This window comes from Streptosporangium sp. NPDC048047 (assembly GCF_040653115.1).
Taxonomy (GTDB): Bacteria; Actinomycetota; Actinomycetes; order Streptosporangiales; family Streptosporangiaceae; genus Streptosporangium.
Genome location: NZ_JBEZNH010000005.1, coordinates 1 through 57,671 on the forward strand (window position 1 = coordinate 1; position 57,671 = coordinate 57,671).

Annotated in this window: 44 protein-coding genes; 29 read left to right on the top strand and 15 right to left on the bottom strand. The window is 73.3% G+C overall.

The window, feature by feature from the left end:
* Positions 1-196 precede the first annotated feature (196 nt).
* Complete coding sequence (locus AB0D67_RS05770) at positions 197-805, bottom strand: hypothetical protein (protein WP_362930340.1); 609 nt, start codon at positions 803-805, stop codon at positions 197-199.
* 34 nt (positions 806-839) lie between these two features.
* A complete protein-coding gene (mscL, locus tag AB0D67_RS05775; protein WP_362930342.1) occupies positions 840-1,268 on the bottom strand; it encodes a large conductance mechanosensitive channel protein MscL in 429 nt (142 codons plus the stop codon).
* Positions 1,269-1,440: 172 nt separating this feature from the next.
* Here mscL and AB0D67_RS05780 point away from each other — a divergent pair, with 172 nt between their 5' ends.
* The 5 genes from AB0D67_RS05780 to treZ all read left to right on the top strand — a co-directional run bounded on the left by AB0D67_RS05780 (position 1,441) and on the right by treZ (position 11,695).
* The gene (locus AB0D67_RS05780; RefSeq protein WP_362930343.1) at positions 1,441-4,833 is read left to right on the top strand and encodes a BTAD domain-containing putative transcriptional regulator; all 3,393 of its coding nucleotides are present in this window, start codon (positions 1,441-1,443) and stop codon (positions 4,831-4,833) included.
* 206 nt (positions 4,834-5,039) lie between these two features.
* Positions 5,040-5,423, top strand: coding sequence for a VOC family protein (locus AB0D67_RS05785; protein WP_362930345.1), 384 nt, complete (start codon positions 5,040-5,042; stop codon positions 5,421-5,423).
* A gap of 108 nt (positions 5,424-5,531) precedes the next feature.
* Positions 5,532-7,637: a glycogen debranching protein GlgX gene (gene glgX / locus AB0D67_RS05790; protein ID WP_362930347.1), complete on the top strand. Its 2,106-nt coding sequence runs from the start codon at positions 5,532-5,534 to the stop codon at positions 7,635-7,637.
* The gene (treY, locus tag AB0D67_RS05795; RefSeq protein ID WP_362930349.1) at positions 7,630-9,879 is read left to right on the top strand and encodes a malto-oligosyltrehalose synthase; all 2,250 of its coding nucleotides are present in this window, start codon (positions 7,630-7,632) and stop codon (positions 9,877-9,879) included. Before glgX ends, treY begins: the two co-directional genes overlap by 8 nt.
* 112 nt (positions 9,880-9,991) lie before the next feature.
* Entirely contained in the window at positions 9,992-11,695 is a 1,704-nt protein-coding gene (gene treZ, locus AB0D67_RS05800) for a malto-oligosyltrehalose trehalohydrolase (protein ID WP_362930351.1), read from the top strand.
* 123 nt (positions 11,696-11,818) lie between these two features.
* Here treZ and AB0D67_RS05805 read toward each other — a convergent pair whose 3' ends face one another.
* The 3 genes from AB0D67_RS05805 to AB0D67_RS05815 form a co-directional block, all read right to left on the bottom strand.
* Positions 11,819-12,790, bottom strand: coding sequence for a DUF523 and DUF1722 domain-containing protein (locus tag AB0D67_RS05805; protein ID WP_362930353.1), 972 nt, complete (start codon positions 12,788-12,790; stop codon positions 11,819-11,821).
* Positions 12,791-12,834: 44 nt separating this feature from the next.
* On the bottom strand, positions 12,835-13,356 hold the full coding sequence (locus tag AB0D67_RS05810) for an RNA polymerase sigma factor (protein ID WP_362930355.1): 522 nt from the start codon (positions 13,354-13,356) through the stop codon (positions 12,835-12,837).
* A gap of 264 nt (positions 13,357-13,620) precedes the next feature.
* Positions 13,621-14,652, bottom strand: a complete 1,032-nt coding sequence (locus tag AB0D67_RS05815; protein ID WP_362930357.1) for a MerR family transcriptional regulator — start codon at positions 14,650-14,652, stop codon at positions 13,621-13,623.
* 261 nt (positions 14,653-14,913) lie between these two features.
* Here AB0D67_RS05815 and AB0D67_RS05820 point away from each other — a divergent pair, with 261 nt between their 5' ends.
* The 3 genes from AB0D67_RS05820 to AB0D67_RS05830 all read left to right on the top strand — a co-directional run bounded on the left by AB0D67_RS05820 (position 14,914) and on the right by AB0D67_RS05830 (position 17,920).
* Positions 14,914-16,230 carry a deoxyribodipyrimidine photo-lyase gene (locus AB0D67_RS05820; RefSeq protein WP_362930359.1) on the top strand — a complete coding sequence of 439 codons (1,317 nt, stop codon included), beginning with the start codon at positions 14,914-14,916 and terminating at the stop codon, positions 16,228-16,230.
* Between the two features lie 123 nt (positions 16,231-16,353).
* Positions 16,354-17,295 carry a hypothetical protein gene (locus tag AB0D67_RS05825; protein ID WP_362930361.1) on the top strand — a complete coding sequence of 314 codons (942 nt, stop codon included), beginning with the start codon at positions 16,354-16,356 and terminating at the stop codon, positions 17,293-17,295.
* 217 nt (positions 17,296-17,512) lie between these two features.
* The gene (locus AB0D67_RS05830; protein ID WP_362930363.1) at positions 17,513-17,920 is read left to right on the top strand and encodes a VOC family protein; all 408 of its coding nucleotides are present in this window, start codon (positions 17,513-17,515) and stop codon (positions 17,918-17,920) included.
* Between the two features lie 118 nt (positions 17,921-18,038).
* Here AB0D67_RS05830 and AB0D67_RS05835 read toward each other — a convergent pair whose 3' ends face one another.
* The 6 genes from AB0D67_RS05835 to AB0D67_RS05860 form a co-directional block, all read right to left on the bottom strand.
* Positions 18,039-18,383, bottom strand: coding sequence for a hypothetical protein (locus AB0D67_RS05835; protein WP_362930365.1), 345 nt, complete (start codon positions 18,381-18,383; stop codon positions 18,039-18,041).
* A 102-nt stretch (positions 18,384-18,485) separates the two neighbouring features.
* Positions 18,486-19,163 (bottom strand): uracil-DNA glycosylase, encoded by a 678-nt coding sequence (locus tag AB0D67_RS05840; RefSeq protein ID WP_362930367.1) that lies wholly within the window; start codon positions 19,161-19,163, stop codon positions 18,486-18,488.
* Positions 19,164-19,240: 77 nt separating this feature from the next.
* The gene (locus tag AB0D67_RS05845) at positions 19,241-20,119 is read right to left on the bottom strand and encodes a carbohydrate ABC transporter permease (RefSeq protein WP_362930369.1); all 879 of its coding nucleotides are present in this window, start codon (positions 20,117-20,119) and stop codon (positions 19,241-19,243) included.
* Positions 20,116-21,810: an ABC transporter permease subunit gene (locus AB0D67_RS05850; RefSeq protein WP_362930371.1), complete on the bottom strand. Its 1,695-nt coding sequence runs from the start codon at positions 21,808-21,810 to the stop codon at positions 20,116-20,118. Before AB0D67_RS05850 ends, AB0D67_RS05845 begins: the two co-directional genes overlap by 4 nt.
* 12 nt (positions 21,811-21,822) lie before the next feature.
* Positions 21,823-23,148: an ABC transporter substrate-binding protein gene (locus tag AB0D67_RS05855; protein ID WP_362930373.1), complete on the bottom strand. Its 1,326-nt coding sequence runs from the start codon at positions 23,146-23,148 to the stop codon at positions 21,823-21,825.
* Between the two features lie 126 nt (positions 23,149-23,274).
* Positions 23,275-24,534, bottom strand: a complete 1,260-nt coding sequence (locus AB0D67_RS05860; protein ID WP_362930375.1) for an ABC transporter substrate-binding protein — start codon at positions 24,532-24,534, stop codon at positions 23,275-23,277.
* A 131-nt stretch (positions 24,535-24,665) separates the two neighbouring features.
* Between AB0D67_RS05860 and AB0D67_RS05865 the strand changes: the two genes are divergently transcribed.
* From AB0D67_RS05865 to AB0D67_RS05875, 3 genes are all read left to right on the top strand, one after another.
* Positions 24,666-25,172, top strand: a complete 507-nt coding sequence (locus AB0D67_RS05865; protein ID WP_362930377.1) for a PadR family transcriptional regulator — start codon at positions 24,666-24,668, stop codon at positions 25,170-25,172.
* Positions 25,169-25,915 (top strand): ABC transporter ATP-binding protein, encoded by a 747-nt coding sequence (locus AB0D67_RS05870; RefSeq protein ID WP_362930378.1) that lies wholly within the window; start codon positions 25,169-25,171, stop codon positions 25,913-25,915. Before AB0D67_RS05865 ends, AB0D67_RS05870 begins: the two co-directional genes overlap by 4 nt.
* 104 nt (positions 25,916-26,019) lie before the next feature.
* Complete coding sequence (locus AB0D67_RS05875; RefSeq protein ID WP_362930380.1) at positions 26,020-28,299, top strand: FtsX-like permease family protein; 2,280 nt, start codon at positions 26,020-26,022, stop codon at positions 28,297-28,299.
* Positions 28,300-28,432: 133 nt separating this feature from the next.
* Here the strand turns inward: AB0D67_RS05875 and treS are convergent, their stop codons facing one another.
* Together treS and AB0D67_RS05885 are read right to left on the bottom strand one after the other, a co-directional pair.
* A complete protein-coding gene (gene treS, locus AB0D67_RS05880; protein ID WP_362930382.1) occupies positions 28,433-30,121 on the bottom strand; it encodes a maltose alpha-D-glucosyltransferase in 1,689 nt (562 codons plus the stop codon).
* 462 nt (positions 30,122-30,583) lie between these two features.
* Positions 30,584-32,251, bottom strand: a complete 1,668-nt coding sequence (locus AB0D67_RS05885) for an asparagine synthetase B family protein (protein ID WP_362930384.1) — start codon at positions 32,249-32,251, stop codon at positions 30,584-30,586.
* 70 nt (positions 32,252-32,321) lie between these two features.
* Between AB0D67_RS05885 and AB0D67_RS05890 the strand changes: the two genes are divergently transcribed.
* The 8 genes from AB0D67_RS05890 to AB0D67_RS05925 all read left to right on the top strand — a co-directional run bounded on the left by AB0D67_RS05890 (position 32,322) and on the right by AB0D67_RS05925 (position 43,273).
* Positions 32,322-34,304 carry a glycosyltransferase gene (locus tag AB0D67_RS05890; protein WP_362930386.1) on the top strand — a complete coding sequence of 661 codons (1,983 nt, stop codon included), beginning with the start codon at positions 32,322-32,324 and terminating at the stop codon, positions 34,302-34,304.
* Between the two features lie 126 nt (positions 34,305-34,430).
* Positions 34,431-35,090 carry a DALR anticodon-binding domain-containing protein gene (locus AB0D67_RS05895; protein WP_362930387.1) on the top strand — a complete coding sequence of 220 codons (660 nt, stop codon included), beginning with the start codon at positions 34,431-34,433 and terminating at the stop codon, positions 35,088-35,090.
* Between the two features lie 59 nt (positions 35,091-35,149).
* On the top strand, positions 35,150-35,968 hold the full coding sequence (locus AB0D67_RS05900) for a neutral zinc metallopeptidase (RefSeq protein ID WP_362930389.1): 819 nt from the start codon (positions 35,150-35,152) through the stop codon (positions 35,966-35,968).
* Positions 35,969-36,204: 236 nt separating this feature from the next.
* A complete protein-coding gene (gene lysA / locus AB0D67_RS05905) occupies positions 36,205-37,587 on the top strand; it encodes a diaminopimelate decarboxylase (RefSeq protein ID WP_362930391.1) in 1,383 nt (460 codons plus the stop codon).
* Positions 37,588-37,621: 34 nt separating this feature from the next.
* The gene (locus AB0D67_RS05910) at positions 37,622-38,914 is read left to right on the top strand and encodes a homoserine dehydrogenase (protein WP_362930393.1); all 1,293 of its coding nucleotides are present in this window, start codon (positions 37,622-37,624) and stop codon (positions 38,912-38,914) included.
* 83 nt (positions 38,915-38,997) lie between these two features.
* Positions 38,998-39,987 (top strand): polysaccharide deacetylase family protein, encoded by a 990-nt coding sequence (locus tag AB0D67_RS05915; protein ID WP_362930395.1) that lies wholly within the window; start codon positions 38,998-39,000, stop codon positions 39,985-39,987.
* Positions 39,988-40,109: 122 nt separating this feature from the next.
* A complete protein-coding gene (locus AB0D67_RS05920; protein ID WP_362930397.1) occupies positions 40,110-41,408 on the top strand; it encodes a glycosyltransferase in 1,299 nt (432 codons plus the stop codon).
* On the top strand, positions 41,405-43,273 hold the full coding sequence (locus AB0D67_RS05925) for a glycosyltransferase (protein ID WP_362930399.1): 1,869 nt from the start codon (positions 41,405-41,407) through the stop codon (positions 43,271-43,273). The genes AB0D67_RS05920 and AB0D67_RS05925 overlap by 4 nt, the downstream gene beginning before the upstream one ends.
* On the opposite strand, the gene AB0D67_RS05930 is transcribed toward AB0D67_RS05925, so the two are convergent.
* Complete coding sequence (locus AB0D67_RS05930; protein ID WP_362930401.1) at positions 43,257-44,054, bottom strand: SAM-dependent methyltransferase; 798 nt, start codon at positions 44,052-44,054, stop codon at positions 43,257-43,259. The two genes, AB0D67_RS05925 and AB0D67_RS05930, sit on opposite strands and share 17 nt — an antisense overlap.
* Before the next feature lie 94 nt (positions 44,055-44,148).
* Between AB0D67_RS05930 and AB0D67_RS05935 the strand changes: the two genes are divergently transcribed.
* Complete coding sequence (locus AB0D67_RS05935; protein ID WP_362930403.1) at positions 44,149-45,477, top strand: MFS transporter; 1,329 nt, start codon at positions 44,149-44,151, stop codon at positions 45,475-45,477.
* Positions 45,478-45,582: 105 nt separating this feature from the next.
* Here AB0D67_RS05935 and AB0D67_RS05940 read toward each other — a convergent pair whose 3' ends face one another.
* On the bottom strand, positions 45,583-47,217 hold the full coding sequence (locus AB0D67_RS05940; protein WP_362930405.1) for a glycosyltransferase: 1,635 nt from the start codon (positions 47,215-47,217) through the stop codon (positions 45,583-45,585).
* 211 nt (positions 47,218-47,428) lie between these two features.
* Here AB0D67_RS05940 and thrC point away from each other — a divergent pair, with 211 nt between their 5' ends.
* From thrC to AB0D67_RS05985, 9 genes are all read left to right on the top strand, one after another.
* Positions 47,429-48,487 (top strand): threonine synthase, encoded by a 1,059-nt coding sequence (gene thrC / locus AB0D67_RS05945; RefSeq protein WP_362930407.1) that lies wholly within the window; start codon positions 47,429-47,431, stop codon positions 48,485-48,487.
* 59 nt (positions 48,488-48,546) lie between these two features.
* Positions 48,547-49,491, top strand: coding sequence for a homoserine kinase (gene thrB, locus AB0D67_RS05950; RefSeq protein WP_362930409.1), 945 nt, complete (start codon positions 48,547-48,549; stop codon positions 49,489-49,491).
* A 466-nt stretch (positions 49,492-49,957) separates the two neighbouring features.
* The gene (rho, locus tag AB0D67_RS05955; protein WP_362930411.1) at positions 49,958-52,063 is read left to right on the top strand and encodes a transcription termination factor Rho; all 2,106 of its coding nucleotides are present in this window, start codon (positions 49,958-49,960) and stop codon (positions 52,061-52,063) included.
* A gap of 268 nt (positions 52,064-52,331) precedes the next feature.
* Positions 52,332-53,699 carry a sensor histidine kinase gene (locus tag AB0D67_RS05960; RefSeq protein ID WP_362930413.1) on the top strand — a complete coding sequence of 456 codons (1,368 nt, stop codon included), beginning with the start codon at positions 52,332-52,334 and terminating at the stop codon, positions 53,697-53,699.
* A gap of 35 nt (positions 53,700-53,734) precedes the next feature.
* Entirely contained in the window at positions 53,735-54,379 is a 645-nt protein-coding gene (locus AB0D67_RS05965) for a response regulator transcription factor (RefSeq protein WP_362930779.1), read from the top strand.
* A gap of 327 nt (positions 54,380-54,706) precedes the next feature.
* Positions 54,707-54,925 carry a 50S ribosomal protein L31 gene (gene rpmE / locus AB0D67_RS05970; RefSeq protein WP_362930415.1) on the top strand — a complete coding sequence of 73 codons (219 nt, stop codon included), beginning with the start codon at positions 54,707-54,709 and terminating at the stop codon, positions 54,923-54,925.
* A 113-nt stretch (positions 54,926-55,038) separates the two neighbouring features.
* On the top strand, positions 55,039-56,091 hold the full coding sequence (gene prfA / locus AB0D67_RS05975) for a peptide chain release factor 1 (protein WP_362930417.1): 1,053 nt from the start codon (positions 55,039-55,041) through the stop codon (positions 56,089-56,091).
* An 8-nt stretch (positions 56,092-56,099) separates the two neighbouring features.
* Positions 56,100-56,954, top strand: coding sequence for a peptide chain release factor N(5)-glutamine methyltransferase (prmC, locus tag AB0D67_RS05980; RefSeq protein ID WP_362930419.1), 855 nt, complete (start codon positions 56,100-56,102; stop codon positions 56,952-56,954).
* 46 nt (positions 56,955-57,000) lie between these two features.
* Complete coding sequence (locus AB0D67_RS05985; protein ID WP_362930421.1) at positions 57,001-57,666, top strand: L-threonylcarbamoyladenylate synthase; 666 nt, start codon at positions 57,001-57,003, stop codon at positions 57,664-57,666.
* Positions 57,667-57,671 lie beyond the last annotated feature (5 nt).

Below are 57,671 nucleotides of genomic sequence, written 5' to 3' on the forward strand. Positions count from 1 at the left end.
ACACCAGAGCCCGGCCACAGCGCCGGCCGGAACACCCACCCACCGCAGCGCGCGCACCCGCCCAGCACGGCAACCACTGACGAGCCCAAGCCCGGGGAAACACCCTGAGACGCGAAAAGCCCCAGCCCGGCCCTGCGGGAAACATCCCGTGATGCGAAAGACCCGAGCCCGAAGCGCGGGACCCGCACAAGAAGCGTCAGACCCGTTCCCAGTCGTGGCGTTCCAGGAAGCCGCGCTCGCCCGTGGCGTACTCGGCGAAGGCGGTGCGGACCGGTTCCAGGTCGGGCACGTGGGTGCGGAACATCAGGTTGCGGCCGCTGTCCTTGTACTCCAGTTCATATCCGGTGATCTCCGGAGAGACCTGGATGAAGTGCGAGCCGAAGACGACCAGCGCGGTGAACGGGTTCTGCGGCGACAGGGTGCCCAGCACGTCGTGGACCAGCCCGAGGTCCGGATCGACGACGATCATCCCGTCGCCCGTGTGCATCTGCATGCCCGCGTAGACGCCCAGGGGCGCGAGGTTGTGGACGAGCCCGCGCTGCGGGTCGTAGCAGACCAGACCGCACTCGCGGGCCAGGGCGAAGACCTCGCGGGACATCTCGTCGGCCCGTTCCGGTTCCACGATGACCAGGGCGAACCCCGGGGAGACCTGCTCGGCTCCGGCGAGTCGCGCGGCGAACGCGGTCACCTGGGGGCGCGGCTCGGCGGCGCCGGGCTCTCCGCTGCGGAGCGCGTGGTGGACGCGCTCCGCGCGTTCCCTGCTGATCGGTTCGGGTTCGTACCAGACGGCCAGTTCGAAGCTCACCGTCCCATGGTCCTACAGGTCCCCGGGCCGGGCGTCAGACCTGCGGCTTGTCGGCCGCGCGGACCGGCGACAGCTCCACGGTGCAGAACGCGCAGCGGCTCGCCTCGACCGGGATGTCGCTGCGGCACTCCGGGCACTTCTTCTCGGTCGCCTCCTTGTCCCGGTCGAAGAAGGTGATCAGCCGGGTCATCGGCATGACGACCAGCCAGTAAATCACCGAGGCGATGATCAGGAAGGTCAGGAGGTGGTTGATGAAGTCGCCGTACATGAACTTCGCGCCGTTGACGGTGAAGTAGTACTGCGAGAAGTCCGGATTCCGGCCGCCGGTGATCGCCGCGAGCAGCGGCGTGATCAGATCCTTGACCAGCGCCTGCACCAGCCCGCTGAAGGTGGCCCCGACGACGACCGCGACGGCCAGTTCGACGAGGTTTCCTCGCATGAGGAACTTCTTGAATCCGCCCATTCCTGCGCCCTCCACTCGTGAGACCGCTCGAAACTACCCGGCCGTCATGCGGCAAACGTCAGAAAACCCTTGCCGCATCCGGCCATCTCGCTTCGACGAACCCCCTGGAAGACCCGCGAATCCAAATGAAACCGTCCACTACTATCGGCCCGAACCGTGAAGAGGGGACCCGATGGAGTTTCGCGTGCTGGGGCCGGTCGGCGTGACGGCCGACGACGGGACGCCGCTGGACATCGGACCCCATCAGCAGCGCGCCGTACTGGCTCTCTGCGTGCTCGCCGCGCCCCGCCCGGTCGCCCCGCCCCGGCTGATCGACGCGCTCTGGGAGGGCGGCCCGCCGCCCGGGGCGGTCAACACCCTCCAGGCGTACGTCTCCAAGCTCCGCCGCGCCTTCGAGCCGGGCAGGCCGCGCAGCGTGCCGCCCCGGGTCCTGGTCAGCAGAGCCGGGGGTTACGCCCTGGACGTCCCGGCGGTCCGGATCGACCTGGGCAGGGCGCGCGAGCGGGCCGCCGAGGGACGGCGCGCGCTGGGCGACGGTGACCACGAGGACGCGGCGCGGAGGCTCCGCTCGGCGCTGGGGGAGTGGAACGGGGAGCCGCTGGCGGACTTCGGGGCCGACGGCTGGGCGGCGGACGAGATCGCCCGGCTGGCCGAGTTCCGGCTGGCGCTGGAGGAGGACGCGGCCGAGGCCGAACTCGCCCTCGGCCGGGGCGCGGTGCTGAGCGGCGGCCTCATCCGGCTGGTGGCCGCGCACCCGTTCCGGGAACGGCTGCGCGTCCTCGGCGCACACGCGCTCTACCAGGCCGGGCGGCAGGCGGACGCGCTGGCCGTGCTCGCCGAGGGCCGCCGGCTGCTGGCGGAGGGGGTGGGGCTGGACCCCGATCCCCGGTCCCGGGAGATGGAACGGCGCATCCTCACCCAGGATCCCTCACTCACCCCCCGGATCCCGGCGGTGACCTCTCCGGTCCTGGCGGCGGCCCTCACGGAGCCGCGGACCCGGCTGGTCGGCAGGGACACCGAGATCGGGGTGCTGGAGGAGGCGGTCTCCGGGGACGGGCACCGGGTGGTGCTGCTGGCGGGGGAGCCGGGGATCGGCAAGACCAGCCTCGCCGAGCGGGTCGCCGAAACGGCGAGGGCGCGGGGACGCCGGGTGGCGTGGGGCCGCTGCTGGGACGGGGCCGGCGCGCCGCCGTTCTGGCCGTGGACGCAGGCCGTACGGGATCTGGCGGACGCGGACGTGAGCGCGGACGTGAACACGAACGCCGACCCGGACATGGACGGGGACGCGGACATGATCGGGACCGGGCGTCCCAGGACCTCGCCCGCCGAGGCCGGGCGCCCCCTGCCGCCGCCCGACGGCTCCGGCGACCCCCGGCCCGCCGGAGCCGGTCAGTTCCAGCGGTACGAGGCGTTCGCCCGGCTGCTCGACGGCCACGGCAGGATCCTGGTCGTCCTCGACGACCTGCAATGGGCGGACGCGTCCTCGCTGCGGCTGCTGGAGTTCCTGGCCTCCACCCGGCTCTGCCCGCGGCTGACCGTGGTGGCGACCTACCGCGACACCGAAGTGGGCACCGAAGCGAATACCGAAGCGGACACCGGCGTACGGCCCGGTGGCCCGCTCGCGCAGGCGCTCGGCGCGCTGACGCGGCTGCCGAACGTGCGGCGGCTGGCGCTGCGGGGGCTGGGGGAGGCCGACGTCCGCGCCTACCTCGCCGGCGCCGGGGCCGACCCGGACCGGGCCGCCGAGATGGGCAGGCTGACCGCGGGCAACCCGTTCTTCCTGGGCGAGGTGCTGCGCCTCGGGCGGGCGCCGCGTGAGCTGTCGGACGTGGTCCGCGGCTGGCTGGCCGGTCTGCCGCCGGACACCGAGGCGGTGCTGACCGTCGCGGCGCTGGTCGGCCGGGAGGCGGAGACGGACGTCCTGACGGCGGTGTCGGAGGTGACCGAGGAGCGGGTGCTGGACGTCCTCGACGCCGCCGTGCGGGCCCGGCTGCTGACCGAGGGCGACGGGCCGGCATGCCGGTTCGTCCACGACATCGTCCGCGACACGCTGCGCGACGGCCTGCCGCCGCTGCGGCGCCGCCGCCTGCACGGCCGGATCGCCGAGGTGCTGGAGCGGCGGAGCCCGACCCGCCTGACGGAGATCGCGCACCACTACCGGGAGGGCGTCGTCAGCGACCGTACGGCGGGCAAGGCCGTCGGCTACACCCGCCGGGCCGCGGCCCAGGCGATGGCGCAGTTCGCCCCGGAGGACGCGGCGGAGCTGCTGGAGCTGGCGCTCGCCACGGCCGGGACCCGGCCGGAGCAGGATGACGCCCTGCGCTGCGACCTGCTGCTCGACCTGGCCGAGGCGCGGGCGGCGGCCGGGATGAGCGTCGAGGCCCACGCCTCCCTGGAGGCCGCCGCCGGGATCGCCGAGCGGCTCGACGACGACAGCCGGCTGGCCAGGGCGGTGCTGGGCTTCTCCGATCCGATCCACCTGGCCATGTACGAGGAGATGACCGGTATCGACCGGCTCGCCGAGCGGATCGACCGGGTCCTCGCCTCGGGGCTGGCCGGGGACTCGCCGTGGCGGGCCCGGCTCCTGGCGGCCGCCGCGACGACCGGTTTCGCGACCCGGCCGGTCGCGCGCAGCGCGGAGCTGGCGTGGGAGGCGGTACGGCTGGCCCGCCGTACCGGTGACGACCGCGCCCTGGCCAACGCGCTGGTCGCCCTCGTGATCGTGCTCCGGCACGGCCGCGACCACGACGCCCGGCGGGCGGCGGCGGAGGAGATCGTGGAGATCGGGCGTCGCACCGGTGACCTGGCCGTGGAGTGGCTGGGCCGGGAGTCCGTCCATGTCGAGCACGTCGCCCGGGACGGCGTCGCCGGGGCCGCGGAGCCGCTGGCCTGGCTCGGGGAGACCGCCCGGCGGCTCCGGCTGCCCTCGATGGTCTCGCTGGCCGCCTGGCAGGCCGCGATCCACGCCCACCTCGACGGCCGGCCCGACGACGCCGTGGCCGCCGCGGAGGAGTCGGCGGCGGCCCACCCGCAGGGGGCGCTGGGCCGCGACGACGCCCGCCTGCGCGGCGGCGTCTTCCGCTTCCTGGCGCTGAGGGGGCGGGGTGAGCCGGCGGCGGCGCTGGCGGTGGCCGACGAGATGCTCGCCCTGCGTCCCGGCGAGTGGCCCTGGCTGCTGCTGCGCTGCCTGGCGCTGGCCGACCTCGGCCGGGCCGGCGAGGCCCGCGAGGTCTTCGCCGGCCCGGCGCGGGACGGGTTCGCCGTGCTCGGCCCCGGCCTGGCCTACCGGTTCGCGGCGGACGCCGCCGCCGAGCTCTGCCTGGCGCTCGGCGAGGCGGACGCCGGGCGGGACCTGTACGGCACGCTCGCCCCGGACGCCGGCCGGCTGGTGGGCTGGTCGGTCGCGGACCTGTGCCTGGCGCGGCTCGCGCTGCTCGCGGGTGACCGGGAGCGGGCCGCGGCGCACCTGCGGGCGGCCGGGGAGTTCATCGCCGTGGCGGGCCTGCGCGGGTACGAACCGGCGCTGCGCGCCCTGCGCGCCCGGCTCGCCGTACCCGGGTCCTGAGCCCTGCCCGGAACCGGAACCGGAACCGGGACCGGAACCGGAACCGGAACCGGGACTCCGGGCGTGACCGGCTCGCCGTACCTGGGCGCGACACACCGCGCCGGAACGCGCCCGTACGGAAAACCACGTCTTAGCCTGCCCACAGGGGGAACACGTAGGGACGGTCCGCACATCGTCTTCACCGATCCGACCCTGGAGGGACGCGTATGACCGTCAACCGCGTGGTGACCAACATCCTGTCCGACCGGCTGCCGGAGACCAGGGACTTCTTCGCCCGGCTGCTGGACCTGAAGGTCAACTTCGACGAGGACTGGTACGTGCAGCTCTCGCCGCCCGACGACCCCCGCCTGGAGGTGGGGATCTGGCGGCGGGACCACGAGCTGATCCCGGAGGCCCATCGGGGCTCCCCGGCGGGAACGATCCTGACGTTCGTGGTCGACGACGTCGACGCGGTCCACGAGCGGGCCCTCGGAATGGGCTGCCGGATCGTCTCCCCGCCGAGCGACCGGTTCTACGGCCAGCGAGGCTTCATGGTGCTCGACCCGAACGGCCTGGTCGTGGACGTCTCCACGCCGGTCCGGAACGCGTAGGGGCTCCGGCCGCCGCGTGCGGCGCACTTCACAGCGAGAAGAGTGGGAAATGCGTGCATGACCTGGGAAAGACAGGGCATGTCTTCCCACCGCTGAAGGGGCGGTGTGATGATTGAAATCTGGCCGGGGGATCCGTATCCCCTGGGGGCCACATATGACGGCGCGGGAACGAACTTCGCGCTCTTCACCGAGGTCGCCGAGCGTGTCGAGCTGTGCCTGTTCGACGACCACGGCGAGGAGACCCGGGTCGCCCTCACCGAGGTGGAGGGGCATGTCTGGCACGGATACCTTCCCGGCGTCTCTCCCGGGCAGCGGTACGGCTACCGCGTCCACGGGCCCTACGACCCGGCGAGCGGGCAGCGGTGCAACCCCGCCAAGCTCCTGCTCGACCCGTACGCCAAGGCGATCGACGGGGACGTGAGGTGGGACGAGGCGGTCTACGGCTACCGCTTCGGCGAGCCCGACAGCCGCAACGACGCGGACTCGGCGCCGTTCATGCCGAAGTCGGTCGTCGTCAACCCCTTCTTCGGGTGGGGCCACGACCGGCCGCCGGCGACGCCGTACCACGACACGGTGATCTACGAGGCGCACGTCAAGGGCCTGACGATCAACCACCCGAAGATCCCGGAGCGGATCCGGGGCACGTACGCGGCCCTTGGCCACCCGGAGATCATCGACCACCTCACCGGGCTGGGCGTGACGGCGCTGGAGCTCATGCCGGTGCACCAGTTCGTCACCGACCACGTCCTGATGGACCGGGGCCTGACGAACTACTGGGGCTACAACACCATCGGGTTCTTCGCCCCGCACAACAGCTACTCCAGCACCGGCCAGCCCGGCGGCCAGGTGATGGAGTTCAAGGCCATGGTCAAGGCGCTGCACGAGGCGAACATCGAGGTGATCCTCGACGTGGTCTACAACCACACCGCCGAGGGCAACCACCTGGGTCCGACGCTGAGCATGCGCGGCATCGACAACGCCGCCTACTACCGGCTCGTCGAGGACGACAAGCGCTACTACATGGACACCACGGGCACCGGCAACAGCCTGTTCATGCGGTCCCCGCACGCCCTGCAGATGATCATGGACTCGCTGCGCTACTGGGTCACCGAGATGCACGTGGACGGGTTCCGGTTCGACCTGGCCGCGACCCTGGCGCGTGAGCTGCACGAGGTGGACCGGCTGAGCGCCTTCTTCGACCTGGTGCAGCAGGACCCGGTGCTGTCGCGCGTCAAGCTGATCGCCGAGCCGTGGGACGTCGGTCCGGGCGGCTACCAGGTCGGCAACTTCCCGGCCCGGTGGACCGAGTGGAACGGCCGTTACCGCGACACGATCCGCGACCTGTGGCGGGGCGAGCCGGCCGCGCTGCCGGAGTTCGCCTCCCGGCTGACCGGCTCCAGCGACCTCTACCAGGACGACAGCCGCCGCCCGGCCGCCTCGATCAACTTCGTGACCTGCCACGACGGGTTCACCCTCCAGGACCTGGTCTCCTACAACGGCAAGCACAACGAGGCCAACGGCGAGCACAACCGCGACGGCACCGACGACAACCGGTCGTGGAACTGCGGCGAGGAGGGGCCGGCCTCGCTGGACGTCGAGTCGCTGCGCGAGCAGCAGAAGCGCAACTTCCTGACCACGCTGTTCCTGTCCCAGGGCGTGCCGATGATCTCCCACGGCGACGAGCTGGGGCGCACGCAGCGGGGCAACAACAACGTCTACTGCCAGGACAACGAGCTGAGCTGGGTCGACTGGTCGGACGTCCGGGAGAACTGGCTGCTGCTGGAGTTCACCCAGAAGCTGGCCAAGCTCCGCGCCGGTCACCCGGTGTTCCGCCGCCGCCGCTTCTTCTACGGCAGGCCGGTGCGCGGCTCGGGCGACAGCCTCAGCGACATCGAGTGGTTCACCCCGCTGGGCGAGAAGATGACCGACGCCGACTGGAACGTGGGATACGCCAGGTCGCTGGCGGTCTTCCTGAACGGCGACGCCATCACCGAGCCCGACCGGCGGGGGCGGCGGACGAGGGACGACTCGTTCCTGCTGATGTTCAACGCCCACCACGATGTCATCGGGTTCACCATTCCCAAGGACTACGGGGAGATGTGGATGACGGAGATCGACACGGCCATGCCGATCACGGTCGACACCCGGATGTGCCGGGCCGGGGAAGAGGTGCCGGTGGCCGGACGGTCGGTGAGGGTGCTGCGCCGTGTCTGATCCCTCCGTCTCCTCCGTCTCGTCCGTGAGGGAGCCCGCCGCGCCCGGGACCGCCGTGACCGGGCCCGCGGTCCCCCGCTCCACCTACCGGTTCCAGCTCACCCCCGACTTCGGCTTCGCCGACGTGGCGGCCCTGGCCCCCTACCTGCGGGACCTGGGGGTCGACCACGTCTACCTGTCGCCGGTCCTGCAGGCCGACCCGCCGTCGCGGCACGGTTACGACGTGACCGACCACTCCAGGATCCGCGAGGAGTTCGGCGGGATCGGCGGGCTGCGGGAGATGGCGGCGACGCTGGCCGGGCACGGCATCGGCGTCGTCGTGGACATCGTGCCCAACCACATGACGGTCCCGGTCCCGGAGTCGGGCAACCCGGCGCTGTGGTCGGTGCTGAAGGAGGGGCGGGCGTCGCCGTACGGGCGGTGGTTCGACATCGACTGGAGCGACGGCAGGGTCGCGATGCCGGTCCTCGGCGACGACGTCGAGCCGTTCCCCGACGGTGACGTGCTGCGCTACCACGACCACGTCTTCCCGCTGCCCGACACCCACTACCGGCTGGTCGACTGGCGCGAGGGCCCCGGCTACCGGCGGTTCTTCGACGTCTCCTCGCTGATCGGGCTGCGGGTCGAGGACCCGGAGGTGTTCGAGGCCACGCACGAGGTGATCCTCGGTCTGGTGCGGGAGGGCCTCGTCCAGGGGCTGCGGGTGGACCACCCCGACGGGCTGGCCGACCCGCGCGGCTATCTCGCGCGGCTGCGCCGCGAGGCGGGGGTGTGGACGGTCGCCGAGAAGATCCTGGTGGGCGAGGAGAGGCTGCCCGCCGACTGGGACTGCGACGGCACCACCGGCTACGACGTGCTCAACCGGATCACCGGGCTGTTCGTCGACCCGGCCGGCGCCGAACCGCTGACCGAGCTGTTCGCCGCCCGCACCGGTGTGCCGCGCGACTACGCCGAGGTGGTCCGGCGGTCCAAGCGGCACGTCATCGACCTGTTCTTCCGCGCCGAGGTGGACCGCCTGAACGCGCTGCTCGGCGCGGACCGCGAGACGCTGGTGGAGCTGCTGGTCGCGATGCCGGTCTACCGGGCCTACGTGGTGCCCGGGGAGCCCGTCCCGGCGGTCTCCGCGACGATCGTCGAGGAGGCGGGGAAGGTCGCCGCGGCCCGGCTGCCCGAGGGCGCGCCGGTGGAGGAGGTCGTCGGGAAGGTCCTCAACGGCCCGCCGGAGGCGGTCGTGCGCTTCCAGCAGCTCTGCGGGCCGGTGATGGCCAAGGGCGTGGAGGACACCGCGCTGTACCGGTGGTACCCGCTGTCCTGCCTGAACGAGGTGGGCGGGGAGCCCGACCGGTTCGGCGGGACCGTCGCCGCCTTCCACGACTTCTGCCGGGAGCTCCGGCCCGGCACGATGACGACGCTGTCCACGCACGACACCAAGCGCTCCGAGGACGTCCGCGCCCGGCTGGCCGTGCTGTCGGAGATCCCCGGCGAGTGGGCGGCGGCGGTCGCGGAGTGGTCGGACCGGGTCTCCTTCGACCCGTCGCTCGACCACCTGGCCTGGCAGAACCTCATGGCGGCCTGGCCGATCAGCGAGGAGAGGTTCTTCGAGTACCTGTTCAAGGCGGCGAGGGAGGCCAAGACCGCGATCTCCTGGGCCACGCCCGACCCCTCCTACGAGGAGGGCCTGCGCGACTTCGTCCACCGGGCCATCGAGGAGTGCGGCGAGTCCGTCGGGCGGTTCGCTGCCCGGATCGAGCCCCACGCCCGGTCCAACTCCCTCGGTCAGAAGCTCGTCCAGCTCATGCTGCCCGGCGTGCCCGACGTCTACTGGGGCAACGAGATCACCGACTTCTCCCTGGTGGACCCGGACAACCGCCGTCCGGTCGACTTCGCGCTGCGCCGCCGGATGCTGGCCGGGGAGACGGAGGGGGCCTCGGACTGGGACGCCGGCAAGCTCGACGTCACCCGCGAGGCGCTGAACCTGCGGCGGCGGCTGGACCCCGCCCTGCCGTACGTCCCGATGGAGGCGGGGGAGCACGCCGTGGCCTTCGCCCGCGGCGACCGCGCCGTGGCCGTCGCCACCCGGCTCCCGGTCGGCCTGGAGCGGCGCGGCGGCTGGGGGGACGAGATGATCGAGCTGCCGTCTGGCTCGTGGCGCGACCTGCTGTCCGGCGTACGGCACACCGGGCGGATCTCGCTGGGCCACCTGCTCGCGACCCGGCCGGTGGCGCTGCTGGAAAGGGAGTGAACCGCGGGCGCCCGGATCCCGGGCGCCCTCGGTTTCGGGGTGGGAGTGAACGGAGCGCCCGAGGTGCGGGCGCCCGCGGTCGCCGGAGGGTTCCGGAGAGGGAGTGAACGGCGTGTTCGAGGTCTGGGCCCCCGCGGCGACGGCGGTGGACGTGGTGATCGGTGACGTCCGCCACTCGATGGACGCCGCGGGCGGCGGCTGGTGGACCGCTGAGGTGGCCGGGGCCGGCCACGGCACCGACTACCGGTTCAGCGTCGACGGCGGCGACCCGCTGCCGGACCCGCGCACCCGCCGGCAGCCCGAGGGGATCTTCGGGCCGAGCCGGGTGTACGACCACGACCGGTTCCCCTGGAACGACGAGCTGTGGCGGGGGCGGAGCCTGCCAGGCTCGGTGATCTACGAGCTGCACGCCGGAACCTTCACGCCCGCCGGGACCTTCGACGCGGCGGCGGGGAAGCTCGACCACCTCGTCGAGCTGGGGGTCGACTTCGTCGAGGTCATGCCGGTGCCGCCGGTGCCGGGGAGGCGCAACTGGGGCTACGACGGGGTCGACCTGTGGGCCGTCGCGGACGAGTACGGCGGTCCCGACGGGTTCAAGCGGTTCGTGGACGCCTGCCATCTGCGGGGCGTCGGGGTGATCCTCGACGTGGTCTACAACCACCTCGGCCCGTCGGGGAACTTCCTGGCGCCGTTCGGCCCCTACTTCCACGACAGCGCCGCCTCCTTCTGGGGGCAGGCGGTCAACCTGGACGGCCCCGGCTCCGACGAGGTGCGCCGCTACTTCATCGAGAACGCGTTGCAGTGGCTGCGCGACTACCACGTCGACGGCCTGCGGCTGGACGCCGTGCACGCGCTGCACGACAGGCGGGCGGTCCACTTCCTGGAGGAGCTGTCGGCCGAGGTGGACGCTCTGTCGGCGGCCGTGGGCAGGCCGCTGACGCTCATCGCCGAGTCCGACCTCAACGACCCACGGCTGATGACCCCGCGCGAGGCCGGCGGGTACGGCCTGGCCGCCGTCTGGAACGACGACGTCCACCACGCCCTGCACGTGGCGGTGACCGGGGAGCGGCACGGCTACTACGACGACTTCGCCGGGGCGCTTCCCAAGGTGCTGACCTGCGCCTACCTCCACGACGGCACCTTCTCGTCCTTCCGGGGCCGTTCGCACGGCCGCCCGGCGCGGCACGTCCCGGGGCACCGGTTCGTCTGCGCGGCGCAGAACCACGACCAGATCGGCAACCGCGCCGAGGGCGACCGGATGCCGGCCGAGGCGCTGCGGCTGGCCGCGGGGCTGCTGCTGACCTCGCCGTTCACCCCGATGCTGTTCATGGGTGAGGAGTGGGGAGCGAGCACGCCGTTCCTGTTCTTCACCGACCACGTCGAGCCGCACCTGCGGGAGGGGGAGGCCGACCGGCGGCGCCGGGAGTTCGTCGGCTTCGGCTACGACGACTGGGCGGACCGGGCCCCCGACCCGGGCGAGGAGACGACGTTCCTGCGCTCCAAGCTCGACTGGAGTGAGCTGGACCGGGACGCCCACCGGGCGCACCTCGACTGGTACCGGGCGCTGATCGCGCTGCGCAGGGCGCATCCGGAGCTGTCGGACCCCCGGCTGGACCGGGTCCGGGTGGACCACGGCGACGGCTGGCTGGTCGTCCACCGGGGATCCTGCCAGGTCGCGGCCAACCTCGGCCGGGTCGCGCTCACCGTACGGCTCGCACCGGGCCAGGTGCTGCTGGCCTCGGACCCGAAGGTCACCGCCGAGGGCGAGGAGCTGTTCCTGCCGCCGCGCTCCCTGGCGATCGTCAAGGCCGGCTGACCGGGACCGGGCTTGAGGCCGGGGCGGGAGCCGGGCGTGCCGGTCGCGTGATGTGGTCGTGACGCCGCCCGGCGCGTCCGGGGTCTGGGCGGGCGCGGCCGGGCGGCGGGCCGGTGCGGCGGGTCAGGCCGGGACGTGGTTGCGCAGCCGCAGCGCCCGCGGGTAGGGCGCGAAGTAGGTCTGGTCGCGGACGTACTCGGCGGCCTCGCCGCGCGCGTGGTGGCGCAGCAGGGTCGCCGGGACGCTGAGGGCCACCTCCCCGGCGCGGTAGGAGTCGATCACCTCCGCCAGGTCGGCCCGGCGGGTCTCGTCCAGGTGGTCCTTCATCATCCCCATGCAGTGCTGGAGGACGTTGACGTTGCGCCCGATGCTCGCCTTGCAGGCGAGGGCCGTGCGGAAGGCGTGGGCGTAGGCGACGGCCAGCTCCTCCCGGGAGGCCGTCCCCGCCCGGGACACCACCTGCCCCGCCCGCTGGTAGGAGACCGGGTCGTGGGCGAGCAGCTGCATCTTGTGCCGGGAGTGGAAGGCGATCAGGTCGCGCGGGCGCCAGTCGCTCTCCAGAAGCGCACGCAGCCGCGCGTACGCGAAGATCCGCTCCACGAACGTCTCGCGGAGCAGGGCGTCGTTCAGCCGCCCCTCGTCCTCGACCGGCAGCAGCGGGTGGGCGTCCAGGACGCGGGACGCGAAGACGCCCATGGCCCCGCGGTCCACGACCCTGTCGCCCGCGTAGACCGGGATGCCGTGGATGCCGCAGCTCGGGCTCCTGGCCTTGAACACGTAGCCGTCCACGTCCAGGGTGAGCGACCGCTCGGCGGCCAGCGCGTTCATCCGGCCGGTCAGGTCCGTCCCGGTCTTCCTGGTGACCAGGCGCGGGCCGTCGGCCGAGCGCTCCAGGCGCAGCGACTCCCTCGGCGCGCCGAGGCCGATCTCCATCTCGGGGCAGACGCGCACCCAGTCGACGTACGGGTCCAGCTCCCCGCTGACGAAGCGGTCGCGGCTGTGCCCGCCGTTGAAGCGCACCAGGTCGCCCAGCAGGCAGCTCGACACCGCCACCCGCGGCCGGGGCTGCCGGTCCATGTCGTTCCACTCGCCCATGTCATCCATGGTGTCCCCGTGGTCCGCGGCGTCCCGAGGGCGGGTCATGCCGCGGGGGCGAGGATGTCCGACAGCCGGCGCAGACCGCGCGCCGTACGGGCCTTGACCGTGCCGAGCGGCACGCTCAGCCTCTCGGAGATCTCCCGCTGGGTCAGATCGCCGTAGTACGCCAGTTCGATGGCTTGGCGCTGGGGCGCGGGCAGCTCGGCCAGCGCCCGCAGCAGCTCGTCACGGGCGGCCAGCCCGTCCCCGTCCGTCCGGCCGTCCGCGCCGGCCGGGTCGGCGACCACGTCCAGCGGCACCGTCTGCAGGGTGCGCATCCGCAGGTGGTCCACCGCCCGGTTGTGAGCGATGCCGATCAGCCAGGCCGTCAGGTTGCGCTTGGGGTCGAAGCGGTGCCGTGAGCGCCACACCTCGGCGAACACGATCTGCTGCACGTCCTCGATCTCCTGCGGCGGGATGAAACGCCGCAGGTAGGAGCGGATGAGCGCACCGTGCGTGGTGAGGCACTCGGCCAGCGCCGCGTCGTCGCCCTGTGCGAGCCGGACGTTCAGGGTGTCTTCCATGGTGACCTCATTTACCCGGGAAACCTATTCAAAACTTATTCATACCCGGCGGCTTCCATGAACGCAAACGAACCCGCCGGTCAGAGCGGTGTGCGGAGAGCGACGGGCAGCCGGAAACGACGGACGGGAGGCGGTTCTCCGGCCCCGCGGAGAGATGGCCGCCGAGCCGGGACCCGCGGACGGAACGGCGGCCGGGAAACGGGCGGGCCGGCGGCCGGAGCCGTTGGTCCGGGGATCAGCGGGCCGGAGCCGGTGAGCCGGGGATCAGCGGATCGCCTCGCGGATCCGGGTGACGGCCTCCTGGAAGGACGTGACGAAGGTCACCGACGGCGGCAGGCCGTCGCCCCACCCCGGGCCGCCCGCGACGATCCGGCTCGCCGGGCGCAGCGCGGGCAGTGAGCCCAGCGGCGCCGGGTCACCGGTCTCGGGCCGCTGCGACCAGACGAAGACCACCCCCGGGCTCAGGCGGCGCATCGCGTCGGCCAGGGCCGGATACGGGGTCCGGGCCCCCAGCACCCGGGTCTCCAGGCGGTGCACGGTGGCCAGCTCCGCCGCCAGGGCGTAGATCGGCAGGCTGTGCTGCTCCTCGGCGGCGCAGGCCAGCAGCACCGGGCGGTCGTTGACCGGCCGGTCGGGACGCCGGACGAGCCGGGTCAGCGCGGCCAGCACCCGGTCGGAGAACAGGTGCTCGATCTCCACGCTCGCGCCGGTCTCGGCCTGGCGGCGGCAGATCGTCTCGAAGACCGGGAGCACCAGCCCCTCCCAGGTCCATACCACCCCGTGCCGCTCCAGCGCGGCGCCGATCCACTCGGCCACGGTCTGGCTGTCCAGCGCCACCGCGGCCCGCGCCAGCATCGCCACGGTCGGGACCTGCGCCCCCGCCCCCGGCGCGTCCGGCGTGACCGGGGCGATCCGCCCCCGGGCGAGGTCGCCCTGGGTGGCGGGGACGGCGGCGCCCAGCCCTGGGTCAGGGCGCGGCAGCCGTTCCGAGGGGACCTCCCACCGGGCGGCGCCCGGCCTGAGGACCTCCCGCGCCGCGTCGGCCGCCGGGACGCCGAGCTTGATGAGGCGGTTCATCTCCTCAAGGCGCCGCAGGTCGGCGGTGTCGTAGCGGCGGTGCCCGCCGGGGCTGCGGTGGCTGGGCCCGATCCCGTACCGGAGGTTCCAGGTGCGCAGCGTGGGCGCCGGAACGCCGAGCCGGCGCGCGACCGCGCCGATGCCGTAACCCGGTTCGTCCCCGGGAGCCGGCACGTCCTCGGGGACCGCCCGGCCCGCCTCATCCATTCTCGTCGCCACCCCGATCCCTCCTCGGTCGCCGTCCTGCACCAGCTTGCCAGGAGAGTGACGCCCCCGGTCCGGGGCGTCCCTCCACGCATACTCCTTCGTACGGCCCACCTGGGCGGATGCAGGACGCCCCGGAGCGGATCCACGCGGGCGGGCGCGGCGGAGGAGGGGAGACCCGCGGGGCGCCCGGAGCGGAGACGCCCGGAGCGGAGGCGGGGGAGACCCGCGAGGCGGATGCAACCGCTCCCGGACGGTCACGCGAAGTCACCTTCGATGGACACCGTCATCGTCTTGCTCAACCGCGACCTGAGGGTGCACGACCACCCGGCGCTCGCCGCCGCGTGCGCGCGGGCCCGCCGGGTCGTCCCCCTCTTCGTGCTGGACCCCTCCGTGCCCGCCGGCCGCCGGTCCGGGTTCCTGGCGGAGACCCTCGCCGACCTGCGCCTGTCGCTCCGGGAACGGGGCGGCGACCTCGTCATCCGCCGGGGCGACGCGGTGGCCGAGACCGTACGGCTGGCCCATGAGATCGCCGGCGGCGGAGGCGGCGACGGGTCCGGCGCGGGGACCGTCGAGGCCGTCCACGTCAGCGCCGACGTCAGCGCCCTCGCGCGGCGCAGGGAACGCCGCCTGGCCGGGGAGTGCGAGCGGCACCGGATGGAGTTCCGGGCCTTCCCCGGGGTGACGATCGTGCCGCCCGGCGCGGTCACCCCCTCCGGGAAAGGGGACCACTACCGGGTCTTCACCCCCTACTGGCGGGCCTGGCAGGCCCATCCCCGCCGCGAGGTGCTTCCCGCCCCGGCCAGGGTGACCCTGCCCGAGGGGCTGGACCCCGGCGCCCCGCCGCCCGGCCGGTCGCACCGGCCGCACGAGCTGTTCCAGGGCGGCGAGACGGTGGCGCGCCGGCGCATGCGGCAGTGGCTGAAGTACTGCGTGACCGACTACGCCGCCGGCCACGACGACCTCGCGGGCAACCGCACCTCCAAGTTCAGCCCCTACCTGCGTTTCGGCTGCCTGTCACCCCTGGAGCTGGAGTCGCTGGCCGAGGACGGCGACGACTTCGTGAGGCAGCTCTGCTGGCGCGACTTCTTCTACCAGGTGACGATGGCCTTCCCGGCCATCACCCGCGCCGACTACCGGCCGCGCGGGCTGACGTGGAACGACGACGCCGACGCCCTCCAGGCGTGGAAGGAGGGCCGGACCGGGCTGCCGATCGTGGACGCCGGGATGCGGCAGCTCCTGGCGGAGGGCTGGATGCACAACCGCGCCCGCATGCTGACCTCGTGGTTCCTGGTCAAACGGCTGCGGATCGACTGGCGGGCGGGCGCCGACCACTTCTTCGACCTCCTGCTCGACGGCGACGTGGCGAACAACTACGGCAACTGGCAGTGGGTCGCCGGGACCGGCAACGACACCCGGCCCAACCGGATCCTCAACCCGGTACGGCAGGCCCGGCGGTTCGACCCGGACGGGGAGTACGTCCGCCGCTACGTTCCCGAGCTCCGGGACGTCCCGCCGAGGGCGCTCCACGAGCCCTGGCGCCTGCCGTCGGGGGTGCGCGGCTACCCGCCGCCCCTGACGCCCTTGGACTGACCGGCCGCCGGGGTCGCCGAGGCGGGCGCGGTGACCCGCCGTGCCCGGTTCCAGCGGCCCGATCGGGACGGAATCAGGCGGAACCGGGCGGAACTATTTCCCGCCATCGGGCGTCGCAGAGGTGTGGACTCCTTCGACGGCATCGACGACGCCCTGCGCGCGGCCCGTGAGCGGGTGCGGCTCCTGGAACGACTGACCCGCCAGCGGCAGGCGGTGACCTCCCAGCTCGACGAGGTCGGTGAGCTGATCGGCGAGCTGGAGGCGCGGCTCGCCGAGGAGGAGCGCGACGTGTCCCGGCTGGAGGGCGGCGGGTTCGCGGCGTTCCTGGCCGGTCTGACCGGTTCCAAGGAGGAGAGGCTCGCCAGGGAGCGCGCCGAGGCCCAGGCCGTACGGCAGCGCCTCGAAGGGCAGCGCACCCGCCTGCGGTGGCTGGAGGCCGACCGGGCGGAGGTGGAGCGGGGCCTGGCCGGGACCGGCTCGGCCCGCGAGGAGTTCACCGCCCTGCTCGAACGCAAGGAGCGGCTGCTGACCGGGTCGGCCGACCCGCGCGGCCGGGAGCTCGCCGCCCTCGCCCGGCGGCTCGCCGACGTCCAGGCCGACCTGCGCGAGCACGAGGAGGCCCACCTGGCCGGGACCGTCGCCGGCCAGGCGGTGGAGCGGGTCCTGCGCTGCCTCGGCGGTGCCCGCGGCGCCTCCACCTGGGACGTGCTGGGCGGCGGCATGCTGGCCGACATGATCGAGAACGGTCACCTGCGCGACGCCGACCAGGCGGCCTGGCAGGCCCAGCGCGCGCTGGACGCCTTCGCCCGCGAGCTGGCCGACGTCGGCGTCCACGCCGATCCGCGGCTCCCGCAGATCGACACCCGGTGGTTCGCCGACATGTTCTTCGACAACATCGTCTTCGACGCGCTCAAGCACCGGCGGATCGCCCGCACCGGCGAGGCCGTCGCGGAGGTCGGGCGCTGGGTCGGCGGCACGGTGAGCGGCCTGGCCTCCCGCCGAGCGGAGCTGGCGGGCGAGCGCGACGCGCTCCTCGGGCGTCGCGAGGAGATCCTGACCGGCTGACCACCGGATCGGCGGCCCCGGCGCCCCGGCGTCCAGCCGGCCGGGTGCGGACGGCCCGGTTTCCCGGACGCCGGAGCGGACGGCCCGGCGCCCCGATCGGCCGGGTGCCGGACCGGCCGATGGGGCAGGCGGGCCGATGGGGCTGACGGGGCGGCCCGGCGGTGACAAGCTCGGCGTGAAGGCAGCGCACGTCCCGAGCGGCTCGATGGAGGCCGGCATGTCGACGCCCCGCGTGGTCCCGTTCCTTCGCTACGAGGACGCCCCGGCGGCCGTGGCGTGGCTGGGTGAGGTCTTCGGGTTCCACCCGCTGACCGCCCCGCCCGGCGACGGCGGGGACCCCGCGTGCGTCCGGCTCGCCCTCGGGGACGCGGTGGTCGTGCTGGCCCCGGTCCGCGACGGCGAGCCGTACCTGCGCAGCGCCCTGGACCTGCCCGCGGTCAGCCAGGGGGTGTTCGTCGTGGTGGACGACCTCGACGCCCACTACGAGCGGGCGGCGGACCGGGGCGCGGAGATCGTCACGGAGATCGAAGCCACCCCCGACGGCGCCAGGGCCTACCTGGCCTTCGATCTGGAGGGCCAGCTCTGGGCCTTCGGGGACGGCTTCGGGGCCGGCGGTCCCGGCTAGGTTCTGGTCCCGCGGATCATCCCGCGGTGTCCGGACGTCGTTCCGCGGGCCCCCGCCGTGAGCGGGGGCCCGGCGGCCACGGCGGGCGGGACGGTCCACGGAGCGGAGCCCGGTGGCGCTAGTGGTGGTGGTCGTGCCCGTCGTGCTCGTCGTGCTCGTCCTCCTCCGCGGGGCCCTCGGAGGGCTCGACGCCCAGCACGGCCTCGCGGGGCTCGATCGACTCGATGTGCTCGATCAGGCCGAGCACGTGGTCCGGCTCGATGAGCCACTGCAGCGAGGTCGCCCCGCTGTCGTCGGCGGAGACCATCTCCGCCTGCTCCCGGCGCTCGGCGTCGTCGAGGTCGGCCTCGGGGTGGTTGATCTCTTTCAGCGCGGCGGCCTGGAGCGCGCCCAGGTCGGTCACCTCTACGGTCAGTTCGACCGTGAGGCGAAGATAGCGTTCGGTGCCCGATTCATCACTCATGGTGGTAAATCTTAGTGCCCCCGGCGGGCCGGACCGACCTGGGAGGCCTGTGGATCATCCCGCCTGCCGTGTCCGGCCGGGCGGGGATCCGCGGAAGGGAACCTACGGGAGCCGCCAGTCGACCGGGTCGGCGCCCTGCTGCTCCAGCAGGTGGTTGGCGCGGCTGAACGGGCGGGACCCGAAGAAGCCGTTGCGGGCCGACAGCGGACTCGGGTGGGCCGACTCGACGGCCGGGTAGGGGTGCAGCATCGGCCGCAGGTTGCGGGCGTCACGTCCCCACAGGATCGCCACCAGCGGCTTGCCGCGCTCGGCGAGCGCCTTGATGGCCTGCTCGGTGACCTCCTCCCAGCCCTTGCCCCGGTGGGAGGCCGGCTTGCCCGGCATGACGGTGAGGACCCTGTTGAGCAGCAGCACGCCGTGCTCGGCCCAGGGGGTCAGGTCGCCGTTGCCCGGCATGGGCAGCCCGAGGTCCTCGGTCAGCTCCTTGTAGATGTTGCGCAGGCTGGCCGGGATCGGGCGCACGTCGGCGGCCACGGAGAAGCTCAGGCCGATCGGGTGGCCCGGCGTGGGGTAGGGATCCTGGCCGACGATCAGCACCTTCACCTCGTCGAAGGGCTGCTGGAAGGCGCGGAGCACATTGGGGCCGGCGGGGAGGTACTGCCTGCCCTCGGCGACCTCCTTCCGGAGGAAGTCGCCCATCTCGGCGATCTTGCCGGCGACCGGCTCCAGGGCCTTGGCCCACCCGGCTTCCACGACTTCGTTCAAAGGGCGTGCGGACATGGGGAAACCCTATCGACCTTTGAGGTCCGGTACGGCTCGCCCGGGAAAACCGGGCAAGCCGTACCGGACCTGCCCCCTTACTTCACCGAGCCGGCCATCATCCCCTGAACGAAGTACCGCTGGAAGGCGAAGAAGAGCACCAGCGGGATGATCAGGGAGAGGAAGGCGCCCGGCGCCAGGATGTCGATGTTCGTTCCGAACTGCCGCATCTGCGACTGCAGGGCCTTGGTCATCGGCTGGTTGTCGGAGTCGGCGAACACCAGCGCGACGAGCAGGTCGTTCCAGACCCAGAGGAACTGGAAGATCCCCAGCGACGCGATCGCGGGCTTGGCCAGCGGGAACACCACGGTCGAGAAGATGCGCCACTCACTCGCGCCGTCCATCCGCGCGGCCTCCAGCAGGGAGCCGGGGATGCCCACGAAGAAGTTGCGGAGCAGGAAGATGGCGAAGGGGAGCCCGAACGCGACGTGGAAGAGCACCACGCCGACGATGGAGCCGAAGATGCCGAGCGTGCCGTAGAGCTTCGCGATCGGGATCAGCGCGATCTGGATCGGCACCACCAGCAGGCCGACGACCACGAGGAACAGCGGGTCCCGGCCGGGGAAGTCCATCCAGGCGAACGCGTAGGCCGCCATGGCCGCGATGCCGATCACCAGGACCGTGGCGGGCACCGTGATGGCCACGGTGTTCCAGAACGACGAGGTGAACCCGGTGGCCAGCAGGTCGCCGTAGCTCTTCAGGGTGAACTCGGCCGGCTTGGTGAACGCGGTCCACCAGCCGGTGGAGTTGTTGGCCGCCTCGTCGCGGATCGAGACCACGAACAGGCCGAGGGTGGGGACCAGCCAGAAGACGCCGATCAGGACCATGAGGGCCTGGATCACGCCGCCGCCGATCCGGTCCGCGACCCGGCCCAGGGCGCCGCGCCGCGGGGCTCCGGCGATGGTGGAGGTTGTCACTGGTTGTCCCTCCTGAACCGGCGGATGTTGATGACCATGAACGGCAGGACGAGGATCAGCAGGAAGATGGCCAGCGCGCTGCCCAGGCCCTGGTTGTTGCCGCCGCCGAAGGCGACCCGCCACATCTCCAGCGCGATCACGTTGGCCTGCGGCTGCACCGATCCCGGCGCGATGACGAATACCAGGTCGAAGACCTTCAGGGTGTTGATGATCATCGTGACGAACACGACGAGCAGCACCGGCGACAGCAGCGGCACGGTGATCTTGCGGAACACCTGCCACTCCGTGGCGCCGTCGATGCGGGCCGCCTCCAGGGCGTCACGCGGGATGGCCGACAGGCCCGCCGCGATCAGCACCATGGAGAACCCGGCCCACACCCAGATGAAGGCTCCGATGATGGCCGGGGTGATCAGCGTCGGGCCGAGCCAGGAGACCCCGCCGAAGGCCGCCTCGAAGTTCGACTGCGGCAGCCGTACGACGTAGTCGCCCGGGGCCAGGCCGGTGAGGCGGAAGGTGCCGTCGGCGCCGGTGGTGCCGGTGGCCTTGACGGCGCCGTTCTGCACCGCCTCGACCGTCAGTCCCGAAAGGGCCTTCTCAGTGGGGTCGACCTCGTTGATCCGCCCGCCGCCGCCCTGGGTGAAGTCCACCCAGACGGTGCCGGCCAGCTCGCCGGGCCCGGCCTGCGGAGCCGCCTTGGCCGTGGAGGCCGTGGCGAGGTCGGCGGGCTTCACGCCAACCAGCGGGACCAGCACGGCCTTGCCGGGCTGCGCGGGCTGCCTGCTCACCACCGCGCCCTGCTGGGCGGCGATGGGCGCCTGGTCGTTCTCCCGGGGCCGGGCGTCGGGGAAGCCGGTGTGGCCGCCGAAGACGCCCTGCACCGAGGTGATCACGGCGTTCGCCACGCCCCGGTCGGGAGCCTGCTCGTACACGAGCCGGAAGATGACGCCGGAGGCCATCAGGGAGACGGCCATCGGCATGAAGACGATCAGCTTGAACGCGGTCGCCCAGCGGATCCGCTCGGTCAGCACCGCGAAGATCAGGCCGACCACGGTCACGATGGCGGGGGCCACCACGACCCAGATCAGGTTGTTCCTGATCGTGGTGAGGGTGCCGGAGTCGGAGAAGATCGCCCCGTAGTTGTCCAGCCCGACGAAGGCGTTCCCCGTGCTGTCGTAGAGGCTGCGGAAGATCGAGTAGATGATCGGGTAGATCACCATCGCGCCGAGCAGCACCACGCCCGGCAGCAGGAACATGATCGCCAGCTTCGGCGACGGTCCCAGCCGGGAGGGGCCGCGCCCCGCTGCGGGAGCGGCCGCTCCGGGGGCGGCCGCCCCGGCGGTGGCGATCTCCGGCTCGACGGCCGGGGTCATCCGCTCGGCGGGGTCGTCGGAGGTGGCGGGGGTCACGTCGGCGAGGGCGGGGTGGACCTCGCCGTCGGCGCCGGGGCCCTCGGCCGCCTCGCCGGTGGTGCCGATGGTGCCGGTGGCGTCGCGGGTGTCCGCGACCGGGTCTCCGGCGTCCGCGGCGGTGCCGGCGGGGGTCTCGGAGGTGGTCCCGGCGTCCGCCGGGGGTGGGGGCTCCTCGCGTGGTCCGGCGGAGGAGCCGGGTGCGTCATCCGGTCCGGGAGAGGACCCGCGGGCGGCGTCGCCGCCGCCGCGCGGGGCCCGCGGGCCGTTCAACCGTTCGGTCACGGCCGCTCTCCCTTACTTCCAGGCCTTCTTGGCCTCGGCCTCGAGCTGCTTCTGGATGTCCTTGATCTTGGAGGGGTCGCGGACGAAGTCCTGCAGGAGCTTCCACTCGCCCTTGCCGTCGGTGCCGCCGAAGGCGCTGGGGGCCAGGTCGGACATGTCGTAGCGGACGGCCTCACCGGCCGAGACGATCGTCTGGGCGAGCTTCTTGGTCAGCTCGGAGGGGTAGTTGTCGGGCGAGACGTTGCGGTTGGGCGACAGGTAGCCGGGAAGCTTGGCCCAGACCTCGCCGCCCTCCTTGGAGGCGAGGAACTCCATCAGCGCCATCGCGCCCTTGGACTCCTTCATGACCACCGCGATGTCGCCGCCCAGCACGACCGGCTCGGTGTCACCGGCCTTGGGGAACGGGAAGTACTTGGCCTCCTCGCCCACCTTGGCCTTGGACTCCTCGGCGGTGGTGCCGACGAAGTCGGCCTCGATGACCATCGCCGCCTTGTCCTGGCCGTAGACCTGGGTGACGCAGGTGGGGAAGTCGGTCTGCAGGGCGCCGGAGGTGTCGCCGAGCAGGAACTCCTTCTTGCCGACGAGCTGGCCGATCTTCTCCAGCGCGGTGGTGACCGAGGGGTCGGTCCAGGGGATCTCGTGCTTGGAGAGCTTGGTGTAGTTCTCCGGGCCCGCGCTGGACAGGTAGACGTTCTCGAACAGGTCGGTCAGGGTCCAGCCGGAGGCGCCGCACAGGGCGAACGGCGGGGTGCCGGAGTCGGCGACCGTCTGGGCGGTCTTGACGAACTCGTCCCAGGTGGTGGGCGGCTGCGCGCCGGCGTCCTGGAAGGCCTGGTCGCGGTACCAGACCAGCGACTTGTGCGCCGCCTTCATCAGCACGCCGTAGGTCTTGCCGTCGGCGGAGCCCAGCTCCTTCCAGTACGGGGTGTAGTTGTCGTCGAGCTGCTTCTGCACCTCGGGGGCGAGCTCCTTGAGCGCGTTCTCCTTGGCGTACTGCTGCAGCAGGCCCGGCTGGGGCAGGATCGCGATGTCCGGCGGGTTGCCGCCCTGGATGCGCGGGCCGAGGTAGGCGCCGGTGTCCTCACCGGTGGAGGCGTAGGTGACCTTGGCGCCGGTCTTGGCCTCGAACGCCTTGAGGACCTGCTCGAAGTTGGTCTGCTCGGCGCCCGTCCACTTGGCGGCGACCTCGACCTTCACGCCCTCGAGGGTCTTGGCCGCCGGGGCCGCCGCGCTGTCGCTCGCGGCGGCGGAGGGGGAGGCGGCGTCGTTCTGGCCGCCGCAGGCGGCGAGTGCGAGCGCGAGGCCCGCGGTGGTCAGGGTGATGACGGATTTGCGCATGCTGGGAAGACCTCCTGTGCTTGCGGAGGACCCGTGGGAGCCGGGTCCTTCCAGGGGGGTGGCGGAGGAGGGGACCGTGCGGAGCGAGAGTGGGGATGACGACTCGGACGGGGGGATCGCCCCCGGTCACTGAGTCCGTATGATCTCGCTGAGCTGGCCTTTGATGGAGGCGACGATGTCGCCGTCGTCCTCCTCCAGGGGATGTGTGAGGGCGTTGGAGACCGCGCTGGCGATCACCAGGCTCACCTGGTTGTAGTTGGCGCTCGCCGGTCTGGGGCGGGCGGAGAGGATGCTCTGCTTCAGAACCGGTAGGTAGGGGAAGCGCTTGATCAGGCCGGGGTCGTCGTACAGCTCGGCCCACACGGGCGGGAACGAGCCGTCGGCGAGCACCCGCCGCTGGTTCTCCAGGCCGGTGAAGTAGCGGATGAACTCCACCGCCGACTTCTGCCGCTTGGAGTAGGCGCTGACCGCGAGGTTGACCCCGCCCAGCGAGCTGGAGCCGGGGCCGTTCAGGCCGGGCAGCCGGGTCACCCCGAACCTCTTCCCGACCGCCGAGGCGGTGGCCGGGCCGTAGGCGTGGGGCCAGTTCCTGGCGAAGGCCAGGCGGCCCTCCTGGAACGCCAGCCGGGACTCCTCCTCCTTGAAGGAGAGGGCCTCGGCCGGGATCCATCCCTCGCGGACGCCGCCGGTCAGGAAGTCCAGGCCCGCCTTGGCCCGGTCGGTGTCCATGGTGACCCGCGTGCCGTCCGGGCTGAGGATGTCGGTGCCGGCCGACTGCACGGCCTCGGCGAAGTTGACGGTCAGCCCCTCGTAGGCGAGGAACTGCCCGGCGTAGCCGCCGACGCCGTACCTCTCGTGCAGGGTCCCGGCCTGCTCCCGCAGCTCCGCCCAGGTCGTGGGCGGCTTGAAGCCCTGCTTGGCGAGCAGGTCCTTGCGGTAGTAGAGCAGGCCGGCGTTGCTGGTGTACGGCACCGCCCAGAGCTTGCCCCGGTAGAGCGCGGTGTCGACCACCGGCGGCAGGAACCGGCCCAGCGGGAACGCGCCGCGGTCGAGCGGCACGATCCAGCCGGCGTCGGCGAACTCAGCCGTCCAGACCACGTCGAGGCCGAGGACGTCGTATCGTTCGCTCTTGGCCTGGAGGTTGGCGACCATCTGGGCGCGTTGCTCGTCGGCCGCCTCCGGAAGCTCCAGAAGGGTGACGCGCTCGGCCGGATGGGCCTCGTTCCAGCGGTCCAGGAGCGGCTGGAGATACCCGGTGGTGTCCCGTCCCGTGACGAAGGTGATCGGACCGGTCCCGCTCGACCGTTCCGGTGTCTCCTGCGCGACGGCCCCCGAGCATCCCGCCGCAAGCAGCGCGGCGAGCGCGACCGGGAACAGTCTGCGCATGATTGCCACCTCGTTTCGGTGCGGTTACATACGTGTTAGGTAGATGCATGCATGTTATGCACAGCGTTAATGTGGACGTCAACGGATAAGGCCGTAACGCTCAGATAACGAGCTCCTGGAGGAGGTGGGGCGTGAGGCTGTCGCTGCTGGCGCTCCTCGCGAAGGAACCTGCCCACGGGTACGAGCTGAAACAGGCGCTTGAGCAGATATTCGGCCGGGCGTACCCCTCGCCGAACATCGGGCAGATCTACGTGACGCTGGGCCGGATGGAGAAGGACGGCCTCGTGAAGGCGGTGGACGTCGAGCAGTCCAACCGGCCGAACAAGAAGGTGTACTATCTCACCGCCAAGGGCCGGGACGCCCTCGACGCGTGGGCCGACGAGCCCACCGAGGGCCCCAGGGTCCGGGACGAGTTCTTCATGAAGCTCGTGCTGGCCCCGATGACCGGCATCGCGGACCGGACGGCGCTGATCAACCGCCAGCGCCGCCACTACCTCGCGCTCATGCGCGACCTCAACGAACTGGCCGAGCGGACCGACCGGGGGGATCGCGTCGCGCTCCTGCTGATAGAGGGGGCCATGCTGCACCTGCAGGCCGACCTCGACTGGCTCGAACGCTGTCAGGAGGACCTCCCGTGAGTCCACCCCCCATCGTGAACACCGTCAACCTCGTCAGGATCTACCAGGACGGCGGGGTTCCGGTGCCCGCCGTACGAGGGGTGGACCTGAAGGTCGAGGCGGGGGAGTTCGTCGCGATCATGGGGCCGTCCGGGTCCGGCAAGTCGACCCTGGTCCACATGCTCGGCGGCCTGGACGCCCGGACCAGCGGCGAGATCTGGCTCGACGGCTCGCGCGTCGACGCGCTGAGCGAGAGCGCCTGGGCGCTGCTGCGCCGCAGGAAGATCGGTTTCGTCTTCCAGTTCTTCAACCTGGTCGCCAACATGACCGTCGCCGACAACGTCGAGCTGCCCGCGCTGCTGGCCGGAGCCTCTCCCCGCGAGGCCCGCGAGCGCCGGGAGTACCTCCTCGGCGAGCTCGGCCTGGCCGACCGCGCCGACGCCGCCCCCGCCCAGCTCGCCGGCGGCGAGCAGCAGCGGGTCGCGCTGGCCCGCGCGCTGGCCAACCGGCCGAGCCTGCTGCTGGCCGACGAGCCCACCGGCAACCTCGACAGCCGCAACACCCGCGACGTCCTGCGCCTGCTCGGCGAGGTCCACCGCGACGGCCAGACCATCATCCTGGTCACCCACGACGCCCGGGTGGCCAGCCTGGCCGACCGCGTGGTCTCGCTGCTCGACGGCCAGATCGTCGACGACGGGGCCGTCGGCCCGGTACGGCGCCGCCCCCGCGCGTCCGCGGGCGACGTCGTCGAGCTGAGGAGCTAGCCGCCGATGAGCACGACCGGCCGCCCGCCCGCGCGCCGCGGGACCCACGTCGCCCCCGCGCGCCGCGGGACCCACGCCGCTCCCGCGCGCCCGGGGGCCCCGGCATGAGCACGGCCAGGGCCTCGGCCCGGTGGATCCGCGCCGACCTGAGGGCCCGCCGGGGCCAGGCGCTGCTGACGGTGCTCGCGGTCGCGGGGATCGTCACGGCGCTGATCGTCTCGGTGACCCTCCTGGAGGACGGCACCAACCCCTGGCGGGGGCTGTTCGCCGAGTCCCGCGGCGCCCACGTGTGGATCCACACCAGGGACGCCCCCGACGTGACCGCGCTGTCCCGCCTGCCGGGTGTGGCCGAGGTGGCCGGGCCGTACCGCACCGCGCCGGTGACGCTCACCCTGGAGGGCAAGAAGTCGCCGGTGGCGCTGCGCGGGATGGCGGCGACGCCGCCGGCGGTGGCCACGCCGCTGGTCCGGCAGGGGCGGTGGCTGCGTCCCGGCGACATCGACGGCGTGGTCGTCGAGCGGTCCTTCGCCGAGGCGCTGGGCCTGCGTATCGGCGCGCCGTTCCCGGTCACCGCGCTCAACGGCGCCTCGCACCCGATGACCGTGGTCGGCCTGGCCGACACCGCCGACCAGGGCTTCTACCCCGAGTGGACGCCCGGCCTGGCCTGGACGCTCACCTCCACCCTCGCCAGGGTCGAGCCCGCGCTCGGCCGCAGCGAGTCGGTCACCGGCCTGCGGCTCGTGGACGGCGAGGACACCCTCCCGGCCGTGCACGGCGCGGTCACCCTGCTGGACGACCAGATCCAGCGCATGTCCACCTGGCGTGAGATCCGCGCGGCCATGGAGCTGGACAACCGGCTGCTCGGCCTGCTGCTGGCCCTGTTCGGCGCCACCGGGCTGGTCGCCGCCGCGCTGGCCGTCGCCAACGCGGTGGGCGGCCGGGTGCTCACCCAGACCCGTGACATCGCCACCCTCAAGTCGCTGGGCTACACCCGGGGCCAGATCTTCGGCCTGCTGACCGTGGAGCACGGCGCGCTCGGCCTGCTCGGCATCGCCTGCGGGCTGGTCTGCGGGCAGCTCGTCGCCTTCTTCGCGCTGGACGGGGTGCCGCTCCTGCCGCCGTCGCCGCTGCCGCTGCTGCTGATCATCCTCGGCACCGCCGCGGTGGTCGTGGTCGCCGCGGCCCTGCCCGCCTGGCGCGGGGGCCGCACGCCGCCGCTGCCCGCGATGCCCGCCGCCCCGCCCCGCGGCCGCCTGTCGCGGATGGCCAGGCTCGCCCTCCTGGTACGGCTGCCGCCGGCGCTCGTCCTGGGCACCCGCGACGCCTTCACCCGGCGGACGCCCGCGCTGCTGAGCATCTTCGGCCTCGCCGTCCCGATGATGATGATCACCATCGGGCTGGGGTGCTGGGCGACCCTGGACGACTTCCTGCGCCACCCCGAGCGGGTCGGGCAGGCCGCGGCGCTGGTCGTCCACCCCGACAAGCTGCCCGCCGACGAGGCCGCCCGGCTGGCCGCGGCCGACCCGCAGGTGCGGGCCGTCTACCCCGGCGCCGAGGTCTCCGCGCTGGAGCCCGAGCAGACCAGGACCGTGCTGGCCAGGGCGCTGGGCACCTCGGCGGAGCCGTACCCCTTCCGGGTGGCGGAGGGGCGGATGTTCGCCGCCCGGGGCGAGGCGCTGGCCGGGCAGGGGCTGCTCGACCTGCTGGGCGTGAAGATCGGCGACCGGGTGCGGATGACGGTCGGCGGCACGCCGCTGATCGTGCACATCGTGGGCAGGGTGGTGGAGCCCGACCAGGACGGCGAGGTGCTCTCCCTGGGGATGGACACCCTCGCGGCCAAGGACGCGGTGCCGCCGCAGTTCTACAGCCTGGTGCTCGCGCCGGGGGCCGACCCCGCGGCGGTCCGGGCCCGGCTGCTGGACGCCTCCGGCGAGAAGCTGGAGGTGACCCGGGTGGTCAACCCGGCCGAGCGGCTCTCGGTCATCCGCGTGGTGATCGTCGCGCTGATCGCCGTGCTCTCGCTGCTGGGCCTGGCGAACCTGCTGACCGCCAGCGCCCTGGGCCTGCGTGACCACGCGCTGGACCTGGCGGTGCTCAAGGCCATGGGCCTCACCCCCCGGCAGGTGGCCGCCACGCTGGTCACCGGCACCGGCCTGCTCGTCGTGCTGGGCGTGGTGGCCGGCGCCGCCGCCGGGGCCTCCGCGGTGGCGGGCCTGGTGGACCTTCAGGGCCACACCAGCGGCGTCGGCGCGGGCATCGGCCGGGCCCCCTCGCCGCTGACCCTGACCGTCGCGGTGGCCGTCGCGGTCGGCGCGGCCCTGCTGGTCGCGCTCATCCCGGCGAGGAAGGCCGCCCGCGCCCAGGTCCCGGTCACGGCCCGATAGGCCGCGGGCCGGCACCGCCGGCGCCGGCCTCCGGTCACGCTCCGGACCCGGTACCCGGGCTCGGGCCCGCCGAACGCCGCGAACCGGTGCGGTACGGCGGGGCCGTACCGCACCGGTTCGCGGGCGGGATCGTCTACGGGCGGGTGAGGGAGAACCAGTAGAAGCCGTAGGACGGCAGGGTCAGCAGGTAGGGGAGGGTGCCGATCTGCGGGAACGGCACCGAGCCGCGGGCCTCGACCGGCGTCATGCCCTCGAAGCGGCGCAGGTCCAGCTCGACCGGCTGGGGGAACTTCGACAGGTTGTTGACGCACAGCATCAGGTCGTCGCCGTCCTCGCGGATGAAGGACAGCACGGCCGGGTTGCCGGACCACAGCTCGTTGTAGACGCCCGTGCCGAAGACCGGGTGGTTGCGCCGGATCTCCAGCATCCTGCGGGTGAAGTGCAGCAGGGACGCGGGGTTGCGCTCCTGGGCCTCGACGTTGATCGCCTGGTAGCCGTAGATCGGGTCCATGACGGTGGGCAGGTACAGCCGGCCCGGGTCGGCCTGGGAGAACCCGGCGTTGCGGTCGGGGCTCCACTGCATCGGGGTGCGGACCGCGTCGCGGTCCTCCAGCCAGATGTTGTCGCCCATGCCGATCTCGTCGCCGTAGTACATGACCGGTGAGCCGGGCAGCGACAGCAGCAGCGCGGTGAACAGCTCGATCTGGTCGCGGTCGTTCTCCAGCAGCGGGGCGAGACGGCGCCGGATGCCGAGGTAGGCGCGCATGCGCGGGTCCTTGGCGTACTCGGCGTGCATGTAGTCGCGCTCTTCCTCGGTGACCGTCTCAAGCGTCAGCTCGTCGTGGTTGCGAAGGAAGATGCCCCACTGGGCCTTCTCCGGGAGCTTCGGCGTCCGGGACATGATCTCGGAGATCGGCTCGCGGCTGCCGCGCCGCACGGCCATGAAGATGCGCGGCATCAGCGGGAAGTGGAACGCCATGTGGCACTCGTCGCCGCCGGTGGAGGGGTCGCCGAAGTACTCGACCACGTCCTCGGGCCAGCCGTTGGCCTCGGCGAGCAGCACCCGGTCGGGGTAGAGGCGGTCCACCTCGGCGCGGACCTTCTTCAGGTAGGCGTGCGTCTCCGGCAGGCCGGAGCAGGGCGTGCCCTCACGCTCGAACAGGTACGGCACCGCGTCGAGGCGGAAGCCGTCGATGCCGAGGTCCAGCCAGAACCGCAGCACCTCCAGCATGGCCTCCTGGACCGCCGGGTTGTCGTAGTTGAGGTCCGGCTGATGGGAGAAGAAGCGGTGCCAGTAGTACTGCTTGCGGACCGGGTCGTAGGTCCAGTTGGACTCCTCGGCGCCGATGAAGATGATCGGGGCGTCGGGGTAGCCGGTCGGCTCGTCGGCCCAGACGTAGAAGTCGCCGTAGGGGCCGGTGGGGTCGTGGCGGGACGCCTGGAACCACGGGTGCTTGTCGCTGGTGTGGTTCATCACCAGGTCGGTGATGATGCGCAGGCCCCGCTGGTGGGCCTCCTCGATGAGCTTCACGAAGTCCGCCAGGTCGCCGAACTCCGGCAGGATCTTCATGTAGTCGGAGATGTCGTATCCGCCGTCACGCAGGGGCGACTCGTACAGCGGCAGCAGCCACAGGCAGTCGACGCCGAGCCACTGGAGGTAGTCCAGTTTCTCGATGAGACCGCGGAGGTCTCCTGTGCCGTCGCCGTTGGAGTCCTTGAACCCGCGGACCAGCACCTCGTAGAAGACCGCGCGCTTGTACCACTGCGGGTCGGAGGAGATGAAGTCCTCGGACACGGTCTCGGGGGAGGGGGATGCGTGCATCGTGTTCTCGCTCAGGGTGAGAAAGGGCAGGACGATGTCGCCGGTCTACCGGCTGGACATGTTGTGGTGACCGCGCTGGCCGGGAGTCGTCATCCCCATGAGCTCCGGGCCCCGGTCGGACCGAATTCGTGGTTCGGTGCCGTCCGTTTGTGGCGCTTTCTGCGCGAAGACTACCAGCCGGAGGGGTGCGGGGAACCCCCAGAAATCGGACGGTCTCCGCTCCGTTCCGCGGATTCCCCGCGAGTATCGCGCCATACGCGCGTAGCCGTCACGACACTTACCGTTCCTTTACCGTGAAGCCGTCGGCCACGATCACGCTGACCTGGGCGTACGGTCACCCGGCCGGTCCGCGCCGGGGACGGTGGGAAAGGGTTTTCCAGCGATGCCGTCCCGGGGGTTCCGGGGCGCGGCCGTTTCGAATGGGGGGAGCCGGACGGGTCCGGAACCCCCGGAGGGCGCCCCTCAGGCCCAGGGCGGGGTGAGGCCGGTCAGGCGCTCCTCGTTGTCGGTGAGCCAGGCCCCGAACAGCACCAGGCCGCGCACCCAGAACCGGTCGTTCCACCCGTTGAACCGCGCCAGGGCGTCCGGCCCGGCGGCCACGACGTCCTGGAGCTGTTCCGACAGCAGCTCGGGCACCGTCGAGGCGACCCGGGCCAGCATGCGGTGACCGTACTCCCTGGCCGGCGCGGCGGCCGAGCGCAGCGGGACCCGCTGGAGCGGCTGCTTGACCACGTTGGTGGAGGGCAGCGCCGCGACGCGCGGATCGGCCGCGTGCAGCAGCTCCCGGTAGAAGCGCCCGCCGTCCTTCCTGGCCACCCCCACCGACAGCGCCGCGTCGAAGAAGGCCGGGTGCATGAACGGCGCGACGAACGACACCTCGGGCCCGACGAGGTCGACCGCGGAGCGGGCGATGCCCCGGGCCGTCCGGGTGTGCAGCACGGAGAGGGGCAGTTCGGCCCGGTGGCCGTTCAGCATCGAGGTCGACTGGTCGAAGGCCGTCCGCACCACGGAGCCGATCCACTCGTCGGCGGCCTCGGACAGGAACGGCACCGAGGGGGCGCCCAGCGACAGCGAGCCCAGCAGCGCGGCCTTGCGCTCGGCCTGCGAGGAGGCGGTGATCGCGGCCCCGCTGACCATGAAGTTCTTCAGCAGCGGTCCGCCGGCCAGGCCGTCCACCAGGGTCCGGCCCGCCCGGTGGACCTCGCGGGCGAAGGGGGCGTACCAGGCGTGGTGCGGGGTGAGGAAGGAGAGGCGCCGGGCGACGTCCAGCGCGTCGGAGGGGTAGGCGGCGGGGTCCTGGGGGATCACGCGGTGCCGTACGCCCAGCTCGCGGGTGATGGCGCGGGCGAAGGCGATGTCGGTGTCGGTGCCGTCGTCGGGGCTGGTCGTCCACGACTCCACGTCGGCGCCCCGGGACACCGCGACCGAGCACAGCAGCCGCGAGTCGTAGCCGCCGCTGACCGGCACCAGCAGCGGCCGGTCCTCGAAGTCCTTGTAGACCTCGTGCAGGATCTCCAGGATCTCCCCGGCCGAGCGTCCCGCCTCGAACGGCTCCTCCCGCAGCCAGCGGGGCAGCATCCGCTCGGTGGCGATCCGGCCGGTTGCCCGGTCGAGCACCAGGGCCCCGGCCCCGGCCAGCCGCTTGACGCCGGTGTAGGGGGTGTCGTCGCGGAGCGGGAAGGTGACCTGGATGATCGCGGCCCAGGCCTCCCAGTCGACCTCGTGGGGCCCGCGCGTCAGCGACAGCAGGGGCTCCAGCAGGGAGGAGAAGTAGACCACGCCGTCCAGCGCCAGGTAGTAGACGTCGACCAGGCCGAGCCCGCCGGCGTGCAGCACGATCCGCTCGCCGTCGCCGATCAGGCCGGGCGTCTCGTACTCCTCCGCGATCCCGATCCACGACCGGGTCCGGCCGGGTCCCGACGGCCCGCGCTCACCCCAGGCGAACGCCCACGTCCCCTCGCCGCGGTGGTACGGCGGCAGCGGCGAGGAGCTGAACAGCGCCGCTCCCGGCTCGCGCAGCGCGGGCCGTACCCGTGGCCCGGCCTGCCGGAGGGTCTCCAGCGCGGCCTCGTCGAGGTGGCCGATGCCGCCGCAGACGTACGGCCTCACATTGAACGTCGGCCACTGCACCGTGCTACTCCTCTTTGTCGCGATTGAGTAAAGGGTATCCTTTCGCCCGGCTCAGAAATCGGAGGACGGCGTGACGGGCGATCAACTCGAGAGCACACGGCTGGCGCTGCGGGACGCCGTGGCCCAGGCGGAGCGGGCCGCCGAGCTGGCCAGACTGCTCGACGCGGCGCAGGCGAAGATCGCCGACGCGGAGCGCGCATCGGCAGAGGCGAACGCGCTGCGCGAACGCCTGGAGCAGGCCGAGAAGGGCCTCGCCGCGGCGCAGACGGCCGAGGAGAGGCTCCGCCGCGACCTGGCCGAGCAGCGCTACCAGGCCGAGGTGGCCAGGTGGAAGCTCTCGTCGGTGCAGGTGGCCCGCTGGTCCCGGCTCGGCGACGCGATCAAGACGGGCAAGAGCAACCCGGTCCGGCTGGCGCGGGGCCTGCGCGGGGCCGCCAAGCCCGCCAAGCGCCCGGCCGCGCCCAAGCGGCAGCCCATCCCGGTCACCAGGAAGACCGACCGGCAGGTCCCCGGCGCGTCGTTCCAGGCCACCACCTCCACCCGGATCGTCGGCGGCGCCTCGGTCAAGCTCAAGCCCTTCCGCGTGCCGACCGGCCCCAACACCCGCCCCCATCTGACCGCGGCCGTCGTCGCCGAGCCGCACGCCGAGGCGCTGCTGCGCTACGAGTGGCGCCAGACCGCCGGGTTCACCCCCGGCGACTTCACCCGCGCCCTGTCGGCCGAGGTCCCGCACCTGCTGCTGGTGGAGTCGGTCACCGAGGGCCCCTGGGCCGACGAGGTACGCGAGGCCGGCCCGGGGCTGCGCGCCCTGCTGGCGTGGTGCGCCGAGCGGGGCATCCGCACCGTCTTCTGGCACACCCACGGCGAGGTCGGCCGCTTCACCGCCGCCGCGGGCCTGTTCGAGCACGTCGTCTCGGCGCTGCCCGGCACCGTCAAGGAGTGGGGCGCCGCCCTGGCGGCGCGGGAGCCGGAGCCCGGCCGCCGCCCGCCCTCCCTGGGCCTGCTGCCCTTCGCCGTCCAGCCCCGGGTGCACAACCCGCTGCCGCTGGCCGGGGACCGCTTCGACCGGGTGCTGACCCTCGCCGAACTGCTCCCCGCCCACCTGTCGTATCCCGACGTCCTCACCTCCTACCGCTGGCCCAGGGCCGTGTACTGCCCGCCGGGCACCGAGCCCTGGCGGATGGCCGAACTGGCCGCCTGCGGCACCCCGATCACCCCGGTGAACCCGGCCGGAGCCGTGGCCGAGGCGCCGCCGCAGGCCGGGCCGCCCGCCCCGCCGGACGCCCTCGCCCTCTCCGCCGACGACCGCCGGGCCCACGCGGCGCTCCGCCAGGTCTACGCCGGTGGCACGATGAGCCACAGGGTCGACGACCTGCTCGACGCGATCGGCCTGCCCAGCGCCCGCGCCACCCTGAACATCTCGGTCATCCTGATCGACCGGGGCGACCTCGACCACGCCCTCGCCCAGGTCGCGCCGCAGAAGGGCGTCGTCCAGCTCGTCGTGCTGTCGGACGCCGCCGACGCGGCCGAGCGGGCCCGCGCCGCGATGCCCGACCGGGTGGACGTCACGGCCCGCCGCGCCGAGTCCGGGACGACCCTCGGCGGCATGCTGAACCGCGCCCTGGACCTGTGCGAGGGCGACCTGGTCGCCGTCATGGACGGCCGCGACCTCTACGGCGAGCACTACCTGACCGACCTCGCCCGCCCCTTCCTGTTCACCACCGCCGACATCGTCGGCAAGGCGGCCTACTTCGCCCACATGCGCGACGTCGCCGCGACGGTGCTGCGCCAGCCGGCGGCCGAGTACTCCTATCTGCCGGAGGTCTCCGGGGCGACGCTGCTGGCCCGCCGCGCCGTCCTGCGCGGCATCGGCTTCGCCGACGTCTCCGAGGGCTGGGACGAGGTGCTGATGCGCCAGTGCCGGGCCGACGGGATCAAGGTCTTCTCCGCCGACCGCTACGGCTACGTGTGCGTGCGCGACCGTGACCGCTGGCTCCTCGGCGCGGCCCGGCTCGTCGACTACGGCCCGCCCGAGCCGCACGCGCTCGTCTAGACTGCGCGGCGTGGCACCGCTCACCGGCGCGTTCACCGGCATGACGCCTCTCATCGCCATGGCGCCGCTCACCGGCTCGTTCCCCGGTGCGACGCCGCCCGGGGGCGCGACCCCCGGCGGCCGGCCGTGACGCCCGGCGGGCTCGCGGAGGTCCTGGGCCTGCCGCCGATCCCGTGCGGCACCTGGGCCGAGGCGGCGACGTACGTCTCCCCGGCCGCGCTGCGGCGCGGCGAGGACCCGGAGGCGATGGCGGCGCGGCTGCGCGCGCTGCCCGGGATCGCGGCCGTGCGGGTACGGCCCGGCGGGTTCCTGGAGATCGAGGTCGCCGTGCCGGGGGAGCTGGTCGCCGAGATCGGCCCGGCCCCGGGGGCCCCCGCGGCCGGTCCGCCCCCCTGGCCGGACCTCCCGCGGACCTGGGCCAACCCGGGCTTCGCCGTACGGTACGCCCACGTGCGGGCGGTGGCCGTGCAGCGATGGGCCGCGGAGCTGGGCGTGGCCGGGGACTTCCGGCCCGAGCTGCTCACCGGCCGCCCGGACCGTTCTGTGCTCAGGTCGCTCGCCGAGCTGCCCGGCAGGCGGGTGAGCCGGGACCCCGGCTGGGCCGCCTACACCGAGCAGCTCGCCCTGGCCTACCACGACGCGTTCGAGCGCGCCCCCGCCCTGCCCTCGGGCGACGAGCCGCCCTCGCCGCTGCACGCCGCCCGGGTACGGCTGGCCCGCGCCGTACGGGACGTGCTGGCCGAAGGGCTGGCCGCACTCGGCGAGACAGCGCCGAGCCGCCTGTGATAAACCCTCACGGACAGTCCGTGGGGAACCTTTACGGAGCGAACGGACGGGAGGGGTCGATGAGCGGTCCGCGGGACTGGTCGCCCGGGGAGCCTCGCAGGCCAGGGGTGATCCGGCGCGTCCTGCCGATCGCGCTGGCCTTCGCGGTCATCGCGGGCGGGACGGTCTACCTCCGCGGCGACCTCCGGAGCCTCATCGGGACCGCGCCCGGCTCGCCCCGGTCGGCCGCCGCCACCCACCGCCTCTACGCCGCGACCCGGCCGGTCGGCGGACGCTGCGCCGGGCTGCCCCGCGACCTCGACGCCCGGGCGGGCGTGACCCTGCGCGCCCTGGCCCGCTGTCTGGACCGGATGTGGGCGGCGTCGCTCGCCGAGGCCGGCGTCGAGTACACGCCCCCCTCCGAGCTGCGACTGGTCCGCGTCCCCGCGGACGCCGCGTGCGGCAAGGAGGACCACGACTGGGCCGGGATCTACTGCCCGAGGGACCGCGTGGTCAACGTGCTGGTCCAGGGCGGCGACGGCCGGACGGCCCCGATGATGTTCACCCTCGCCCACGAGTACGCCCACCACGTCCAGGAGGTCAGCGGGATCGCCGACCGGCGGGGCTCGGAGACCTTCGACGAGGCGTGGTCGCGGCGGCTCGAACTGCAGGCCGACTGCCTGGCCGCGGCGGCGCTGCGGGTCGTCGGCCCGCGCCTGCTGCGCGACCAGCGCCGGCTGGCCGCCGCCGACGCCGGCGACGCGGACGGCCCGGCGGCGAGCTACCGCCAGTCGCACGGCTCGGGCGCCAGCAGCGCCGCGTGGATCGCCCGGGGGCAGCGCACCGGCACGGTGGGGGCGTGCAACACCTGGGGCGTCCCGGCGAAACAGGTGTCCTGACGGACTCCCGGCGACGGGGCGGCGGCGCGGTCCTTCGGGCACGGTCTCCCGGGTGCGGTCCCTCCGCGCGGCGGGGCCGGGGCACGGATGTCCTGACGGCGAAAGCGGGGAGAAACGTAAAAATATCGCGCCCCGGGTGTGAAACACGTGAAAAATTCATGCCATTGGGGAGGGCGGCGTCTCGACAGGTGGTCATCCGTCTCATCGGCGCCGCCGGGTCCGATAGCCTCGATCGGGTGAGTCGATTCGCCCATCCCGCCGGTGACCGGCACGCCGAGGTGCTGCCCGAGGAGCGCCCTCCGCACGCGCCCGCCGACCTCAACGGACTCGATCCCCAGATCTGGCCGCGAACGGCCGGTCGTGACGGCGGCGCCGTCACGATCGGCGGCGCCGACGTCAGGGACCTGGTCGCCGAGCACGGCACCCCTCTCTACGTGGTGGACGAGGAGGACTTCCGCTCCCGGTGCCGCGACTACCGCGAGGCGTTCGCCGGCGGCGACGTACACTACGCCGGCAAGGCGTTCCTGTGCCGCGAGACGGCCCGCTGGATCATGCAGGAGGGGCTGGGCCTCGACGTGTGCAGCGCCGGCGAGCTGGCCGTCGCGCTGAGCGTCGGCTTCCCGCCCGAGCGGATCACGATGCACGGCAACAACAAGTCGCTCGCCGAGCTGGAGCGGGCCGTCGAGGCCGGCGTCGGGCACATCGTGGCCGACTCCTTCGAGGAGATCGCCCGCCTGGGCTTCCTCGCCGACAGGCACGGCACGCGCCCCCGGGTGATGATCCGCGTCACCGTGGGCGTCGAGGCGCACACCCACGAGTTCATCGCCACCGCCCACGACGACCAGAAGTTCGGCTTCTCCCTCAGCAGCGGCGCCGCGGCCGAGGCGGCCCGCCGCGTCCTGGCCCTGCCCCAGCTGGAGCTCGTCGGCCTGCACTCCCACATCGGCTCCCAGATCACCGACACGGCCGGGTTCGAGGTCGCCGCGCGGCGGCTGGCCACGCTCCTGGTGCAGATCAAGGAGGAGCACGGCGTCGTCCTGCCCGAGCTCGACCTCGGCGGCGGCTACGGCATCCCCTACGTCGAGGGCGACACCGCGCCCGACGTCAAGGTGATCGCCGACGGCCTGCGGGAGATCGTCGCCAGGGTGGCCGAGTCCGCCGGTCTGCCGGTGCCCCGGCTGACCGTCGAGCCGGGCCGCGGCATCGCCGGCCGCGCGGGCGTCACGCTCTACGAGGTCGGCACGATCAAGGACGTCGAGGGACTGCGCACCTACGTCAGCGTCGACGGCGGCATGAGCGACAACATCCGCACGGCCCTGTACGGTGCCGAGTACACCGCGCGCCTGGCCTCCAGGGAGAGCGACGCGGAGCCGATGCTCTCGCGCCTGGTGGGCAAGCACTGCGAGAGCGGCGACATGGTGATCCGCGACCTGTGGCTGCCGGCCGACCTCGCCACCGGCGACCTGGTCGCGGTGGCCGGCACCGGCGCCTACTGCCGGTCGCTGGCCAACAACTACAACTACCTCCCCAAGCCCGCCGTGGTGGCGGTCAGGGGCGGGGAGTCCCGGGTGATCGTCCGCCGGGAGACCGAGGAAGACCTGCTGAGGGGCCAGCTGTGAGGGCGGCCGTGAGCGAGAAGGGTGGTGCGGGCGCATGGCTCTGAAAGTCGCCCTCCTCGGGTGCGGCGTCGTCGGCTCCCAGGTGATCCGGTTGATGCACGAGCAGGCGGACGACCTCGCCGCGCGCATCGGGGCCCCGCTCGAACTCGCCGGGGTGGCCGTGCGGCGGCTCGGCCGCAGGCGGGACATCGAGGTCGACCCCGCCCTGCTGACCACCGACGCCGAGGCGCTGGCCGCCCGGGACGACGTCGACATCGTCGTCGAGGTGATCGGCGGCATCGAGCCGGCCAGGTCCCTCATCCTGTCGGCCCTGAAAGGCGGCAGGTCGGTCGTCACGGCCAACAAGGCGCTGCTCGCCGAGGACGGCGCGACCGTCCACGCCGCGGCGCGGGCCAACGGCGCCGACCTCTACTTCGAGGCGGCCGTCGCCGGGGCCATCCCGCTGGTCCGCCCGCTGCGCGAGTCGCTGGCGGGCGACCGCGTCCACCGGGTGATGGGCATCGTCAACGGCACCACCAACTACATCCTCGACAAGATGGACTCCACCGGGGCGTCGTTCTCCGACGCGCTGGAGGAGGCCCAGGCCCTGGGGTACGCCGAGGCCGACCCCACCGCCGACGTGGAGGGCTTCGACGCCGCCGCCAAGGCCGCGATCCTCGCGAAGATCGCCTTCCACAGCCGCGTGACGGCCGCCGACGTCCACCGCGAGGGCATCACCGAGATCACCGCGGCCGACGTGGCCGGCGCCAGGGCCATGGGATACGTCATCAAGCTGCTGGCGATCTGCGCCCGCTCCGACGACGGCCGCTCCTTCGGCGTGCGGGTCCACCCCGCCATGATCCCCAGGTCGCACCCGCTGGCCGGGGTCCGCGAGGCGTACAACGCGGTCTTCGTGGAGGCGGAGTCCGCCGGCCGGCTCATGTTCTACGGTGCGGGCGCCGGCGGTGCCCCGACGGCGAGCGCCGTGCTGGGCGACATCGTGGCCGTGGCGCGCAACCGCCTGGCCGGCACCCGCGGTCCCGAGGAGTCCACCTACGCCGACCTGGCGGTGCACCCCATGGGCGAGACCGTCACGAGATACCACGTCTCCCTGGACGTCGCCGACAAGCCGGGCGTGCTCGCCCGGGTCGCCGACATGTTCGCCAAACAGGACGTCTCCATCCAGACCGTTCGCCAGGAGGGGCACGGCGACGACGCCCAGCTCGTCCTCGTCACCCACCGCGCCGACGACGCCGCCCTCTCGGCCACCATCCAGGGGCTGCGCGAGATGGACATCGTCCGCGACGTGGTGAGCGTCATGCGCGTCGAGGGCGAGGACATCGCCTGACCCGGAGCCGTCCCGGCGATTCCGCCGGGACGGTTCGGTGACCCCGCGTGTGCCGGTGATCACCGGCTTGTACCGTGGTGCGTATGACTCCCTCCGCCGCCCGCAGGGCCGTGCCCGCCGACAAGACCGCCCGCCGGACACGGCCGCCTGCGACGGCCGTCCTGGCGGTGCTTCTCACGGCGTTCCTGACGGCCCTTCCGGTGGCGTTCCCGGGTGCGGCGGCCCGGGCGGACGGACGGGAGGGCCCCGGGGCCGCCGGGCACCGTACGGCGGGAGGGATCGGTACGGCCGGAGGGATCGGAGCGGAGGCCGCCGGAGGCCGGGCGGCGGGGACGGCCGGAGGCCGGGCGCCGAAACGGGCCAAGGCGATCGTCTCGCTCACCTTCGACGACGGCGACGCCACCCACCCGGCCGTCGCCCGCATGCTGGAGCGGCACGGCATGCGCGGCACCTTCTACGTCAACACCGGCACCGTCGGGCACGAGCGGAAGCTGACCCGCCGCGGGCTCGCCGCGATCGCCCGTGCGGGCCACGAGATCGGCGGCCACACGCTGACGCATCTCCGCCTGCCCGATCTGACCGTCGCCGAGCAGCGCGCCCAGATCTGCGACGACCGCCGGAAGCTGGTCTCCTGGGGATACCGGCCCGTCACGCTCGCCTACCCCTTCGGCTCGGTGGACGCCCGCGCCGAGGCCGCGGCCCGCCGGTGCGGCTACGACGCCGCCCGCGACGTCGGCGGGCTCCGCGAGTTCTCGTGCCCGGCCTGCCCGGCGGCGGAGAGCCTGCCCCCCAGGGACCGGCACGCGATCCGCACGGCGGGCTCGGCGGGCCCGGACACGCCGCTTCGGCGCCTGAAGCAGCAGGTCTTCGACGCCGAGAAGATCGGCGGGGTCCTGCCGCTGGTCTTCCACCGGGTCTGCGAGGACTGCGGCGATTATTCGGTGTCGCCGAAGCTGCTGGAGGACTTCCTCGGCTGGCTGGCGACCCGGAAGTCCCACGGCACGGTCGTCCGGCCCCTGGGGGAGGCGGTCGGCGCCCGCTACCGTCCGCTGCCGCCCTCCGCCGCACGATGAGCGGCCTGCCCGACCTCTCGGCGCGCCTCGGGCAGGGGGGACGCGGACGTCTCCATGCCGAAGACCAGGCCGGATGGGACATTTCGTGAAAAATGGCCTTTCGTCATCGCTATCCTTCGCTGGTGCCCGTTCAGCCTTCCCCCTCCCAGGCCGTCCCCGAGCCCTCCGCCCCGGACCCCGCCGAGACGGGTCCCGCCGAGGCGGACTCCGCCGAGACAGGTCCAGGCGAGACAGGGCCAGGTGAGACGGGTCCCGAGGAGACCGGTTCCGCTGAGAGCGGTCCCGCGACCCCCGAGGGTTTCAAACGCGCCGCCGACGGCCCCGTGGCCGAGCTGGTGTGGGACGGCCGGCACTGGACCGCCGACGGCGAGCCGCTCGGCGAGCGCCCGAGCGCCGCGGAGGTCGCCCGCCTGCGGCCGCTGCGGGGCCTGGCCGTACGGTGGCCCGCCGAACCCGCCCCGGCCGGCGCGGTCGCCGGGCTGGCCGCGGCCGGGGTTCCGCTGCACGCCGCCGTCTCGCCGGGCTGGGTCGAGCCCGGCCTGGCCCGGCTGCTCGCGGCCTGGACACCCGAGGACGACCCCGGCGGGCCCCGTTCGGTGACCGCGTTGCGCCGCGAGGAGCACAGCGTGCGGCTGCGCCGCCACGTACTGCGCGGCACGGCCTCCGGGACGGCGGGGGCCGCCGCGAACAGGGCCGCGAACGGGGCCGGGACGGCGGCGGTCACGACACCGAAGGTCAGCGTCGTGATGTCCAGCATGCGGCCGCACCACCTCGGCCAGGCGCTCGCCCAGATCGCCCGCCAGCGGGGGGTGGAGGTCGAGGTCCTGCTCGCCCTGCACGGCGTCCCGGCCGGGCACGAGGCGGTACGGCGGGCCCTGGCCGCCTGCGAGGTGCCGGTGACGGTCGTCGAGGCCGCCGCCGACGTCCCCTTCGGGACGGCTCTCAACACGGCCGCCCTGCTGGCCGGCGGCGACTACGTCGCCAAGTGGGACGACGACGACTGGTACGGGCCCGAGCACCTGGCCGACCTGCTCATGGCGCGGTCCTACTCCGGCGCCGACATCGTGGGCACCGCCGCCGAGTTCTTCTATCTGGAGCCGCTGGACGCCACCGTCCGCCGCACCGACTACACCGGCGAGATCTGGTCCGACCACGTGGCGGGCGGCACGATCCTGCTCGCCCGGGACCGGTTCATCGAGACCGGCGGTTTCCCCGCCCTGCCGAGCGGGGTGGACGCGGCCTTCCTCAAGGCCGCCCACGCCGCCGGGGCGCGCGTGTACCGCACCCACGGCCTCGGCTACGTGCTCCGGCGCTCGGTACGGGCCCAGCACACCTGGCGGCTCCCGCTCGCCCACTTCCTGCGCGTCGCGTCCGGTCAGTGGCGCGGCTTCCGCCCGAGCCTGCTCCTGGAAGCGTCATGACAGCACGGATCCCCGGCAACGACCACCGCGTCCTCACCCCTCCGGAGCTCGGAGGCTGGTCGCCCTCGCTGCGGGTCAGCGTGGTCGTGCCCGCCTACGGCGGTCAGGACAAGCTCGACCTGGTGCTCGCCGGGCTGGCCGGGCAGAGCTACCCGGCCGGGCTGACCGAGGTCATCGTGGTGGACAACGGCAGCGACCCGCCACTGCGCCTGCCCGCGCTCCGGCCGCCGGGCACGAAGCTGATCACCTGCCCGGTCCCCGGCCGCCCGCACGCCCGCAACGCCGGGCTCGCGGCCGCCACCGGCGACGTGATCCACTGGCTCGACTCGGACGTGGTCCTCGACCGCCGGTCGATCGAGGCGCACATGCGCTGGCACCACGCGGCGCCGTACCTCGTGGTGACCGGCCACCTGCGCTTCACCCCCGCCGAGCTGCCCACGCCGGAGGCGGTGGCCGCCGCCGGTGACCTGGCGGAGCTGTTCGAGCCCGCCGAGCCGCACGCCTGGCTGGTGGACCTGATCGAGCGCACCGGCGGTCTCACCGACAACCCGCACCGCGCGTTCAGCCTGCACGTGGGCGGCGCCACCTCGGTGAACGCCTCGCTGCTCGCGGCGGCCGGACCGATGGACACCGGCCTCATCCTCGGCCAGGACACCGAGATGGGCTACCGGCTCGCCCAGGCGGGCGCGGTCTTCGTGCCCGAGCCGCTGGCCAGGGCCTTCCATCTCGGCCCCACCATGCGGATGCGCGGCAAGGCGCCGATCGACCGGGTGAGCCACGCGTTCGTGGCCGACCGGATCCCGTCCTATCGCTGGCTGCGCTCCCACCCGGCGCGGCAGTGGAAGGTGCCCTACCTGGAGGTGGTCGTCGAGGCCGGTGGGCGGGCGGGCTACGACGAGGTCCGCGCCACGGTCGACGCCGTCCTCGCCGGCACCCTCCCCGACGTCGAGGTCACCGTCGTCGGTCCCTGGGACCGCGTCGCCGCCGAGGGCCGCGCGCCACTGCGGAACCCGGACCTGGAGAAGGCACTCGTCCGCGGCCACTACGCCCACGAGGGACGGGTGCGCTTCGCCCTCGCCGCTCCCGGGGCGGCCCGCGTGACCGTGCCGTACCGGGAGGAGGCCGCGCCGCGTCGCGGGGAGGCCGTGCCGTACCCGGGGGAGGGGGAGTGGGAGCCGGGATCGGTGACGGCGGTGCCGTACCGGCTGCGGCTGCCCGCGGGCTGGACACCGGACGAGGACACCCTGGCGCGCCTGCTCGACCTGGCCGTCGAGGGCGAGTACGGCCTGGTCTCCGTGCTCCTGGCGGAGGAGGCCGGGACCGCCGGGGAGACAGCCGGGGAGACAGAGGAGACCGGAGACGCCGGGAACACAGACGGGGCCGGGACCGCCGGGACCGCAGCCGGTGCCGGGAACACGGGGGGCGCCGGGGCCGCGGGGCTGGTGACGGCCCGCCTGGAGCGCACCGCCGCGTTCGCCCGCGCCGCGATCGTCGCGGACGACGGCGAGGACCTCGACGACGCCGTGGACGACGTCTACGGGGTCATCTGGGTGGACGGCGAGACCTACGGGTTCGCCGCCGGGCCGCGGCGGATCACCGGACGCCGGAGCGCCTACCGGGCCCGTACCGAGGCGCGCGCGGAGGCCGACCGCCTCGCCAAGGAGACCGAACGGCTCCGCGGCGAGGTCGCCCGGTGGCGGGAGGAGTCGGGCCGCTGGCGCAAGAACGCCGTCGAGCTGCGGCGCGAGGTCGGCGGGCTGCGCAAGGAGCTGGCGGCGGCCCGGAAGGAACTGGCCGCCGCCAGGAAGGTGATGCAGCTCGGCCTGCTGTCGTCGGTCAGGCGGGCGCTCACACGCCGCCGGTGACGATCCCGACCCCGCCGAGGAAGTAGTCGCCGATCCCCCGGTAGGGCACTTCGGTGCCCGGTTCGGGACGCCACTCGGGAAGGTTGACGATGCCCGGCTCCACCACGTCGAAGCCGTCGAACATGCGGACGATCTCCTCGCCGGTCCGGGCGACGAAGGGCGCGGACGCCCGGTCGTAGGCCTGGGTGACGGCGCCGGCGGCCTGCGGCCGGGCGTCGATCGCCACGTGCGACATGATCAGGTGGCTGCCGGGCGCCATGGCCTCGCGCAGCGTGGCGATGATGCCCAGCGGGTCCTCCGCGTCCGGGACGAAGTGCAGGACCGACAGCAGCAGGACCGCGACCGGCCGGTCGAAGTCGATCGCGGCCAGCACGTCCGGGTCGGAGAGGATCTCGCGGGGGCGGCGCAGGTCGCCCTCGGCGATCGTCACCCGGTCGTCCTTGCCGAGGATCGCCCTGCCGTGGACCAGGACGGTCGGGTCGTTGTCCACGTAGACGACCCGGGCGTCCCGGGCGACCTGGTGCACGTTGTCCCGGGTCGGCAGGCCCGCCCCGAGGTCGAGGAACTGGTCGATGCCGGAGGCGGCGGAGAAGGCGACGGCGCGGCCCAGGAACGCGCGGTTGAACCGGGTGCTGTGCCGGATCTCCGGGACCGCGGCCAGGGCCCGCTCCGCGGCCTCCCGGTCGGCGGGGAAGTTGTCCTTGCCGCCCAGGTAGTAGTCGTACATGCGGGCGACGTTGGGAACGTCCACGCGGACGCCCTTGGGTATCTGGTCGGTCACGAGCCGCTCCCCCTGGGAGGTTCTTCCGAAATGCCGTGATCATATCGGTGGGAGGGCCTTGGAGGAGCGCCCCGGTAACTGACAAGATCGCCGCATGGCCGTCTCCTCCCCGCGCCGGGTCCTTGGCCTCCAGCTCGCCGACGGCATCGGCCGCGGCAACATGTGGGCCTTCCTGTTCCTGGCGTTCACCTCGACCATGGTGATCTCCTTCCTTCCCGCGGCGCAGCCGTACGTGCTGAAGGGCGTCCTCGGCGTCTCCGGGGACGACACGGGGAAGATCGTCGGATTGCTCGGCTCCGCCGCCGAGATCGCGATGATCGCCAGCCTGGCCTGGTACGGGGCGCTGGCCGACCGGTTCGGCCGCCGGCCGATCGTGGTCATCGGGTTCACGCTGTGCGCGCTGGGCGCCGGGCTGTTCCCGTTCGCCGGGAACACCGGGGCGCTGGTGGCGCTGCGGGTGGTCTTCGCCCTGGGCGTGGCCGCGCTGAACGGCATGCTCTCCACGCTGGCCGTCGACTACGTCCGCGACCGCTCCCGGGGGAAGTCCTACGGCCTGGTCGGCCTGTTCAGCGGGCTCGGCGCGATGGTCGCGGTGCTCGCGCTGGTCCGCCTGCCCCAGGCACTGGAGGAGGGCGGCGCGGAGCCGGTCACCGCCGCCCGCCTGTCGTTCCTGCTCGTCGCCGTCGCGGTCCTCGGCGTCGCCGTGCTGATGTGGTTCACCCTGTCCGCCGCGCGGGTCAGCGAGAGCGCCGCGCGCGTCCCGCTCACCCGCCTGGTCCGCGAGGGCGTGACGCTGGCCCGTGACCCCGGGGTGGCGCTGTCCTACGCGGCGGGGTTCGTCGCCCGCGCCGACCTCGCGGTGGTCGCCGGCTTCCTGTCGCTGTGGATCACCGACTACGCCACGAGGGAGCACGGCATGTCGGCCGCCGAGGCGCTGGCCCGCGCCGGGGCGGTGGTCGGCGTCGCGCAGACCGTCGCCATGCTCGGGGCGCCGCTGTTCGGCTGGCTGGGCGACCGGATGCGCCGCCAGGACGTGCTCATCCTCGCCCAGGCGGTCGCGGCCGTCTCCTACCTGTCCACGCTGCTGGTCGACGACCCGCTGGGGGCCGGGATGATGCCGGTGGCGGTGCTCGTCGGGCTGGGGGAGATCGCCGCCATCACCACCGCGGGCCCGCTCCTGGCCGAGCGGGTCCCGGCCGCCGTGCGCGGATCGGCCTACGGCGTGCAGACGCTCTGCGGGGCCGTGGGCATCCTGGTGGTCTCCTCGCTCGGCGGCGCGCTGTACGACTCCTGGCGGCCCGCCGCGCCGTTCGTGATCTCGGGGGTGTGCGGCCTGCTCGTCGTCGCCTTCGGCCTGGTCGTACGGCGGCGCCTCGGGGCGCCGTCCGCCGGGCTTGAGGACGTGCCCGCCGCCGCCCGCTGATCCGGCCCGCCGTCGCCCGTCCGTCCGTCAGCCGGCTGTCAGCCGTAGGTCGTCGGCGGACCGGTCGCCGGAGGGACGTGCCGGCGGGTGGGTGCGCCGGGCGGGTCAGTCGGGGCGCAGGGTCGAGCGCAGCACGGAGCGCCAGTTCCGCCGGGCCGCCGCGGACGCCGCCCGTCCGGGGACACGAGCGGACGGCCGCGCGCCGGAGGCCGCCGGCTTCGGCGCCTCCGCCGCCTTCGCCGCCTTCTCGGGCCGGGCGGCCTGGGCCGTCTTCTCCGCCCGCGTTGCTTTCTCCGCTTCGTCCGTCCGTGTCGTCTGCGCCGTCTGTGCCGCCTTCTGCGTCCTCCGAGCCTTCGAGGGCCAGAAGTCCGCCCGCACGCCGTGCCGTACGCCGTGGGTCGCCTCGATCGAGGCGGTGACGTCGGCGGCGCCCAGCAGCAGCGCCCGGCCCAGGGCCTCGGTCCGCACCAGCGTCGCCGGGCCGTCCTCGCCGAGGTCCGCCACGAGCATGCCGGACCGGTCGTCCTGCATCGCGGCGATCATCCGCTCCAGCGAGTCGCGGACGGGCGGCGCCGAGAGCGGGCCCGTGTAGCGGAACGGGATCGGCGCGGGCGTCGCGGAGACCTCGTCGGCCAGCCGTATCCGCCGGTCGTGGGCGAAGTGCTCGCGCAGCAGCCGCAGTTCGAAGAGGGGGTCGTCCGGCCCCGGCCGATCCTCCGACAGCTTCGACCAGGGAGCGACCAGGGTGACCGCCACGTCGGGCAGCGACCCGGACAGCGCCGCGCCCACCGCCGCCCGGACCCGCCCGGGGTCCGGGTCCTCTCCGAGGCGGTACACGATCTCCACGTACGGCACCAGCCACTGGCGGCCCGGGTCCTTGCGCAGGTCGCGGCGGAGCGGCACGCGCTGGGCGAGGTAGGGCGCGACCGTGCGGACCGCCCGTTCGCGGTCGAGGCGCTGCGCGGGGATGCCCAGGTGCACCGCCTGCGCCTCCATGTCGGGCACGAACACCACGCCGTGCGCGGCGAGCCGGTAGGCGAACTCGGTGTCCTCGCCGCGCAGGACCGCCGGATCGAACCCGCCGACGGCGTGGAAGACCTCCCGCCGCAGCGACACCGTGGGACCGGTGCACACGTGGTAGGGGTTGCGGCTGGTCCGCAGGCCGTTCGTGCGGGCGATCGTCTGCTCGGTGGAGCTGGCCTGCGCCGCCGACAGGTCGAAGACCTCCCCGAGCGAGCCGGCCCGCACGGCGTCGTGCACCTCGCCGGGGGACAGGACGGGCTCCTCCACGAACCGCTTCGCACCGATGGCGACGACGTATCCGGCCAGGTGGTGCCAGCGCGCCAGCGCCTCGATGTGCTCGCGGCAGACGACCATGTCGGAGTCGAGGCGCTGGACGATCTCGCCTCCGGCGCGGGCGGCACCGGTGTTGACCGCGTGCGCGATGCCCCAGCCGCCGGGGGCGGCCCGCTCGATCCTGGCGCCCGGCGGCACGAGCTCCGGCAACCGCAGCGGGGGGTCGCTGCCGTCGTCCACCACGATCACCTCCATGAGGTGGGCGGGGTAGCTCTGCGCGGCCAGGGCGGCCAGGGCGAGGTCCAGGCGGTGCTGGCCGCCGCGGGCCGGGATGACCACGCTGACCGGCAGGGACGGCTCCCACGAGCCGAGCGCGGGCGGGGCCAGGGGAGAGTGGTCGTTGTGCCGGATCGGTGGCGGCCCGGCCGCTGCTCCATCCGTCATCCGAGAATGCCCCTTGTCTGCGTCGCCGCTTGTCAAGTTCGCGCCGACCCTACCCGGGCAGCCTGAGCGTTTCCTGTACGGAGCCGCCGGGATCGGACGAATTCGTCCCATCTGGTGGACAGTGAATCCCGCCGCGCGGGCGGTTGCCCGTAGACTCGTGCCAACACCGCAGGTAGCGCGCGTGGTGTCGCCACGCGCGAGAGGAGCAATCATGACCAGGGCGTGGCGTGGCCTGATCGAGGAGTACCGTGACCGGCTTCCGGTGACCGCTGCGACGCCCGTCGTCACGCTTCTGGAGGGCGGCACGCCGCTCATCCCCGCCCCCCGGCTGTCGGCGCTGACCGGCTGCGACGTCCACCTGAAGGTCGAGGGCGCGAACCCGACCGGCAGTTTCAAGGACCGCGGCATGACCATGGCCATCAGCAAGGCCGTCGAGGCCGGAGCCAAGGCCGTCATCTGCGCCTCCACCGGCAACACCAGCGCCTCCGCCGCGGCCTACGCCGTACGCGCGGGCCTGACCTGCGCCGTGCTGGTGCCGCGCGGGAAGATCGCGATGGGCAAGCTGGCCCAGGCGCTGGTCCACGGGGCCAGGCTGCTCCAGGTCGAGGGCTCCTTCGACGACTGCCTGGAGATGACCAGGAAGCTCTCGGAGAGCTACCCGATCGCGCTGGTCAACTCGGTGAACCCGTTCCGGCTCCAGGGGCAGAAGACCGCCGCCTTCGAGATCGTGGACGCCCTGGGCGACGCGCCCGACATCCACTGCATCCCGGTGGGCAACGCCGGCAACATCTCCGCCTACTGGATGGGCTACACCGAGTACGCCGCCGACGGCGTCGCGACCCGTACGCCGCGCATGTTCGGCTTCCAGGCCAGCGGGGCCGCGCCGATCGTCAACGGCGCGCCGGTCTCCCACCCGCACACCATCGCCACCGCGATCCGCATCGGCAACCCCGCCTCCTGGCACCTCGCCGAGGCGGCCCGCGACGAGTCCGGCGGCCTCATCGACGCCGTCACCGATCGGCGGATCGCCGCCGCCTACAAGCTCCTGGCCCAGGAGGAGGGCGTGTTCGTCGAGCTGGCCTCGGCCGCCAGCGTGGCGGGCCTCCTCCAGGCCCACGAGCGGGGACTCGTCGCCCCGGGGCAGCGCGTCGTCTGCACGGTGACCGGAAACGGCCTGAAGGACCCCGACTGGGCCATCTCCGGCGCGCCCGCCCCCGTCACGATCCCGATCGACGCCCACGCCGCAGCCACAGCCCTGGAACTCGCCTGACACGTGACGCCGGCGTGGGTCGTCCGTGAGCGGGTCCGGGCCGCCACACGAGGAGACCAATGATCACTGTTCCCCGCGGGAAGGCCGTCGTCAGGGTTCCCGCGACGAGCGCCAACCTGGGCCCCGGATTCGACTCGCTCGGGCTGGCGCTCGCCCTGCACGACGAGGTCGAGGTCGAGATCGGGGCGACGGGCGGGCTGAGCGTCGAGGTCACCGGCGAGGGCGCCGGGCAGGTCGGCGCGGGTGAGGACCACCTGGTCGTCAGGTCGATGCGCGCGGCCTTCGACCTCTTCGGCGCCAAGCAGCCGGACGCGGTCCGGATGGTCTGCCGTAACCGCATCCCGCACGGGCGCGGCCTCGGTTCCTCCTCCGCGGCGATCTGCGCCGGCATCGTGGCGGCGCGTGCCCTGGCCTTCCCCGCCTCCCCGGACGGCGGCGGGGACGCGCCGTCGGAGGACGCCCTGCTGATCCTGGCGACCGAGATCGAGGGGCACCCCGACAACGTGGCGCCCTGCCTGGCCGGAGGGCTGACCGTCGCGTGGACGGAACAGTCCGGAGTTCCGCGTATGGTGAAACTGACCGTCCACCCCGATGTCCGGCCCATGGTCCTCGTTCCGGGGCACCGGCTGTCCACCGAGGTCGCCCGGGGTCTGCTTCCCGCACAGGTGCCGCACGCCGACGCCGCCGCGAACGCCGCCCGGACCGCCCTGCTGGTGGCGGCTCTGACCGCCAGACCGGAGCGCGGGCTTCTGCTGGCCGCCACCGAGGACCGCCTGCACCAGGGTTACCGCGCGCCTGCGATGCCCCTGACAGCGGATCTGGTACAACGTCTGCGCGGGCTCGGCGTCCCCGCGGTCGTCTCGGGGGCCGGTCCCACGATCCTTGCGTTTTCCACGGGGGATACGCAGGATTTGATCGCACCGGAAGTGGGTAATGATTGGCACATCCAGTCACTGGATGTCGAAACCCACGGTGCCGGCGTGGTCTCTGCCGAGACACGCTGATGCCTCTTCGACCTTCAGGGAATAGCTGTGTGCGCTGGTGATGTTAGGCTGGTAGCCGCACCAGGTGTCCCCTTGTTGGGTGCGTGCTTGTCAGTCACACATCGCTGCACCACGACTCACCTTGTGAGGCGTGAGCGCCGCAGTGGCCTCCCCGAATCCGTCGCCTCCGAATGCTCCATATTCGGATGGGGCAACGCGAGGCGGCGTTTGAGGAGACATGCTCGTTCGAATTACCTCGACATCTGGTTGCCGGTAGCGATCCGGGGGGTGTCCTCCAAGCCCCACCGTCGGCGAATCTCGATGGTGACGGCAAGGATGTGCCCTTCCCCGACAGTGGCGGCGGCCTTCACCGGCCGCCGAGGATCGCGACGTGCAACCCGACCCGGTCTGTCCCTCCGGGTCGATCGCACCACCGGGACGATTGGCTGATCATGGCCACGCCCGACCCCTGGGAAGGACCCATTTAGTGAGCGACACCACCGAACTCCTCTCCGACGCCACCGGCACCCCGGCGGCCGGTGACACCCCCACCCGCCCCGCGGCCAAGCCGCGCCGTCGCTCCGGCACCGGCCTGTCCGCCATGGTGCTGCCTGAGCTGCAGGCCATGGCGTCCGGTCTCGGCATCAGCGGGACCGGGCGGATGCGCAAGAGCCAGCTCATCGCGGCCATCCAGGAGAAGCAGGGCGTCTCCGCCGAGAGCACCCCCGCCTCCACCAGCGCTGCCGAGGCCCCCGCGGCTCCGGTCGTCACGACCGAGTCGCCCGCCGAGCGCCCCGCCCGCAGCCGCAGGGAACGTTCCCGCGCCGCCGCGGCCGAGACGGCGCCCGCGGCCCCCGCGCCCACCGCCGCTCCCGCGTCCACCACGGCCCCGGTGGCCCCGGTGGCCCCGGTGGCCCCGGTGGTGCCGGCGACACCCGCCGCCGAGAAGACGGCTCCCGAGCCCGTGGCCGCGGCCGCTCCCGTCGTGGAGCAGCAGACGAACGAAGGCCAGGCCGCCGAGGGCCGCGCCGAGCGCGGGGAGAGCCGCCGCGAGCGCCGCAGCCGCGGTGAGCGTGGCGAGAGCCGCCGTGAGCGCGGCGAGCGTGGCGACCGCGGTGAGCGTGGCGAGAGCCGCGGTGACCAGCGGACCACCGACGGCGGCCAGGGCCGCGACGGCCAGGGCCGCGACGGCCAGGCCCAGGGCCGTGACCGCGACGGCCGGACCGACCGTGACGGCCGGACCGACCGTGACGGCAGGGGAGATCGTGACAGCCGGGGCGACCGCGGCGACAGGGGCGGCCAGAACCGCGGCGTACAGGACCGCCAGGACCGTCAGGACCGTCAGGACCAGCACGGCGACGACGACGACCGCCGCGGCCGCCGCGGCCGGTTCCGGGAGCGCAACCGTCGCGGCCGCGACCGCTTCGACAGCAACGAGCCGGTCGTGAGCGAGGACGACGTCCTCATCCCGATCGCCGGCATCCTCGACATCCTCGACAACTACGCGTTCGTGCGCACCAGCGGTTACCTCCCCGGCTCCAACGACGTCTACGTCTCCCTGGCCCAGATCCGCCGCAACGGCCTGCGCAAGGGCGACGTCATCACCGGCGCCGTCCGCCAGCCGCGCGACGGCGAGCGCCGCGAGAAGTTCAACGCCCTGGTCCGCCTCGACACCGTCAACGGCATGGACCCGGAGCAGGCGCGCCAGCGCCCCGACTTCAACAAGCTGGTCCCGCTCTACCCGCAGGAGCGCCTGCGCCTGGAGACCGAGCCGAACGTCCTGACCACCCGGATCATCGACCTGGTGGCCCCGATCGGCAAGGGCCAGCGCGGTCTCATCGTCTCCCCGCCCAAGGCGGGCAAGACGATGGTGCTGCAGGCGATCGCCAACGCGATCACCCGGAACAACCCCGAGTGCCACCTGATGGTCGTCCTCGTCGACGAGCGTCCGGAAGAGGTCACCGACATGCAGCGGTCGGTGAAGGGCGAGGTCATCCACTCGACCTTCGACCGCCCCGCCGAGGACCACACCACCGTCGCCGAGCTCGCCATCGAGCGGGCCAAGCGCCTGGTGGAGCTGGGCCACGACGTGGTCGTCCTGCTCGACTCGATCACCCGCCTGGGCCGCGCGTACAACCTCGCGGCACCCGCCAGCGGCCGCATCCTGTCCGGTGGTGTCGACTCGACCGCGCTCTACCCGCCGAAGCGCTTCTTCGGCGCCGCCCGCAACATCGAGAACGGCGGCTCGCTGACGATCCTCGCCACGGCGCTGGTCGAGACCGGCTCCAAGATGGACGAGGTCATCTTCGAGGAGTTCAAGGGCACCGGAAACCTGGAGCTCAAGCTCAACCGTTCGCTCGCCGACAAGCGGATCTTCCCCGCGGTGGACGTCGACGCGTCCGGCACCCGCAAGGAGGAGATCCTCATGTCGCGGGACGAGCTGCAGATCACCTGGAAGCTGCGGCGCGTGCTGCACGCCCTGGACATGCAGCAGGCCCTTGAGCTGCTCCTGGAGAAGATGAAGGAGACCAAGTCCAACGCGGAGTTCCTCCTCCAGGTGCAGAAGACGACGGTCAACTCCGACCGCGACTGATCACCGTCCGCACCGTCTTACGGCGAACGCCCCGGCCCCGTGGCCGGGGCGTTCGCCGTTTCCGGGGCCGTGGCGGCCGTTGCCCCTTGTGCGCCCGCGGCCCGGCGTGTATCCATGGCGTGAGGGCGCCCGTACTCTCCGTTCCGCCGTGTCCGGGTGCGCCGCCGCATCCTCCGGAGGGGCCGAAAAGAGACGGATCCGGGCGCGGACCGCGACCGGTGGCCGCGGCGCGCCGAGCCGGAGGGGCGCACGGAGCCGGAGGGGGCGCATGGCCGTCGAGACCGCGACCGGGAGAAGGCGCACGGTCATCAGAGCCGTCGAGGGCGTCGAGGGCGCGACCGGGCGGGCGGCGCCCACGCCGTCGCGCGGACGGATGCCGCTGGGACCGTACGGGCCGCCGGCGCTGCTCACCGACCCGATGACCTGGCGGGCCGTGCCGTACCTGCTGGTGAACATGTTCTACGGCCTGGCCTTCTTCGGCCTGTTGTCGTTCGCGGTCCCGGCCGCGTTCGCCCTGACGGTCGTCGGCGTGGGGGTGCCGCTGCTCGCGCTGCTCATGGTCGTCTGGCGGGCCGTGGCGATGGCCGAGCGCCGGCTGCTCCGGCTGGCGTTCGGGGTCGTGATCGCCGACCCCTACCGGCCGTCCGCCGGGGGCGGCCCGCTGCGGCGCTGGCGGGAGATGGTCGTCGACCCGGCGACCTGGAAGGACCTGCTGTACCTGCTGCTGCTGCCTCCGATCGGGTTCGTGGAGCTCGTCGTCTCGGCGGTGCTGTGGACGCTCGGGGCGGTCCTGCTCGTCGCGCCGCTGCCGCTGCTGTTCGGCGGCGGGCCGCTGAAGGTCACCGACGGGCTCCTGGTGGACACCTGGGCCAAGGCGCTGGCGTGCCCGCCCGCCGGCCTGGCGGTCCTCGTCGCGGCGCTCTACGCGACCCGCGGGCTGGCCTGGCTGCACGCGCTGCTGGGCGTCGCCCTGCTCGGCGCCGGGGAGAAGGAGCTGCTGGCGGCGCGGGCGGCCCGGCTGCGGGCGAGCCGGGCCCGCGGAGTCGACGCCGCCGAGGCCGAGCGGCGCAGGATCGAGCGCGACCTGCACGACGGCGCCCAGCAGCGGCTGCTGACGGTGGCCATCGACCTGGGCCGCGCACGGGAGAGACTGGACCGCGATCCCCGGGAGGTCGAGGAGCTCCTGGCGCGGGCCCACGAGGGCGCCAAGACCGCCCTCGCGGAGCTGCGGGACCTCGCCCGGGGCATCCACCCGGCGATCCTCACGGACCGGGGGCTGGAGGCGGCGCTGTCGTCCCTGACGGCACGGGCGCCGGTGCCGGTGCGGCTGTCGGTGGAGCTCGTCGATCGCCCGCCCGCCGCGGTGGAGAGCATCGCCTACTTCGTGGTTTCGGAGTGCCTGGCCAACGTCGTCAGGCACGCGTCGGCCACCGAGGCGTCCGTCCGGATCGGCAGCCTCGGGGAGCGGGTGACGGTCGAGGTGCGCGACGACGGCGCCGGCGGCGCGGTGCTCCGTCCCGGGGGCGGGCTGGCCGGCCTGGCCGACCGGGCGGCGACCATCGACGGCGTGCTGGCCGTGGACAGCCCGCCGGGAGGCCCCACGACGGTCCGCGCGGAGCTGCCGTGCCGGTGGTGACCTCCCGGGCCGCGCGGACGGTCGCCCCCCGGCCCATGCGAGTGGTGATCGCCGAGGACTCGGTGCTGCTGCGCGAGGGGCTCGCCCGGCTGCTGGCCGACGGCGGGATCGAGACCGCCGGGACGGCGGGGGACGGTCCCGGCCTGGTGGCCGCGGTGGCCGAGCACGACCCGGACATGGCCATCGTGGACGTGCGGATGCCGCCGACCCACACCGACGAGGGGCTGCGCGCGGCCCTCGCGGTCCGGGCGGGACGGCCCGGCCTGCCGATCCTGGTGCTGTCGCAGTACGTCGAGGAGAGGTACGCCGCCGATCTGCTCGGCGGCGGAGCCTCGGCGGTCGGCTACCTCCTCAAGGAGCGGGTCGCCGACGTGGCGGAGTTCCTCGACGCGGTCCGCCGCGTGGCGTCCGGCGGCACGGTCGTCGACGCCGAGGTCGTCGCCCAGCTCCTGGGACGGCACCGCCCCGGCGACCCCCTGGCGGCGCTGACCGCCAGGGAGCGGGAGGTCCTGGCCCTGATGGCCGAGGGCCGCTCCAACACGGCGATCGCCGCGCGCCTGGCCGTCACCGAGGGGGCGGTGGAGAAGCACATCTCCGGCATCTTCGGCAAACTGGGCCTCGACCCCGCGCCGGACGACCACCGCCGCGTCCTCGCGGTCCTGGCGTACCTCGGCCGGTGAGCCCGCGGCCCGCCCGGACCGGTGGCTTCCGGTCCGCCCGGAGCCTCCAGCCGGCCCGGACCGGTGAGCGGGGTCCTGCGGGACGGCGGGCGGAGTCCGTAAAGCCCGGTGGACAGGGGGCGGAGGACCGGTGCGCGAGTGCCGGGGGCCGCCGGGGAATGTCTTGTGGCCTGGGATGGTTGGAGCATCTGGCACACTGGTAGCCGAACCGAAGCGGTTCCGGTTCCCGCCCGCGCGCATCCCGGTGTGCTCACCGCGCGCGAAGCCCCTATCGGGCGACGAGACAGTGGCGACCCGGCGACCGCGCTCTGGAGAGGAAAGCAAGCCATGAAGTCCGACATCCACCCGGAATACAACGTCACCGAGGTCACCTGCACCTGCGGTAACACCTTCACCACCCGCAGCACCGCCAAGAACGGCGTGATCCACGCCGACGTGTGCTCCGCCTGCCACCCGTTCTACACGGGCAAGCAGAAGATCCTGGACACCGGTGGCCGGGTGGCGCGCTTCGAGAAGCGCTTCGGCAAGAAGACCACGGGCCAGTAGCCCACCCCCGACGCCGGCCCGGAACCGCCCGCCTTCACCGAGGGCGGGCGCGCCCGGGTCGGCGTTCGTGGTGATGAGGCACGTCACGAAAGGCCCCGCAGGAAGGACGCACGGTGAACATCGACGAGCTGCTCAGTGAGTACGCCGAGCTGGAACTCAAGCTCGCCGACCCCGCCGTGCACGCCAACCCCACCCAGGCGCGCACGCTCAGCCGGCGCTACGCCGAGCTGACCCCGATCATCGCCGTCAACCGGGAGCTGGAGAGCCTCCAGGACGACCTCGCCGCGGCCCGGGAGCTGGCCACCGAGGACCAGGCGTTCGCCGAGGAGGCCAAGGAGCTGGAGGCCCGCGTCCCGGAGCTGGAGGACCGCCTCAGGCACCTGCTCGTCCCGCGCGATCCCAATGATGACAAGGACATCATCATGGAGATCAAGGCGGGCGAGGGCGGCGAGGAGTCGGCCCTGTTCGCCGGCGACCTGCTGCGCATGTACCTCCGCTACGCCGAGCGCGCCGGCTGGAAGACCGAGATCATCGACGCCACCCACTCCGACCTCGGCGGCTACAAGGACGTCACGGTCGGGCTCAAGGCCAGGGGTGACGAGGGCGTCTGGTCCAGGCTGAAGTTCGAGGGCGGCGTCCACCGCGTGCAGCGGGTGCCGGTCACCGAGTCCCAGGGCCGCATCCACACCAGCGCGGTCGGCGTGCTCGTCTATCCCGAGGCCGAGGAGGTCGACGTCCAGATCGACCCCAACGACCTGCGCATCGACGTCTACCGCTCCAGCGGCCCCGGCGGGCAGAGCGTGAACACCACCGACTCCGCCGTCCGGATCACGCACCTCCCGACCGGCGTGGTCGCCTCCTGCCAGAACGAGAAGAGCCAGCTCCAGAACAAGGAGTCGGCCATGCGCATCCTGCGGGCCCGCCTGCAGGCCATCGCGGAGGAGGAGGCCAACGCCGCCGCGATGGCCGAGCGCAAGTCCCAGGTCCGCACGGTCGACCGCTCCGAGCGCATCCGCACCTACAACTATCCTGAGAACCGAATCTCCGACCACCGCGTCGGCTTCAAGGCCTACAACCTCGACCAGGTGCTGGACGGTGATCTCACGGCCGTCCTCCAGGCCCTGCTCGACGCTGAGATGGCGGAGAAGCTCGCCGCCCACGCATAGAGCGCCCGATGACCTTTCTGCTGGACGAGATCGCCCTCGCCACCGCCCGGCTCGCCGAGGCAGGTGTGCCGTCGCCGCGCACCGACGCCGAGGAGATCGCCGCGTTCGTCCACGGCGTACGGCGCAGCGAGCTGCACACCGTCTCCGACGCGGAGTTCGACGCGCTCTTCTGGGAGGGCGTCGCCCGCCGGGAGGCCCGCGAGCCGCTCCAGCACATCACCGGCCGGGCCTACTTCCGCTACCTGTCCCTGGAGGTCGGGCCGGGTGTCTTCATCCCCCGCCCGGAGACCGAGGTCGTGGCGGGCTGGGCGATCGAGCGGCTGCGGGAGATGGACGTCGCCTCACCGGTGGTCGTCGATCTCGGCACCGGCTCCGGCGCGATCGCGCTGTCCATCGCCCAGGAGATCGCGCTGGCCACGGTGCACGCGGTCGAGGTCGACCCGGACGCCTACCACTGGGCCAAGCGCAACATCCTGGAGCACGGCCAGGGGCGGGTCCACCTGCACCCCGAGGACCTGGCCGACGCCCTGCCCGAGCTGGACGGCCGGGTCGACCTCGTCATCTCCAACCCGCCCTACATCCCGCCGGGCGCCGTCCCCCGCGACCCCGAGGTGCGCGACTACGACCCCAGGCGGGCGCTGTACGGCTCGGGCGGCGACGGCCTCGACGAGGTCAGGGCGGTGGAGCGGACCGCGAGAAGACTGCTGCGGCCGGGCGGGTTCGTCGCGGTGGAGCACGCCGACGAGCAGGGCACCGCGGTCTATCTGATCTTCTCCGAGGAGAACGGCTGGCGCGACATCCGCAGCCGCCAGGACCTCACCCGCAGGGATCGTTTCGTCACCGCTCGGTTCGGCCAGGAGTAGGCCGGGAGTTCGGCCGGGCATCCGGCCGGGAATAGGATGGGTCGCCGTGAGCCGCCGTTATGACTGCACAGACACCGAGCAGCGGGCCGCGGGCCTGACCGACGCGGCGTCAGCCGTACGGCGGGGCGAGCTCGTGGTCGTCCCCACCGACACCGTCTACGGCATCGGGGCCGACGCCTTCACCCCGGCCGCCGTCACGTCGCTCCTTGAGGCCAAGGGCCGCGGACGCGACATGCCCGTGCCCGTCCTCGTCGGCACCGTCCGCGCCGCCACCGCCCTGGTGGAGAACCTCGGCCCCTACGGCCAGGACCTCATCGACTCCTTCTGGCCAGGCCCGCTGACCCTGATCTGCCGGGCCAACCGGTCGCTGTCGTGGGACCTGGGCGACTCCAAAGGCACCGTGGCGCTGCGGATGCCGCTGCACTCCATCACCCTCGACCTGCTCAAGGAGACCGGCCCGATGGCCGTCTCCAGCGCCAACCGCTCCGGCGCCCCGCCCGCCACCACCGCCGCGGACGCCGAGGAGCAGCTGGGGGAGTCGGTCGCGGTCTACCTCGACGGCGGCCCGTGCTCCGACGACGTGCCCTCCACGATCCTCGACCTGACCACGGCCGTCCCCCGGCTGCTGCGCCAGGGCGCACTCCCGGTGGGCAAGATCCGCGGTGTGATCGGCTACGTCGCGACGGACGCGGAGCCCGACTCCGCCGGCTGATCCGG

Coding starts and splice junctions, on each gene's coding strand:
- AB0D67_RS05875 (WP_362930380.1), top strand. CDS start 26,020: ATGAGCACGGCCAGGGCCTCGGCCCGGTGGATCCGCGCCGACCTGAGG.
- mscL (WP_362930342.1), bottom strand. CDS start 1,268: ATGGGCGGATTCAAGAAGTTCCTCATGCGAGGAAACCTCGTCGAACTG.
- AB0D67_RS05960 (WP_362930413.1), top strand. CDS start 52,332: ATGGCCGTCGAGACCGCGACCGGGAGAAGGCGCACGGTCATCAGAGCC.
- glgX (WP_362930347.1), top strand. CDS start 5,532: ATGATTGAAATCTGGCCGGGGGATCCGTATCCCCTGGGGGCCACATAT.
- AB0D67_RS05915 (WP_362930395.1), top strand. CDS start 38,998: ATGACTCCCTCCGCCGCCCGCAGGGCCGTGCCCGCCGACAAGACCGCC.
- thrB (WP_362930409.1), top strand. CDS start 48,547: ATGATCACTGTTCCCCGCGGGAAGGCCGTCGTCAGGGTTCCCGCGACG.
- prmC (WP_362930419.1), top strand. CDS start 56,100: ATGACCTTTCTGCTGGACGAGATCGCCCTCGCCACCGCCCGGCTCGCC.
- AB0D67_RS05840 (WP_362930367.1), bottom strand. CDS start 19,163: ATGTCCGCACGCCCTTTGAACGAAGTCGTGGAAGCCGGGTGGGCCAAG.
- AB0D67_RS05940 (WP_362930405.1), bottom strand. CDS start 47,217: ATGACGGATGGAGCAGCGGCCGGGCCGCCACCGATCCGGCACAACGAC.
- AB0D67_RS05780 (WP_362930343.1), top strand. CDS start 1,441: ATGGAGTTTCGCGTGCTGGGGCCGGTCGGCGTGACGGCCGACGACGGG.
- AB0D67_RS05785 (WP_362930345.1), top strand. CDS start 5,040: ATGACCGTCAACCGCGTGGTGACCAACATCCTGTCCGACCGGCTGCCG.
- AB0D67_RS05900 (WP_362930389.1), top strand. CDS start 35,150: ATGAGCGGTCCGCGGGACTGGTCGCCCGGGGAGCCTCGCAGGCCAGGG.
- AB0D67_RS05935 (WP_362930403.1), top strand. CDS start 44,149: ATGGCCGTCTCCTCCCCGCGCCGGGTCCTTGGCCTCCAGCTCGCCGAC.
- AB0D67_RS05910 (WP_362930393.1), top strand. CDS start 37,622: ATGGCTCTGAAAGTCGCCCTCCTCGGGTGCGGCGTCGTCGGCTCCCAG.
- treS (WP_362930382.1), bottom strand. CDS start 30,121: ATGCACGCATCCCCCTCCCCCGAGACCGTGTCCGAGGACTTCATCTCC.
- AB0D67_RS05925 (WP_362930399.1), top strand. CDS start 41,405: ATGACAGCACGGATCCCCGGCAACGACCACCGCGTCCTCACCCCTCCG.
- AB0D67_RS05830 (WP_362930363.1), top strand. CDS start 17,513: ATGTCGACGCCCCGCGTGGTCCCGTTCCTTCGCTACGAGGACGCCCCG.
- AB0D67_RS05835 (WP_362930365.1), bottom strand. CDS start 18,383: ATGAGTGATGAATCGGGCACCGAACGCTATCTTCGCCTCACGGTCGAA.
- rpmE (WP_362930415.1), top strand. CDS start 54,707: ATGAAGTCCGACATCCACCCGGAATACAACGTCACCGAGGTCACCTGC.
- AB0D67_RS05855 (WP_362930373.1), bottom strand. CDS start 23,148: ATGCGCAAATCCGTCATCACCCTGACCACCGCGGGCCTCGCGCTCGCA.
- thrC (WP_362930407.1), top strand. CDS start 47,429: ATGACCAGGGCGTGGCGTGGCCTGATCGAGGAGTACCGTGACCGGCTT.
- AB0D67_RS05805 (WP_362930353.1), bottom strand. CDS start 12,790: ATGGGCGAGTGGAACGACATGGACCGGCAGCCCCGGCCGCGGGTGGCG.
- AB0D67_RS05965 (WP_362930779.1), top strand. CDS start 53,735: ATGCGAGTGGTGATCGCCGAGGACTCGGTGCTGCTGCGCGAGGGGCTC.
- AB0D67_RS05860 (WP_362930375.1), bottom strand. CDS start 24,534: ATGCGCAGACTGTTCCCGGTCGCGCTCGCCGCGCTGCTTGCGGCGGGA.
- AB0D67_RS05820 (WP_362930359.1), top strand. CDS start 14,914: ATGGACACCGTCATCGTCTTGCTCAACCGCGACCTGAGGGTGCACGAC.
- AB0D67_RS05810 (WP_362930355.1), bottom strand. CDS start 13,356: ATGGAAGACACCCTGAACGTCCGGCTCGCACAGGGCGACGACGCGGCG.